46 protein-coding genes (2 of these 46 cut by a window edge) are annotated in these 57,671 nt (G+C 39.9%); 28 read left to right on the top strand and 18 right to left on the bottom strand.

From position 1 onward, the window contains the following. A protein-coding gene (locus ESY88_RS10545) for a TlpA disulfide reductase family protein (RefSeq protein ID WP_189702579.1) crosses the window boundary here: on the top strand, positions 1 to 892 show its 3' portion. The gene continues 263 nt to the left of window position 1, outside the view; 892 of the gene's 1,155 nt are visible here — the last part of the coding sequence; the start codon falls outside the window, past its left edge; its stop codon occupies positions 890 to 892. A 232-nt stretch (positions 893 to 1,124) separates the two neighbouring features. Here the strand turns inward: ESY88_RS10545 and ESY88_RS10540 are convergent, their stop codons facing one another. Together ESY88_RS10540 and ESY88_RS10535 are read right to left on the bottom strand one after the other, a co-directional pair. Continuing rightward, a complete protein-coding gene (locus ESY88_RS10540; protein WP_147086743.1) occupies positions 1,125 to 2,894 on the bottom strand; it encodes a hypothetical protein in 1,770 nt (589 codons plus the stop codon). Positions 2,895 to 3,700: 806 nt separating this feature from the next. Continuing rightward, entirely contained in the window at positions 3,701 to 4,351 is a 651-nt protein-coding gene (locus ESY88_RS10535) for a rhomboid family intramembrane serine protease (RefSeq protein ID WP_147086730.1), read from the bottom strand. A 60-nt stretch (positions 4,352 to 4,411) separates the two neighbouring features. Between ESY88_RS10535 and ESY88_RS10530 the strand changes: the two genes are divergently transcribed. Then, positions 4,412 to 5,314: a lysophospholipid acyltransferase family protein gene (locus tag ESY88_RS10530; protein ID WP_147086729.1), complete on the top strand. Its 903-nt coding sequence runs from the start codon at positions 4,412 to 4,414 to the stop codon at positions 5,312 to 5,314. A 539-nt stretch (positions 5,315 to 5,853) separates the two neighbouring features. Here the strand turns inward: ESY88_RS10530 and glmM are convergent. Further along, positions 5,854 to 7,242, bottom strand: a complete 1,389-nt coding sequence (gene glmM / locus ESY88_RS10525) for a phosphoglucosamine mutase (RefSeq protein ID WP_147086728.1) — start codon at positions 7,240 to 7,242, stop codon at positions 5,854 to 5,856. A 78-nt stretch (positions 7,243 to 7,320) separates the two neighbouring features. Here glmM and ESY88_RS10520 point away from each other — a divergent pair, with 78 nt between their 5' ends. Together ESY88_RS10520 and ESY88_RS10515 are read left to right on the top strand one after the other, a co-directional pair. Then, complete coding sequence (locus ESY88_RS10520) at positions 7,321 to 7,920, top strand: acyl carrier protein phosphodiesterase (RefSeq protein ID WP_147086727.1); 600 nt, start codon at positions 7,321 to 7,323, stop codon at positions 7,918 to 7,920. Between the two features lie 61 nt (positions 7,921 to 7,981). Beyond that, the gene (locus tag ESY88_RS10515; RefSeq protein ID WP_147089857.1) at positions 7,982 to 8,296 is read left to right on the top strand and encodes a hypothetical protein; all 315 of its coding nucleotides are present in this window, start codon (positions 7,982 to 7,984) and stop codon (positions 8,294 to 8,296) included. 1 nt (position 8,297) lies between these two features. Here ESY88_RS10515 and glgB read toward each other — a convergent pair whose 3' ends face one another. From glgB to glgA, 5 genes are all read right to left on the bottom strand, one after another. Continuing rightward, complete coding sequence (gene glgB / locus ESY88_RS10510; protein WP_147086726.1) at positions 8,298 to 10,208, bottom strand: 1,4-alpha-glucan branching protein GlgB; 1,911 nt, start codon at positions 10,206 to 10,208, stop codon at positions 8,298 to 8,300. An 8-nt stretch (positions 10,209 to 10,216) separates the two neighbouring features. Beyond that, on the bottom strand, positions 10,217 to 11,848 hold the full coding sequence (locus ESY88_RS10505; RefSeq protein WP_147086725.1) for a maltokinase N-terminal cap-like domain-containing protein: 1,632 nt from the start codon (positions 11,846 to 11,848) through the stop codon (positions 10,217 to 10,219). A 2-nt stretch (positions 11,849 to 11,850) separates the two neighbouring features. After that, the gene (locus ESY88_RS10500; protein ID WP_147086724.1) at positions 11,851 to 13,788 is read right to left on the bottom strand and encodes an alpha-1,4-glucan--maltose-1-phosphate maltosyltransferase; all 1,938 of its coding nucleotides are present in this window, start codon (positions 13,786 to 13,788) and stop codon (positions 11,851 to 11,853) included. A gap of 140 nt (positions 13,789 to 13,928) precedes the next feature. After that, the gene (locus ESY88_RS10495) at positions 13,929 to 15,194 is read right to left on the bottom strand and encodes a glucose-1-phosphate adenylyltransferase (protein WP_147086723.1); all 1,266 of its coding nucleotides are present in this window, start codon (positions 15,192 to 15,194) and stop codon (positions 13,929 to 13,931) included. Between the two features lie 4 nt (positions 15,195 to 15,198). Then, entirely contained in the window at positions 15,199 to 16,404 is a 1,206-nt protein-coding gene (gene glgA, locus ESY88_RS10490; RefSeq protein WP_147086722.1) for a glycogen synthase, read from the bottom strand. Positions 16,405 to 16,587: 183 nt separating this feature from the next. Between glgA and msrB the strand changes: the two genes are divergently transcribed. From msrB to lpdA, 3 genes are all read left to right on the top strand, one after another. Further along, on the top strand, positions 16,588 to 17,070 hold the full coding sequence (gene msrB, locus ESY88_RS10485) for a peptide-methionine (R)-S-oxide reductase MsrB (protein WP_147086742.1): 483 nt from the start codon (positions 16,588 to 16,590) through the stop codon (positions 17,068 to 17,070). 128 nt (positions 17,071 to 17,198) lie between these two features. Beyond that, positions 17,199 to 17,753 carry a DUF1572 family protein gene (locus ESY88_RS10480; RefSeq protein ID WP_147086721.1) on the top strand — a complete coding sequence of 185 codons (555 nt, stop codon included), beginning with the start codon at positions 17,199 to 17,201 and terminating at the stop codon, positions 17,751 to 17,753. Between the two features lie 393 nt (positions 17,754 to 18,146). Further along, positions 18,147 to 19,523 carry a dihydrolipoyl dehydrogenase gene (gene lpdA, locus ESY88_RS10475; protein WP_147086720.1) on the top strand — a complete coding sequence of 459 codons (1,377 nt, stop codon included), beginning with the start codon at positions 18,147 to 18,149 and terminating at the stop codon, positions 19,521 to 19,523. Positions 19,524 to 19,963: 440 nt separating this feature from the next. Here the strand turns inward: lpdA and ESY88_RS10470 are convergent, their stop codons facing one another. Together ESY88_RS10470 and aroQ are read right to left on the bottom strand one after the other, a co-directional pair. Continuing rightward, positions 19,964 to 20,485 (bottom strand): porin family protein, encoded by a 522-nt coding sequence (locus tag ESY88_RS10470; RefSeq protein ID WP_147086719.1) that lies wholly within the window; start codon positions 20,483 to 20,485, stop codon positions 19,964 to 19,966. Positions 20,486 to 20,647: 162 nt separating this feature from the next. Then, positions 20,648 to 21,067, bottom strand: a complete 420-nt coding sequence (gene aroQ, locus ESY88_RS10465; RefSeq protein WP_147086718.1) for a type II 3-dehydroquinate dehydratase — start codon at positions 21,065 to 21,067, stop codon at positions 20,648 to 20,650. 311 nt (positions 21,068 to 21,378) lie between these two features. Here aroQ and ESY88_RS10460 point away from each other — a divergent pair, with 311 nt between their 5' ends. The 9 genes from ESY88_RS10460 to ESY88_RS10420 all read left to right on the top strand — a co-directional run bounded on the left by ESY88_RS10460 (position 21,379) and on the right by ESY88_RS10420 (position 33,963). Beyond that, positions 21,379 to 23,793 (top strand): FtsK/SpoIIIE family DNA translocase, encoded by a 2,415-nt coding sequence (locus ESY88_RS10460; protein ID WP_147086717.1) that lies wholly within the window; start codon positions 21,379 to 21,381, stop codon positions 23,791 to 23,793. A 66-nt stretch (positions 23,794 to 23,859) separates the two neighbouring features. Next, on the top strand, positions 23,860 to 24,501 hold the full coding sequence (locus tag ESY88_RS10455) for a LolA family protein (protein ID WP_147086716.1): 642 nt from the start codon (positions 23,860 to 23,862) through the stop codon (positions 24,499 to 24,501). A 20-nt stretch (positions 24,502 to 24,521) separates the two neighbouring features. Beyond that, complete coding sequence (locus tag ESY88_RS10450; RefSeq protein WP_147086715.1) at positions 24,522 to 26,393, top strand: LptF/LptG family permease; 1,872 nt, start codon at positions 24,522 to 24,524, stop codon at positions 26,391 to 26,393. A 32-nt stretch (positions 26,394 to 26,425) separates the two neighbouring features. After that, the gene (ribB, locus tag ESY88_RS10445) at positions 26,426 to 27,580 is read left to right on the top strand and encodes a 3,4-dihydroxy-2-butanone-4-phosphate synthase (protein ID WP_147086714.1); all 1,155 of its coding nucleotides are present in this window, start codon (positions 26,426 to 26,428) and stop codon (positions 27,578 to 27,580) included. Positions 27,581 to 28,650: 1,070 nt separating this feature from the next. Further along, positions 28,651 to 29,424 carry a GLPGLI family protein gene (locus tag ESY88_RS10440; protein WP_189702578.1) on the top strand — a complete coding sequence of 258 codons (774 nt, stop codon included), beginning with the start codon at positions 28,651 to 28,653 and terminating at the stop codon, positions 29,422 to 29,424. Next, complete coding sequence (locus tag ESY88_RS10435) at positions 29,408 to 32,077, top strand: carboxypeptidase-like regulatory domain-containing protein (RefSeq protein ID WP_147086712.1); 2,670 nt, start codon at positions 29,408 to 29,410, stop codon at positions 32,075 to 32,077. Before ESY88_RS10440 ends, ESY88_RS10435 begins: the two co-directional genes overlap by 17 nt. A 559-nt stretch (positions 32,078 to 32,636) precedes the next feature. Then, complete coding sequence (locus tag ESY88_RS10430; RefSeq protein WP_147086711.1) at positions 32,637 to 32,930, top strand: hypothetical protein; 294 nt, start codon at positions 32,637 to 32,639, stop codon at positions 32,928 to 32,930. A gap of 44 nt (positions 32,931 to 32,974) precedes the next feature. Then, the gene (locus ESY88_RS10425) at positions 32,975 to 33,544 is read left to right on the top strand and encodes a hypothetical protein (RefSeq protein WP_147086710.1); all 570 of its coding nucleotides are present in this window, start codon (positions 32,975 to 32,977) and stop codon (positions 33,542 to 33,544) included. Positions 33,545 to 33,684: 140 nt separating this feature from the next. Then, the gene (locus tag ESY88_RS10420) at positions 33,685 to 33,963 is read left to right on the top strand and encodes a hypothetical protein (protein ID WP_147086709.1); all 279 of its coding nucleotides are present in this window, start codon (positions 33,685 to 33,687) and stop codon (positions 33,961 to 33,963) included. Positions 33,964 to 34,055: 92 nt separating this feature from the next. On the opposite strand, the gene ESY88_RS10415 is transcribed toward ESY88_RS10420, so the two are convergent. From ESY88_RS10415 to ESY88_RS10400, 4 genes are all read right to left on the bottom strand, one after another. Further along, positions 34,056 to 35,198: a T9SS type A sorting domain-containing protein gene (locus ESY88_RS10415; RefSeq protein WP_147086708.1), complete on the bottom strand. Its 1,143-nt coding sequence runs from the start codon at positions 35,196 to 35,198 to the stop codon at positions 34,056 to 34,058. A gap of 159 nt (positions 35,199 to 35,357) precedes the next feature. Then, the gene (locus ESY88_RS10410) at positions 35,358 to 36,233 is read right to left on the bottom strand and encodes a DUF4412 domain-containing protein (protein ID WP_147086707.1); all 876 of its coding nucleotides are present in this window, start codon (positions 36,231 to 36,233) and stop codon (positions 35,358 to 35,360) included. A gap of 538 nt (positions 36,234 to 36,771) precedes the next feature. Beyond that, positions 36,772 to 37,773, bottom strand: coding sequence for a T9SS type A sorting domain-containing protein (locus tag ESY88_RS10405; protein WP_147086706.1), 1,002 nt, complete (start codon positions 37,771 to 37,773; stop codon positions 36,772 to 36,774). A 2-nt stretch (positions 37,774 to 37,775) separates the two neighbouring features. Further along, entirely contained in the window at positions 37,776 to 38,816 is a 1,041-nt protein-coding gene (locus tag ESY88_RS10400; RefSeq protein ID WP_147086705.1) for a right-handed parallel beta-helix repeat-containing protein, read from the bottom strand. Positions 38,817 to 39,594: 778 nt separating this feature from the next. Between ESY88_RS10400 and ESY88_RS10395 the strand changes: the two genes are divergently transcribed. Further along, entirely contained in the window at positions 39,595 to 41,241 is a 1,647-nt protein-coding gene (locus tag ESY88_RS10395; protein WP_147086704.1) for a M1 family metallopeptidase, read from the top strand. A gap of 314 nt (positions 41,242 to 41,555) precedes the next feature. On the opposite strand, the gene ESY88_RS21010 is transcribed toward ESY88_RS10395, so the two are convergent. The 4 genes from ESY88_RS21010 to ESY88_RS10380 form a co-directional block, all read right to left on the bottom strand. Beyond that, complete coding sequence (locus ESY88_RS21010; protein WP_189702580.1) at positions 41,556 to 41,723, bottom strand: hypothetical protein; 168 nt, start codon at positions 41,721 to 41,723, stop codon at positions 41,556 to 41,558. Positions 41,724 to 41,827: 104 nt separating this feature from the next. Beyond that, positions 41,828 to 43,288 carry a sigma 54-interacting transcriptional regulator gene (locus ESY88_RS10390; RefSeq protein ID WP_147086703.1) on the bottom strand — a complete coding sequence of 487 codons (1,461 nt, stop codon included), beginning with the start codon at positions 43,286 to 43,288 and terminating at the stop codon, positions 41,828 to 41,830. Between the two features lie 145 nt (positions 43,289 to 43,433). Continuing rightward, positions 43,434 to 44,561, bottom strand: coding sequence for a vWA domain-containing protein (locus ESY88_RS10385; RefSeq protein ID WP_147086702.1), 1,128 nt, complete (start codon positions 44,559 to 44,561; stop codon positions 43,434 to 43,436). Between the two features lie 373 nt (positions 44,562 to 44,934). After that, positions 44,935 to 45,612, bottom strand: a complete 678-nt coding sequence (locus ESY88_RS10380; protein WP_189702577.1) for a Crp/Fnr family transcriptional regulator — start codon at positions 45,610 to 45,612, stop codon at positions 44,935 to 44,937. Positions 45,613 to 45,717: 105 nt separating this feature from the next. On the opposite strand from ESY88_RS10380, the gene ESY88_RS10375 reads away from it, so the two are divergent. The 11 genes from ESY88_RS10375 to ESY88_RS10320 all read left to right on the top strand — a co-directional run. Continuing rightward, positions 45,718 to 48,156, top strand: coding sequence for a heavy metal translocating P-type ATPase (locus tag ESY88_RS10375; protein ID WP_147086701.1), 2,439 nt, complete (start codon positions 45,718 to 45,720; stop codon positions 48,154 to 48,156). Between the two features lie 62 nt (positions 48,157 to 48,218). Then, positions 48,219 to 49,583, top strand: coding sequence for an oxygen-independent coproporphyrinogen III oxidase (gene hemN, locus ESY88_RS10370; protein ID WP_147086700.1), 1,365 nt, complete (start codon positions 48,219 to 48,221; stop codon positions 49,581 to 49,583). A gap of 75 nt (positions 49,584 to 49,658) precedes the next feature. After that, positions 49,659 to 49,844, top strand: a complete 186-nt coding sequence (ccoS, locus tag ESY88_RS10365; protein ID WP_147086699.1) for a cbb3-type cytochrome oxidase assembly protein CcoS — start codon at positions 49,659 to 49,661, stop codon at positions 49,842 to 49,844. 10 nt (positions 49,845 to 49,854) lie between these two features. Then, positions 49,855 to 52,047 carry a cytochrome-c oxidase, cbb3-type subunit I gene (gene ccoN / locus ESY88_RS10360; protein WP_147086698.1) on the top strand — a complete coding sequence of 731 codons (2,193 nt, stop codon included), beginning with the start codon at positions 49,855 to 49,857 and terminating at the stop codon, positions 52,045 to 52,047. A 3-nt stretch (positions 52,048 to 52,050) separates the two neighbouring features. Beyond that, entirely contained in the window at positions 52,051 to 52,236 is a 186-nt protein-coding gene (locus ESY88_RS10355; RefSeq protein WP_147086697.1) for a CcoQ/FixQ family Cbb3-type cytochrome c oxidase assembly chaperone, read from the top strand. Beyond that, positions 52,233 to 53,186 (top strand): cbb3-type cytochrome c oxidase N-terminal domain-containing protein, encoded by a 954-nt coding sequence (locus ESY88_RS10350; RefSeq protein WP_147086696.1) that lies wholly within the window; start codon positions 52,233 to 52,235, stop codon positions 53,184 to 53,186. Before ESY88_RS10355 ends, ESY88_RS10350 begins: the two co-directional genes overlap by 4 nt. Before the next feature lie 33 nt (positions 53,187 to 53,219). Next, positions 53,220 to 54,644, top strand: coding sequence for a cytochrome c oxidase accessory protein CcoG (gene ccoG / locus ESY88_RS10345; protein ID WP_147086695.1), 1,425 nt, complete (start codon positions 53,220 to 53,222; stop codon positions 54,642 to 54,644). Positions 54,645 to 54,983: 339 nt separating this feature from the next. Continuing rightward, positions 54,984 to 55,430 (top strand): FixH family protein, encoded by a 447-nt coding sequence (locus tag ESY88_RS10335; RefSeq protein WP_147086694.1) that lies wholly within the window; start codon positions 54,984 to 54,986, stop codon positions 55,428 to 55,430. Positions 55,431 to 55,616: 186 nt separating this feature from the next. Next, positions 55,617 to 56,321, top strand: a complete 705-nt coding sequence (locus ESY88_RS10330; protein WP_147086693.1) for a sulfite exporter TauE/SafE family protein — start codon at positions 55,617 to 55,619, stop codon at positions 56,319 to 56,321. A 116-nt stretch (positions 56,322 to 56,437) separates the two neighbouring features. After that, the gene (locus ESY88_RS10325; protein ID WP_147086692.1) at positions 56,438 to 57,262 is read left to right on the top strand and encodes a universal stress protein; all 825 of its coding nucleotides are present in this window, start codon (positions 56,438 to 56,440) and stop codon (positions 57,260 to 57,262) included. Between the two features lie 281 nt (positions 57,263 to 57,543). Next, positions 57,544 to 57,671, top strand: the beginning of a protein-coding gene (locus tag ESY88_RS10320; RefSeq protein ID WP_147086691.1) for a pyridoxal phosphate-dependent decarboxylase family protein. Its footprint extends 1,309 nt past the window's final position; only the first 128 of its 1,437 coding nucleotides appear in the window; it begins with the start codon at positions 57,544 to 57,546; the stop codon falls past the right edge of the window.

Raw genomic sequence — 57,671 nt, 5'->3', positions numbered from 1 at the left:
GACTTTGCCTTTAATTCTAATCCCTGAGGAAGTGCGGCTTACCATAGACTCCAATGATGTTGGCAACTCCAACATCTCAAGCAGCAATGCGAATGATGCCTTGAAAACCTATAACCAAACCATCTCTGCCATTGACGATGAGTACAATACTTTGGCGCAACAGCTCAATAAGCAATCCACTAGTAATGATGCCGATCCTGATGTCGTATCTCAAAAATTGGCACAGATCAAGGCGCGCAAGGATGCCTATCCTTACGAGTTTATCAAAGCAAATACCGATAACTATTATTCTTTGATCCTAATCAATGAAATGCTCTGGAAACGCAAAATGGAAGTGAACAAATTGGAACAAAGCTATGCTGCATTGGGGAAGGATATCACGGCCTCTGATTTCGGACAAGAAGTAAACAGGCGCATTGCGGCGACCAAAGCTGCAATAGCCCCTTTAATGGCTACGGAAATTGGGCAACAGGCACCCAACTTTACCGCTCCAACGCCAGAAGGGACTTCTTTTAAACTTTATGATAATCTCGGAAAAGTCACCATCGTCGACTTTTGGGCAGCATGGTGCGGCCCTTGCAGACGCGAGAATCCCAATGTTGTGAAGGTGTATGACAAATACCATGATAAGGGCTTGGAAATTGTTGGCGTGTCCTTGGATGGCAATAGACGGCAACAAGACCCAAAAGCGGCTTGGATCAAAGCCATAAAAGACGATAAGCTTACATGGCACCAGGTCTCTAATCTCAACTACTTCAACGATCCTGTGGCCAAGGCCTATGCGATTCAAAGCATCCCTGCCACTTTTATCTTGGATGCCAACGGAAAAATCATCGCTAAAAACCTAAGAGGCGCAAGTCTTGAACGAAAAATCGCAGAACTGCTGGATTGAGTTCAAGGTTTAAAGTTCAAGGTTTAAGGTTCAAGGTTCAAGATTCAAAGTTCAAAGTTCAGGGTTCAAGGTTCAAGAATAGGGCTAACAAAATTTCACAATAATTAGACCCCTAGAGAATTATGCTGAATTGCATATTCCGAAGGAATCAAAGTTTGATCGAAAATTGCTACGGAATTATGCCTTTAGGCATAAAATATCGCTAAAAAAACAGACGCCCTTGCTCATAGAACTAAAGCACCGGTTCCAATTCTGGGATACGCACCGCAATCAATTCATCTTTATAAAACTGAAGCTCATTTTGAATCGCTTTTTCTTCAGCAGCCAAAGACGTCACAAACAGCGCTTGGTAATAGGCGATGCCATCAAACAGATTGTTTTTGAAAGCCTTCCATTTTTTAATTTGTTTGGCTGAAAGGTCTTCTGAAATGCTTCGGATGTCATTTCGCAAATAATCCACGTACATTTTCAATTCCTTCACAAACATATTTGGCCTATTCACACTGGCCAGTACCGAAGCATTCCCATTGATGTGTTGCATCATTTGAGACAGCGACACTTCCTTATCAAAATACGCCAAATTGGGTCCCGGACAAATGACAACGCCTTGTTCCTGCCCTTTTATTTTTATATCGTTTTCTAAGTAGGAAGCGTTTGCCAAGCCTACGCAAAGGCAGGCTTTTTCGGTTATTTTAGCTTTGGCATTGTTATAGAGGTCTGAGGATATTTCCGATTTTTTGGCTTCTAAGGCCTCCAATTTGACATCTTGGTATTTTTTTGAAGCGGTACAAATCCCTTCTGGCCCAAATTCCTTACTCAAGGCTAAAAATTTCTTAGGGCAAGAGCTCCCTGGCTTAGCGTCGTCAATGCGCTTTTGTTTAAAGAACTCGTTTGTTGTCCCTTTTATAGCATTAAAGGGCACTCCCAAAGGCGAAATACCACTTAGATACAAATCGTTTTCTTTGGCGTTCATGAGTAATTCCCTAGTTTTCCGATCTACAGAGGTCGCTTCTGGCACCAATAAAAACGGGGTTCCCCAACCAACGGAATCCACTTGGTAGTTGTTGAGCAAGAACGCATGCTCTGCTGCTGTACCAACACCACCTTGAACCGTGATTTTCAAATCGAGTGCTTGCTCGGGAACGGCCATTTCCTTCAAACTTAAGCCTTTCACATAAACCTCGTGCGTGTCTTGAATTAATGCTGCTTTTTTAGTTTTGAACTCCTCTAAAATGGGACCCAATAAAAAGCCTTCCGTAGCAAAGGCGTGCCCGCCACAGTTTAAACCCGATTCAATTCTATATTCTGAAACCCAAAGTCCTTTTTTTGCCAAGAATTTTCCCTGAATGGTTGCGGAACGGTAATCGCTGACCTTCAAAATGATTCGCTTTTTCAACTGCCCTGCTGCATCTGGAAAGAAGTCCTTAAACTGTTCGAAATAACTGTACAGTCTGGGATTCATTCCTGCGGAAAGTACCACGGAAGAATTTAAATTACTATTGGCAAATCCGCGAAGCGAAGCATGTGCATCATTAAATTCCACAGGCAATTGTTCTCCTTTGATGAAATTATCCTTATCCACTTTGGTCATGATGTTGACATCAATATCACCCGCTTTTAAATGCGTTTCCAAATAGGATTTAAGCTGTGCTTTCAGCGCAGTGCCTTCGTCCAATAAATTGGAAAGGCCTGCTTTGAAATCGGAGCTATTGGGTAAAGTGCCCATGAATTGCTCTAAGGCTGACTTGCTTTCAGACAATTCAATTTTGAATCTCGAGAATTTATCTTTAACAATGCTGTCCACAAGATTCAAATACGAAGTAATGCGCTCGGCACGATGATCTTGGGCTTTTTTAGCTATTTCTTGATGAGGGAGGTTAAACTTTTTGCTGTAAAAAGCATTCATTTTTTCTATAAGCTCATCGTCTATGATAGAGATAACCGACGAAATGCCATAGTGCGCCACACGAATTGGACTGTCGATGGTATAAGCCAATCCCATTACCGGGATATGAAAGCTATGTAGTGATTGAGATGACGTCAACTTTTAAGTTTTTTTGTAAATTACATAAGCCACAAATATGACTTATATTAGTCTACAAGAAGATGACTTTTGTCATACCTTTTGCCTTTTATAAATTCGTTTTTTCATTGCCAAGGCAATCAATCACAACTAGTTGATAACGTTAGACGTATTGCCAAAAATCCTTTTCCTCCGACCCTTAACGATGGCTTATTTAAAATCATGTTTGTAGTAGCCAATTTTTGCTTCAATCGCGGCTGGTGGGGCAACTCAACCACTATGGAATTCAAGTCTATAGGTTTTTTGAAACAGACTGAAAGGCTGTTGAATTCGTGAAATGAATCGTATCTCATTGTGAACGCTTTTAGATAAGAAACGGTTTCGTGAAAACTTGCCTAGCGGACAGGCCGGTTCGTGAAATTCGTGGCAAAACATTTTTAGAAGCTAAAGCGGAATGCCTTAAAGTGCATAGTTTCAACTCTATTTGAGACCAATAAAAATCCAGAGGGTCTGACGAAACATATAATTATTAGAATTAAAAGTGGATACACAATTTGTGTTAGTGCCGCTTGAGCTGATCAAAGACTGTCTCAATAATTGTCAATCCTAGGCATTTTAGTGTAGGTCTTAAGTCTTACGTACTAAGTCGTACGTCCTACGTCCTACGTCCTACGTCTTAAGTCCTAAGTCTTAAATCCTAAATCGCAAGTCCTAAGCCCTCTACCAAAAACTGATCTTTCAAGAAAACAACAAGCATTCAAGCCAATTCAATTCCTAAAGGATGCTTATAATTTGCCCGTTTTATGCATCACAAACAAAATAATAATTGGTACAGACAGTAATCCCACCATCAATAAATCGGTTTGGAAAAGCGATGGCACCATAATGAGTGTAATGACGAAGCCACCAATCGCACCTCCAAAATGCGCATCGTGACCAATATTGCCCACCCTATTTTTCATGCCATAAATTGAGTACAACAAATACCCAATCCCAAAGACATAAGCAGGAATTGGAATGGGGATAAAAAACATGTAAAGGCTCATTCTAGGATCAAGCAGAATAGCAGCATACAAGATGCCGGTTACGGCACCACTGGCACCAACTGCAGAATACTGTGATTCCTCTTTATGAAAATAAAAAGACAACACGCTGCCCAAAAGCAAACTGGCCACATAAATAACCAAGAAATTGACACTGCCCACAAAAAAGATCACGCGATCGGCAAAAAAGAATAAGGTCAGCATGTTAAACAGCAAATGCGTGGTATCGGCATGCAAAAACCCAGAACTGAACATCCTAAATTGCTCGCCGGCCCTAATGCGACCCACATTGAATTTGTATTTCTCAAAAAAACCATAATCGTTGAAACCCTTATAAGAAATTAGTGCGTTGGCTGCAATGATTACGATTAAAACGATACTGAGATTGCCCATAAATAAAACCTTTTATTATACATATATTTGCGGCTACAAATCTAATACTTATTACCCGCAATGCAATTTGTTGTCTACATAATCGTGTATCCCCTTTTATGGTTGGTTTCCATGCTTCCGTTTAGGTTATTATATGCATTTTCAGACTTTCTATACCTCTTCATTTACCGTATTTTTGGATACCGCAGCAAAACCGTGAAGGAAAATCTCCAGCTTGTATTTCCTGAAAAAAGCGCCGCAGAAATCAAAACCATTACCAAGCAATTCTACCATCACTTCTGCGATATGATGGTCGAGGCCATAAAATCCTTAACCATTTCTAAAGCGGAAATGAAAAAGCGTTTTCGTTTTAGCAATGTGGAACTGCTACAAGATCTCGAACAACGGAATCGCAGCGTGGCTTTGATGTGTGCCCACTACGGAAGCTGGGAGTGGATTTTCATTCTTCAGCATTATATCGACAATAAAGGCTATGCGGTTTACAAGCGTTTGGTCAATTCGCATTTTGATAAGCTTATCAAACGCATTCGCGCCAAATACAACAGCCATTTGATCACTACCAAAGAGACCATTCCCATCTTAATGCGGGCTAAGGTCAAGGGTACGCCCTTTATCTGCGGTTTTGTGTCTGATCAATCTGCAAAACCCAATAAGGCACTACATTGGGGAGAGTTCATGGGCTACAAGGTCCCAATGCATACGGGTGCTGAAATGTTGGCAAAACGCTTGGATCTTGCAGTGGTGTTTTTTAGTGTGAAACGGCTGAAACGTGGCTATTACGAAACCTCTTTTGAGACCATTACCGAAAATGCGAAGGACTTTGAGAATTATGAAATCACCGATATGTTTTTCCGCTTGACGGAAGCACAGATCAAAAGCGCACCACAGTATTATCTATGGACGCACAAACGCTGGAAACATAAAGACAAGTCTGCTTCAGACTACCATGAGGTTAAAGCGTGAACCAAGACCGCAGCTGACTCTCGTTTGCGTTTTGGTTTACTAAAGACTTGTGCAAAAACTCGTTGTTGATGGCTTGATTCAGTCTTCAGTCTTCAGTCCGCAGTCTTCAGTCCGCAGTTGCTGTTGCACTTGAAATCGAAGTCACGATCGAAACTTCAGTGTTCGGGTTCAGTATTCAGTTGCTGTTGCACTTTGAAATCGAAGTCACGATCGAAACTTCAGTATTCAGTGTTCAAAATTCAGTATTCAATATTCCGACTCTAGTCTTCAGTCTTCAGTCTCCAGCTGCACTTTAAAATCGAAGTCACAATCAAAACTTCAGTATTCAGTGTTCAACATTCGATATTCAATATTCCGTATTCAGTTGCTGTTGCACTTGAAATCAAAGTCACGATCGAAACTTCAGTGTTCGGGTTCAGTATTCAAAATTCAATATTCCGTATTCATTTGTAGTTGAATTTTGAAATCGAAGTCACAATCAAAACTTCGTTATTCAGCGTTCAAAATTCAATATTCGATATTCAATATTCCGCCTCGCGTTAAACCCCCGCAATCTCTTTGATCTCAGAAATAACACGATCTGCCAGCGCATGCGCTTCGGCTTGTGACGCTGCCTCGGTATAGATTCTGATGATGGGTTCTGTATTGCTCTTTCTAAGGTGAACCCAAGAATTTTCAAAATCTATTTTCACGCCATCAATCGTTGTCAGTTTTTCTTCGGCATATTTTGCTTCCATCGCTGTTAACAAGGCGTCAACATCTAAATCTGCCGTGAGTTCTATTTTCTTTTTGCTCATGTAGTAATCCGGATAACTGGCCCGAAGTGCGCTCACACTCATTTTCTTTTCGGCCAACAGACTTAAAAATAAGGCCACACCTACCAAGGCATCCCTTCCGTAGTGTAATTCCGGATAAATAATGCCACCATTGCCTTCGCCTCCAATAACCGCGTTATTTTGTTTCATCATGTTGACCACGTTGACCTCACCCACGGCGCTGGCTTTATAAGTACCGCCATGCTTTTTGGTAATATCACTCAAAGCTCGGGTAGAGCTCATGTTGCTCACGGTGTTCCCCGGGGTTTTGCTCAGTACATAATCGGCACAGGCCACCAAGGTATATTCTTCGCCAAACATCTCGCCAGTTTCATCTATAAATGCCAAACGATCGACATCTGGATCCACGGCAATCCCGAAATCGGCATGTGCTTTTACCACTTCTTTGGAAAGATCGGTAAGATGCTCTTTCAAAGGTTCTGGATTGTGCGGAAAATGGCCGTTAGGTTCACAGTACAATTTCACAGCTTCAACACCCAAACGCTCCAACAATAAGGGAATTGCAATACCTCCCGTAGAATTGACGCCATCGACCACCACTTTGAAATCGGCTTTTTTGATAGCCTCCACATTGACCAATTCTAGGTCCAAGACCTCATCAATATGAATATCAATATAGGCATCGTTAACGTGAATCTCGCCCAGATTGTCCACTTCTGCGAATGTCATGGCATCGCTTTCAGCAATGTTCAAGATTTTAGCGCCTTCTTCAGCATTCAAAAATTCACCTTTGGCATCCAAGAGTTTTAGGGCGTTCCATTGTTTGGGATTGTGGCTGGCCGTTAAAATAATGCCGCCATCGGACTGCTCCATCGGCACTGCAATTTCTACCGTTGGCGTTGTTGACAATCCTAAATCGATCACATCGATTCCTAAACCCACTAAAGTGTTCATGACCAAATTTTGCATCATTGCCCCAGAAATTCTAGCGTCTCGGCCAACCACCACGCGATAATTTTCTTTGCTGCGCTGCTGTTTGATCCAAGTGCCATAAGCGGCTGCAAATTTTACAGCGTCAATAGGTGTGAGATTATCACCAACTTTACCTCCAATGGTACCTCTAATTCCTGAAATTGATTTAATGAGTGTCATGTGTTGTTTTTATGATGAGTAGACAAATATACGATTAGAAAGTTGGAATCCTAAATGCGAAATCCGTAAATTACACCAATGAATTTTTTAGCCCACATCTATCTTTCTGGGGAGCATGAAGCCATTACCATTGGTAATTTCATTGCCGATGGCATTCGCGGAAAACACTACACCAAGTACCCCATCAATCTTCAGAAAGGCATCTTGTTGCATCGGCAAATCGACACCTTTACCGATGCACATCCCACAGTGCGATTGAGCACTAAAAAGCTGCATAAAAATTACAGCCATTACAGCGGCGTCATTGTGGATATTCTTTACGATCATTTTCTGGCGAAGAATTGGCATCGGTATTCAAATGTGCCTTTGGAGCTTTACATTGAACGTTTTTATGACAGTCTGGAAGATCATTATGAGCTGTTGCCGGCACGCATCCAAAAAATGATGCCTTACATGATTGCCGATAATTGGTTGCTGAGTTATGCCAAAATCGAAGGCATTCAAAAAGTACTGAATGGCATGAACCGCCGCACCAAAAACATCTCTGGAATGAATCATGCGACCAATGAACTCAAGGAGTTTTACACGGAATTTGAGCGTGAATTTACCAGCTTTTTCGAGGAACTTCGTGACTTTAGCCAGCAGAAGCTTTTAGAGATCGAGCGTAAGTTTGAGTAATAAGTAATCGGATAATCTAACCTGTTAGACCTGTCAGGTTTTAAAAACCTGACAGGTCTTTATGAACCCTCTGCGTATCTCTGTGAAACCTCAGCGCATCTCCGTGGAACAACCCAGCATCTCTGCGAAACCTCTGCGCATCTCTGTGAAACCTCAGCGCATCTCCGTGAAACAACCCAGCATCTCAATGAACACTCTGCGCATCTCCGTGAAACAACCCAGCATCTCCGTGAACCCTCAGCGCATCTCCGTGGAACAACCCAGCATCTCCGTGAACCCTCTGCGCATCTCCGTGAAACCTCAGCGCATCTCCGCGAAACAACCCAGCATTTCCGTGAAACAACCCAGCACCACCATCAAACAACACTTCTCGTAAATCAAGACCCATACCCAAAAACCACCATCCCCAATGGAGGGATCGCGATTTCTACAGAATGGTCTCTAAAATGATGTGCAACTGCTTCTGAGCTGAGTTTGCTGTTTTTATAAGCGCCACTTCCGAAGTATTTTTTTTGATCGCTATTAAAGCGTTCCTTCAAGTTCCCTTTTTTCGGCAAGCCAATGCGATAGCTTTCTTTTGGTACAGGGGTCATGTTGCAGGCGATAATCAAATCGTCTTTCTCGTCATCTGATTTTCTAATGTAAACCAATACTGAATTTTCATGATCATTATAATCGATCCATTCAAAGCCTTCCGCAGAAAATTGTTTTTCATGTAGCGCTGGTTGGGATTTGTACAAGCCGTTCAAATCCTTGATCAATGCCTGAATGCCTTGGTGCGGTGCATAGTCTAATAAGTGCCAATCAAGACTCTGCTCAAAATTCCACTCCTTGCTCTGGGCAAATTCCGCACCCTGAAACAACAAATTGGTGCCTGGATGTGTGAACATATAACTATACAACAAACGCAAGTTGGCAAATCGCTGCCACTCGTCTCCCGGCATCCTGCCTAAAATGGATTTCTTGCCGTAAACCACTTCGTCATGGGACAGTGGCAGCATGAAATTCTCGGTAAAGGCATAGGTCATTGAGAAGGTCAAGTCATTTTGATGGAACTTTCTATACACCGGTGGCTTGGCAAAATATTGAAGTGTGTCGTGCATCCAACCCATCATCCATTTCATGCCAAAGCCCAAGCCGCCAATAGAAGTGGGTTTTGAAACCATGGGAAATGCCGTGGATTCTTCAGCAATGGTTTGTACATCTGGGAAGGCAGTGTAAACGGCGTCGTTCATTTCCCTAAGAAATGCCATGGCTTCCAAATTTTCTCGACCCCCAAATATATTAGGTTCCCATTCGCCATCTTCTCTTGAATAATCCAAAAATAACATGGAGGCTACGGCATCTACGCGCAATCCATCGGCATGAAATTGATCCAACCAAAAAATGGCATTGCTGATGAGGAAGGATTTGACCTCGTTCCTTCCGTAGTTAAAAATGAGACTCTTCCAATCGGTATGGTAGCCCCTGCGGCGGTCTGGATGCTCGTAAAGTGCGGTGCCGTCGAAAAAACCGAGTCCGTGGGCATCTTCTGGAAAATGTGAAGGCACCCAATCCAGAATGATCCCAATATCATTTTGGTGCAATTTATCAACCAGCAATTTAAAATCCTCTGGATACCCAAAACGTGAGGTTGGCGCAAAATAGCCTGTGATTTGGTAGCCCCAACTTGGATCATAAGGAAACTCCATGACCGGCATCAACTCCACGTGTGTGAAATTCATGTCTTTGACATAGCTTACCAGGTCTTCCGCCAGTTCGCTATACGTCAAAACGGAATTGCCTTCCAGCTTGCGTTTCCAAGACCCCAAATGCACTTCATATACCGAAAATGGCGCATCTAACGCATTGTTCTTCTTACGCTTTTTCATCCACTTGCTATCCTTCCACTGGTAAGGGTCGTCCCAAACTATAGAAGCGGTTTTAGGGTTGTGCTCTGAGCGCCGGGCATAAGGATCGGCCTTTTCGGTCTTGACATCGTTGTTATTGCTGTGTATCTTATATTTATAAGTACTGCCCTTACCTGCTCCAGGAATGAAACCTTCCCAAATACCACTGGAATCCCAACGCACGTTCAATTGATGCGTGCCTTCAACCCAAAAATTGAAATCGCCAATCACAGAAACCGTTTTTGCACTGGGTGCCCAAACTGCAAAATAAACCCCGTCCACACCATCAACGGTGCTAATGTGTGCTCCGAATTTTTCATATAAGCGATAGTGTTTTCCAGCTTTGAATAAATTGATATCAAATTCTGTAAAACGACTGTGTGCAATAACTTTTGACATAGGATGTATTAATTGTTAATAATGTTAGAAATCCCCTTTAATGGAATTATGGCCCATCGCGGACGAGAATTGAGCTCATAGCCCAATTCATAAACGGCTTTTTCGAGCATGGCATATTTCAGTAAAAAAATACGCTCTTGCTCGTAACCAATGTTGAGATTGGCCTCTTGCACTTTAATGGTATAAACGCCCAAAAATACACCTTTTAAATATTGGTACAAGACCTCGGCTGCTTCAAAGAGGTCTTCCTGAGAATGCGTATAAGTCTCCATATTATTAAAGATGGTCGCATAGATGGCATAGTGGAAAGATCTAAAAAGGCCTGCGACATCCTTAAGTGGAGGTTGTTTGACCTTACGGTCGCGAATGGTGCTCTCAGGTTCACCCTCAAAATCGAGAATGTAAAAATCATCACCCTTTATCAAAACCTGACCCAAATGATAATCGCCATGCACCCTAATGCGTTCGCCTTTAAGCTTGGTCCAGTCAAAATTCACAAAACGTCTTCTAATGATGTTCTTTTTCTCCAGAAACTCATTGGCCAATTCCAAAGCCAAGCCATCCAATTTGTGCAGACTGTTTTCAATGGTGTTCAAGCGATTTTGAAACTGGTAAAGCAATCTGTTTTTAAGCCACACCGTATAATCTTCATTGAAATGGGTTGGCGCGAATGCGGTTTCCTCAAATTCGCTGCCTAGTGCAATGTGCATTTCTGCAGTTCGCATGGCCAGCGTTTGAATTTTTGTAAAGATATTGAGACCTACCCAATCGATGATTTGAGCTGGAACATCCTGAATTTGCAACTGGCCGAAATCGACCGTCTTAGGAAGCGATTTAATATCTATATTCTTATACTCCAAGTTGCAAAAAACCTTATGCAGTTCACTAAGCATGTATTGCCAAGCGTCGCCTTGGTTTTCAACCATTTCCTGCATGAGCCCAATGGTAATGTTGGTGCCTTCAATATCCTTGATTTGGATGCTGCCCAAATAAGCTGGTGTGTTCTTGAAATCCTTCTTTTCAGATAGAAACTTAGACATCTCATAATCAGGATTGCGATCGGAATAGATGCGTCTAAAAAACTTTAGTACGTATTTTTCGTTATAAACAATGGAGGTATTGCTCTGCTCCAAGCCCATAAACCGTGAATTTTCATATTGGCAGTCTTTAAAAAGCTCGCTCTTGTGATAACGCACTCGGGTTTTATCTTTAGCCACGGCAGTTAAAAGGCGTTGAAACACTAATTTTCTAAAGGCTTCAAGATTGATGGCATCTATGATAAATCCTTCTTGATCTTGGATACTGATGGGCAAGATGCGATCATCCTGGGCAAAACTATCGTCGGAAACAAAGGCTATGGGCAGGAAATAATGCTGGTAAAAAGCTTCCGTGAAATTTACTTCCAAGATGAGTCCGTAATAAACCTCATCATGTTGTTGAATCCTGAAATACTCTGCCAGTTCGATGTATTTCATCCTGCTCGCCTTACCCCCATACCAACGTTGCTTCACGATGTAATTTTCGAGAACGTCTGATAGGAACACCTTTATAAACTCCTTGTTTTCCAGAAGGGTTTCCCATTTGTCACTAAAACTAAAGGTCGAACTTAAATTTGCCGACTTGATCTCCTGCTTTGCCATACCTATTTGTGTATTTTAAAGATGTGGAATGGCAATGTAGGGTGCAACTCCACATAATTCCACTCGTTATACCAATTGTAGCTACTTCCTGTAATCAAATCGGTTACTTGTACTTGCTGCCCTGCTTGTAATCCCAAGGCTTGCAAAGGCAATTGCACATGGCCTTGTTGTGGATAATACTGGTCCAAACTAATAATGATCAGCAACTCATTGGTTTGTTCTTGATTCCATTTATAAAATGCGATGAGATTATCGTTTTGAATGTCACAAAACTTGATGTTATTGGTTTGTTGCAGTGCCTCGTTTTCATGTCGAATGGCATTGATGCGCGAAATGATCAATGAGAGCTTATTTTCCTTGGACCAATCGTAATTGCAAATCTGAAATTTTTCAGACATGTAATACTCCTCCTTCCCAGGAATAGCTTGATCAATCATCTGCTCAAATACAGGACCGTAGATACCAATACTTGAACTCATGGTCGCAGCAAGCGCATAGCGTTGAATGTATTTTGCTTCGGTTGCACCTTGTAAATGATAGGGGTTGATGTCTGGAGTGTTGGGCCAAAAGTTGGGCTGCATGTATTCACGCTGATCGGTTTGGGTCAATTCCGTAAGGTAATCTTCAAACTCTTTTTTGCCGTTTCGCCAAGTAAAATAAGTATAAGATTGGGTGTAGCCTTCTTTCGCCAAGCGTTGCATTACTTTTGGTCTTGTAAATGCTTCTGCCAAAAAGAGCACATTGGGGTGTTTTTTCTTTACTTCGGAAATGAGCCAGTTCCAAAAGAAATAGGGCTTGGTATGCGGATTATCCACCCTAAACACCTCAATGCCGCAATCGATCCAATAGAGCATGGTATCAAGGCATTCGTCCCAAAGCGCTTTGTAGTCATTGCTTTCCCAATAAATAGGAAGAATATCCTGGTATTTTTTTGGTGGATTCTCAGCATATTGCACCGTACCATCTGGCCGCCATTTAAACCAATCTGGATGTGATTTTACCCAAGGATGATCTGGAGCCGCCTGTAAGGCATAATCCATGGCAATCTCTATATTATGGGCTTTCGCTTTTTTGATAAGGCTTTTAAAATCGGCTATTGCCCCCAACTGCGGGTGCAATGCTTTATGACCGCCGTCTTTTGAGCCAATGCCCCAAGCAGATCCAACGTCGCCGTCTCCAGCTGCGGTGGTATTGTTTTTGCCCTTTCTGTTCACTTCACCAATAGGATGCACTGGCGGAAAGTAAAGCACATCAAAACCCATATTTTGAATTCTTGGGAGTAAGCGCTCACAGTCTTTAAATGTGCCGTGTGCTCCTTTTTCTTCGGAAGCCGAGCGTGGAAAAAACTCATACCAGGTGCTGAATCTTGCTTTCTTTCGATCTACATATACCTGAAGCGCTTTCGATTCGTTGGCATGGTGTTTTTCAGGATATTGAACAAACAACTGATGCAGTTTTTCGCTTCTGGCATCATCAACGGCTTTCTCGTATTGTGATTTATCTGTAAAAGCTTCCGAGCAGGCATTGAGAAACGCTTTCTCGTCTTCGGTTGCTTTCTTTGAAATAGGTTCCAACAGTGCCGAGCCTTCGGTCAATTCAGAATTGACATGTTGCCCGTCTTCAATTTTCCTAATAATACCATGCTGCCAATTGAGTGCTTCGTCAACCCAAGCTTGGACTTTATAGCTATAAAAACCCTGCTGTTCTACCACAAAGGAAGCGTTCCATTCATCATTACCTAAAGCCTGCATGCGGGTTTCGCTCCAGCTCTTTGCGTTTTCGTGCTTGTATAAAAGAGCGACCGCAATCACATCGTGCCCATCGCCAAATACATTGGCATTTACGATGACGATCTCGTTTATAACCCGCTTTATAAAGTGTTCTCCACAATTGATTTGAGGCTTAACCGCCTCTATAACGACTCGTTTTTGATTCTGCATGTTATTGGTCAATTGATTGATTTTGTTCGTAAAAATACTATAATAAAGTGTTGTAAATAAGTGTGGCGCTGGATATTCTCAAGATTTGTAAATGCGTAACCACTCATGTATTTAAATCAAGAATAGCTAAAAGCGATTGATTAAATAATTGTTCCAGATGCTATGGTCGCCCCCTTTTTAACCACCACAATTTGGTCCCTGATCACATAGCTATCTGTCTCCACATCTTCATGATGTTTGCTACCATCAATGACCACATCATCACCTATGCGCGAATTTTTATCGAGAATGGCATTCTTGATAAAACAGCGCTCGCCAATGCCCATGTAGATTTCAATATTGTTGTCATCTATGAATTTTAGAGATTCATAATCGTCACTACCCATCATGTAACAATTGATCACAACAGACTCCTTACCTATTCGCGACCGAATACCAATTACGGAGCGCTCAATTTTGTCGGCGTGAATGATACAGCCATCGGCAATGACCGCTTTATATAACAAAGTACCCGTGATTTTTGAGGTTGGAAGAATTCTGGCATTCGTGTAAATGCGTTTGTGGGAATCGTATAAATTAAACTGCGGAATATCATCGGTCAAGCCCAAATTGGCTTCAAAAAAGGAATCGATGTTTCCAATATCGGTCCAATACCCTTCGTATTGATAGCTGAAGGTCTTGTATTTATCAATGGACTGCGGAATGATTTCCTTTCCAAAATCGACCGTATCTGGTTCATCCATCAATTTTACCAATAGGTCTTTATTAAAAATATAGATCCCCATTGAAGCCAGATAATGGCGACCATCTTTGAACATCTCCTCGCTTACAACGCTTTCCCAACCTTGCAAGGCTTCCGTATTTGGTTTTTCAATAAAAGAGCTTATCATGCTATTGTCATCGGTTTTTAGAATACCAAAAGACGTCGCATCCTTAGCGTTTACTGGCAAAGTGGCAATGGAAATCTCTGCACCGCTTTTCTTGTGCCTCTCAATCATATCATTAAAATCCATCTGGTACAATTGGTCGCCAGATAAAATGAGTGCATACTCAAAATCATGTGATAAGAAATGATGCATGCTCTGTCTTACCGCATCGGCAGTGCCTTGAAACCATTCTTCACTGCCAATGGTTTGTTCCGCCGCAAGCACATCAACGAAGGCCGAGCTGAAAAAACTAAAGTGATAGGTGTTTTTAATGTGCCTATTCAAGGACGCCGAATTGAACTGGGTCAACACAAACATGCGCTTGATGTCTGAGTTGATGCAATTGGAAATTGGGATGTCTACCAAGCGGTATTTTCCAGCAATGGGAACTGCAGGTTTAGAACGCTTTTGGGTTAAGGGATAAAGGCGCGAGCCTTGCCCACCTCCTAATATTATGGCGAGTACTGAGTCGTTGATCATGATGTTATGGCTTTAAAGTTTGATATAGTTCTTGAACCTGCTTGGCAATGGCGGCCCAATCAAATGTGGACTCCACGCGTTGTCTGCCTGCCAGTCCCATTTGTTTTCGTATTGTTGGATTATTCACTAAATAGTTGATGGAGTCTGCAAGATCCTGCGAAAATTTCTCAGGATGCAGGGGTTCAAAAGGCGCTTCAGTTTGTTGCTCTACAGAAACCAGAATCCCGGTTTCATCATTGACAACAACTTCCTTGATTCCGCCAACCGCACTGGCTACAACTGCCGTTTCACAGGCCATGGCTTCTAAATTGATTATACCAAATGGCTCATAAATAGACGGACAGCAAAACACATCGGCATGAGAATAGAGCTGTATGACTTCAGGTTTAGGCAACATCTTATCAATCCAAATCACATTATCACGTGTTTTTTGAACTGCCTCCACACTGTCTTTCATTTCCTGGGCAATTTCTGGTGTATCTGGCGCACCTGCACACAACACAATTTGGGTCTCCCCGTGAATATGTTTGATGGCATTGACCAAATGAATGATGCCCTTTTGTCTTGTGATTCGGCCAACAAAAAGCACGTAAGGTTTTGTAGGATCAATGCCGTGAGCGACCAGGGTATCCGTTTTGTCTGTAACATTATATTCCACCAAGTTGATGCCATTATAGATCACTTTCACTTTGGCTTCATCCACATCAAAATGTTTGAGTACATCTTCTTTAGTTTCCTTAGACACAGCAATTACGGCATCTGCCATTTCAATGGCAGTTTTCTCCACCCATGAAGAGGCATCATAGCCTCTTCCCAATTGTTCGCGTTTCCATGGGCGCAAAGGTTCCAGCGAATGTGTGGTTATAACCAACGGCGTTCCATAGCAAAGCTTGGAAACGATGCCTGCAAAATGCGCGTACCAGGTGTGGCAGTGCACCACATCGGCATCCACTGGGTCTATGTTCATATTGACGCAGGTTCTCAAAGTTTGCAAGACCGCTTTAAGCTTAGCATCGGCAGTTTTGAAATCTTCACTTTCAAAATCGTAGCCTTTCACTTTTAAATTTTCAGCATGTGCATCCTGGTCTCCAAAACTCCTGACCTCCATGGGCATGAGCTTGGCCAACTCCTCAGCTAAATACTCAACGTGGACGCCTGCACCGCCATAAACATAGGGCGGAAATTCTCTAGTGTAAAATAGTACTTTCATAAAACGATAATGAACAATTTTTGATTGATTAAATGAACCCAAGTGCGAATTCTCCTGTAATTTAACGAAATCTTACAAGTTAACAAGACGCTAAACCATAAATTTGGCTTAATGTGTAATTTAGCTGTTAGGATACACTTTGCTTAGCGACTTATTAGCACAAAACTAAATATGAAAACAACTATGAAACGATTAATGGCAATTTGCATTTTCGCGCTCGTACTGAGTTGCAATTCAAACGCACAAAAAACAGCAACAGCAACGAAAACAGATTTTAAAGTAAGTAAAACCGAGGCCGAATGGAAAAAGGAGCTTACGGCAGATCAATATTACGTGTTGCGTGAAGCAGGGACTGAAAGACCGTTCTCAAGCGACTTGAACGATAATCACCGAGAAGGCACTTACGTTTGTGCTGCCTGTGAAACGCCGCTTTATAAAAGTGAGAATAAATTTGAATCTGGAACAGGATGGCCAAGTTTTGACCGTGTGATTGAAGGCAATGTTGCGTTCTCGACCGATAGCAAACTCGGGTACTCCAGAAATGAAGAGCATTGCGCTACTTGCGGTGGCCATTTGGGTCACGTATTCAACGATGGCCCCAAGGAAACTACTGGAAAGCGCCATTGCATCAATGGGGATGCTTTAAAGTTTGTACCAGCGAAATAATTAGATAAACTCCAAATCTTAAAATTCCAAATTCCAAATTCCAAAATCCTAAGACTGGCTTTGGGGTTTGGGATTTTTTTTTTAGAAAATCCTTCGGAAATTTTTATAGTAAATAGTATCTTTAAAACATGAGCAACAGCTACCTTAATAGTGTAACCAAACAATTTGAGTATTATAAAATGCTTGGAGATAAAACCTTGGAGGTGTTGACCATTGATGAACTGAAACTGGAAATGGTGGCCGATTGCAATTCTGCAGCCATAATTGTAAAACACCTCTGCGGTAATATGCTGTCAAGATGGACGCACTTTTTGACTGAAGACGGTGAAAAATCCTGGCGCGAACGCGATGCCGAATTCATAGCTTCCGCAGAAACAAAAGTGCAAATCATAAACCAATGGAATCGAGGCTGGACCTGCCTGTTCGGCGCGCTTCACACACTTCAACCCAAAGATCTTGAGCAACTTATTTATATTAGAAATGAAGGCCATACCGTGACAGAAGCCATTAACAGCCAATTGGCACATTACGCCTATCATGTGGGGCAAATGGTCTTTTTGGGTAAGCTGATAAAGGCTGAGGCATGGCAGTCGCTGTCAATTCCCAAAGGGAAGTCAGCGACGTATAATCAAAATAAATTCAGCCAAGATAAAGCACGCAAACATTTTACGGACGATGTTTGAGATATTTCCATAGCGGCAGCAAAATAACTGATAAAATCAGAACTCAGCTTGTAAGTGACATTAACCCACATTTAATTTTCCTCCAACTCAACTATGTGCGCAGCGTCCTACCAACCTTACGGCAATGCGCAATCAATGACCTAGAGGCAAAGCAAATAAAGTAAGCGGACTTTAAAATTCGGCAAGATATACTGCTTTTAAAACTCTGTTTTCAATAATTTACGATATAAGTCTTCCTGAAAGCTTCGGGATTGATTCTTACAACGACTTGGGTAAAGCGAGTCGAAGTAAGCCGCCTTGGTTCTTTTACGGACAATAATGTTTTACATACTATAATTTTAGCGTTTGGTTTTGTAACTTCGTAGCTTCTTAAAAACCGATAAAATTCACAAGATGAGTAAATACGATGTTATAGTGCTTGGTAGTGGTCCTGGAGGCTATGTTGCAGCAATTAGAGCCTCACAATTGGGCTTGAAAACCGCTATTATTGAAAAGGAAAGCCTTGGTGGCGTTTGTTTAAATTGGGGTTGTATCCCAACAAAAGCATTGCTCAAAAGCGCTCAAGTTTTTGAGTATTTGAAGCATGCCGAAGATTACGGATTGAAGGTCAAAGAACCCGGATACGATTTTGGCGCGGTTGTGAAACGCAGTCGTGGCATTGCCGATGGCATGAGTAAAGGCGTTCAGTTTTTGATGAAGAAAAACAAGATTGACGTCATCAATGGTTTCGGAAAATTGAAAACCGGTAAAAAAATCGATGTTGACGGAAAAGAATACAGCGCCGATCACATCATCATCGCCACAGGTACACGTTCCCGCGAATTGCCAGCTTTGCCGCAAGATGGCAAGAAAGTGATTGGCTATAGGGCCGCAATGACCTTGGAGAAACAACCTAAAAAAATGATTGTAGTCGGCTCTGGCGCTATTGGCGTAGAGTTCGCTTATTTCTATAATTCCATGGGTACCGATGTAACCATCGTGGAATACCTACCAAACATTGTTCCTGTTGAGGACGAAGACGTTTCCAAACAATTGGAGCGTAGCTTTAAAAAGAGCGGTATTAAAATCATGACCAGCGCCGAGGTTACTAAAGTGGATACTTCTGGCGATGGTGTAAAAGCGACGGTTAAAACCAAAAAAGGCGAAGAAGTCTTGGAAGCTGATGTGGTGCTTTCAGCAGTGGGTATTAAATCCAATATAGAAAACATAGGCTTGGAAGATGTTGGTATTGCCACCGACCGCGATAAAATTCTAGTGAACGATTACTACCAAACCAATATCCCTGGATACTACGCTATTGGCGATATCACTCCAGGTCAGGCTTTGGCGCATGTCGCTTCCGCGGAAGGGATTTTATGTGTGGAGAAAATCGCAGGTCAACATGTAGAAGCCTTAGATTATGGAAACATCCCAGGTTGCACTTATTGCTCTCCGGAAATTGCATCGGTAGGATTAACCGAAAAACAAGCCAAGGAAAAAGGCCTGGATATCAAAGTGGGGAAATTTCCATTTTCTGCCTCTGGTAAAGCAAGCGCTTCTGGCGCCAAAGATGGTTTTGTAAAAGTGATCTTCGACGCTAAATACGGCGAATGGTTAGGTTGCCACATGATTGGCGCTGGCGTAACCGACATGATAGCGGAAGCCGTTTTAGGCCGAAAACTAGAAACCACAGGACATGAAGTACTCAAAACCGTACACCCACACCCAACCATGAGCGAAGCAGTAATGGAAGCTGTGGCAGATGCTTATGGGGAAGTGATACATCTTTAAGTAGGTAGTGGGCAGTAGGTAGTGGGTAGTGGGTAGTATAAAATTATGTTTTCAAATTTTGTACTAGATCGATTACTCGGCACTGCCAAGTACAGCTTGCTAATTGAATTTAGAATCAAGACTTGATTTTAAGATATTGACAAAAAATATAAAAAGGATTCGAATCTATGATTTGAATCCTTTTTTTTTACGCTCAAGCTCAATGAGCCAGCCTTCGGTTTTGTAATAGTTAACTCGTCAATAAAGTCACATTTCCTAAGCAGAGCTGCAATAAACTTAAACTCTTTTTCTTGTCTATAGTCTAAAGCGAAGCGGTCTATATGCTTTTCTCTTTTCTCTTTTCTCTTTTCTCTTTTCTCTTTTCTCTACCCTCTAAAAACCACCAACTAACAACTACCCTCTAACAACTACCCTCTAAAAACCACCCTCTAAAAACTGCGTCACAGCTTGAGTCCCAGCCCAAAAAAGAGTCCGTTGGGAGCAAGCACTTCAAAACCTAAAGTGTATTTGATGTGGGCGTTGAGAGCAGGTGTTATTTGGTAGGCAGCACTAAGATCGCCGCGTACCTTGAATTTATCGGTAAAAAAATCGAAAAAGTAATTCAAACTCGGCCCCACCATGAGATTGAATTTATCCGCCACTTCGTATTTGGCATAAATGGGCGCATTTAAAAATCGAAAATCGTTGAGACCAACATAAAGAAGCTCGGGTTGGATAGAAAGGAACTCATCGATTTCAAAGTCCACGTAAGCACCGGCATAATAACCAGTTTCAGATCGTGCATTAGGTCCAAAATCGGCTTGCTCTACATTGAAAAAGGTAAGATTCAATCCGCCTTTGATGCCAAAATCGACCTTTTTGACTTGAGAAAAAGCCAACAAATTGGTTAGAGTAAGTGTCACGATCACTAAAATCAGTCTTTTTTTCATGACTTGCTTGACCTCAAATTTGAATGTTCCCAATTGATTTTAACTTGATTTACAATTACACTTGCACTTACAAAAAAGCTCCGTTTCAGCCTTTCTATTTAGATCTTAGTGATTCTTGTTTAAATTCATTTGACACGGCTACCCAAGCTGGAATGAGAATCCCATAACTTTAGGAAGACTATCATGGACCTGTTCTTAAGCAATGAAACTTTGTATCGCCAACTCATAACTCTGCAAGCCAAAACCGAGTATGATACCTTGGGCATTTGGAGAAATAAAAGATTGATGTCTAAAGTCTTCGCGTGAAAAGGTGTTAGAAATATGAACTTCCACCACCGGGGTTTCAATGGCTTTAACCGCATCGCCAATGCCAATTGAGGTATGTGTGTAGGCTGCAGCGTTGAGGATAATACCGTCATAACCAAAGCCCACCTCCTGCAGTTTATCGATAAGCTCACCTTCGATATTGGATTGAAAATGCTCCAAGTGTAAATCGGGAAACTTTTTGACAATAGATTCGAAAAAATCGGTAAAGCTCATGTTACCGTAAATATTGGTTTCGCGTTTTCCCAACAAATTTAGATTGGGACCATTAATGATGATGAGTTTCTTCATTGCATAAAGATATTAAAAATAACAGAGTTTGAACTCTAGTAATATGTAATAGGCCAATCATGGGATTTAAAGACCATAGACAGCTCAGTTTAGTCGAGAATTACTATTGAGAAATCAAAGCGAATTGACGTCTAAAACCCAGTAAATCAAAAGCCATTAAAAGAATTTCATCCCTACATTTTAATATACGAATTGCATTAGGATAAACGTTACTAATTTGTATTTTTGTCCAGTTACAAACAGGACTTATTAATAACAAGACTCACGATTTTAGTAAGAATTTAAAGATTTCCGTTTAGCGGAAAGTAAGCATGGCGAAAAAGAAGACCAAAACAACTAAGAGTAAACCCACGGTCGGCAAAGCAACGAAAAAACCTTCCAAAACGTTTAGTTTCAAATTATCAAGCCAGCAAAAACTGATTTTTGGCAGCTTGTTGATCATTCTTGGTGTGTTGATGTTTATTGCTTTCCTCTCTTTCTTTTTCACAGGTAAGGCCGATCAAAGCACCTTGAACCAACTGGCTTCCCGAGACGTAAAAACCGAGAATTGGCTCAATAAATTAGGGGCCTGGGTTAGCGATCTCTTCATCAAAAAAGGGTTTGGCATTTCATCCTTTATTTTCTCTGGGTTATTATTTCTATCTGGCATTTACATTACCCTAGACATCAACAAGTCACGCTTGCGCCGCTATTGGATCTGGGGCACATTGATCGCGATTTGGTTATCGGTTTTCTTTGGTTTCTTTGCACATAAATACGATTTGCTTGGCGGTACCATAGGCTTTGAAGTCAATAGTTTTTTGCAGGATTACATTGGCAAAATTGGCACCATCCTCCTACTCCTTTTTGTATTGATTGTTTACTTGGCCATTCGATTCAAAGTCACTGGACATAGCATTGTAAATCTATTTAAACGGGCCAAGAGCGATATTAAGTCAGACTTCAAATCCACCGACGACCCTAAAGAAGTGGCGCTGGACAACGATCTTTCCGCGGAAGCAGAAGATATCAAATCGGCCTTCGACCTTAAGGTAACCGAGAACAAAAAAATGTCTGAACCTAAGCCCGCAGCCAAGACTGAAACTATGCATAATGTCTCAGTTGCTAAGCCTTCCGAAGAAAAAAGCGACGACGAGACCGAATTGGATATCGAGATTGAGACCGTTGAGGAAGAAGTGTCTGAAGAAGACAACCTCTCCAACAAATTAGTTGAAGATTTTGGGCAATTTGACCCGACGCTGGAGTTGAGCAAATTTCAATTTCCGCCTTTGGATCTGCTTAAAAGATATGATACTGAAGGCATTAAGATCAACCAAACCGAACTTGAGGAAAACAAGAACCGCATTGTTGAAACCTTAAATAATTACAAAATTGGCATTGCGAGCATCAAAGCCACCATTGGCCCAACGGTAACATTATACGAAATTGTGCCCGACGCTGGCGTACGGATATCAAAAATCAAGAATTTGGAAGATGATATCGCGCTCTCCCTTTCGGCATTGGGTATTCGTATCATTGCCCCCATCCCTGGGAAAGGCACGATTGGTATTGAAGTGCCAAATAAAAATGCGACCATTGTGTCAATGCGCTCGGTAATTGCTTCCAAGAAATTCCAAAACTGCGACATGGAATTGCCCATTGCATTTGGTAAAACCATTAGCAACGAGACCTTTGTGGTCGATCTTGCAAAAATGCCGCACATGCTTATGGCGGGTGCCACAGGTCAAGGAAAATCGGTTGGGCTCAATGCGGTCTTGACCTCATTGCTCTATAAAAAACATCCTGCCGAAGTGAAATTTATTTTGGTGGATCCCAAGAAGGTTGAATTGACGCTTTTCAATAAAATTGAACGGCATTACCTCGCGAAACTACCCGATAGTGAAGAGGCGATTATTACAGATAATACCAAGGTCATCAACACCCTGAATTCACTCTGTATTGAAATGGACAATCGCTACGAAATGCTCAAGAACGCCTTGTGCCGAAACATCAAGGAATACAACGCCAAATTCAAGGCACGAAAATTAAACCCCAATGATGGGCACGCGTATTTACCCTATATTGTATTGGTGGTAGATGAGTTTGCCGATTTGATCATGACCGCTGGCAAGGAAGTAGAGACCCCCATTGCACGACTCGCCCAGTTGGCCCGTGCGATAGGCATCCATTTGATCATTGCCACACAACGACCGTCGGTAAACGTAATCACAGGTATTATAAAAGCGAATTTCCCAGCACGTATCGCCTTTAGGGTGACCTCAAAAATCGACTCAAGAACCATTTTAGATGGCTCTGGCGCCGACCAATTGATAGGTCGTGGTGACATGCTCTTTACCCAAGGCAATGAAATCACAAGAATCCAGTGCGCCTTTGTGGATACGCCAGAAGTAGAGAAAGTTACCGAGTTTATTGGCGGACAAAAAGCCTATCCCGATGCCTATTTACTGCCAGAATACGTTGGTGAAGATGGTGGCACAACTATTGATAATAACATAGACGATCGAGATAAGCTTTTTAAGGAAGCTGCAGAAATCATCGTAATTTCACAACAAGGCTCTGCCTCACTTTTACAACGCAAGCTCAAATTGGGCTACAACCGTGCAGGACGAATCATTGACCAATTGGAAGCTGCTGGTATTGTTGGCGGTTTTGAAGGCAGTAAAGCCAGACAGGTGTTAATTACAGATTTGGCAGCATTGGCAATTTTATTATCTGATGAAAATTAATTTATAAAAAAACAACTGTATTGGTAACTTGCACTGCAGGAATTACCAAAATAATCAACAATCACAATGAGAAAATTAAGTTTAGTATTAGCAATTTTAGTGGGCAGCCTGTCTTTTGCACAAAGTGCCAAACAGGCCGAAAACCTACTGAATGAAGTTTATAACAAAGCAAACTCCTATGACAATATTTCCATAGACTTCAAATATGTTCTCAAAAACACAAGCGAGAATATCAACCAAGAAACCCGTGGGGACGTCAAGATGCAAGGCGAAAAATACCGTTTGAATATTTTGGGAGTTACGCGCTTATTTGATGGCAAGACTTTGTACACTATTAGTCCGGAGGATGAAGAGGTTACAATTTCTTCAGACAATACCGAAGATGAAGGCACCATCACGCCAAGTAAGATGCTTTCTTTCTATAAAACCGGCTATACCTATAAAATGGATATTGTTCAAGATTTAAAAGGTCGTAAGATCCAATACGTGAAGTTGGTCCCAATAGACTCCAATTCAGAAATCAAACAGATACTTTTGGGGATTGACGCCAATACCAAACACATCTATAATTTGATTGAAACCGGCAACAACGGCACGCAAACCACGCTCACTGTTAATTCTTTTAAAACAAACGAGCCCGTTTCAAAAAGCTTATTTACATTTGACAAAAGTAAGTATCAAGATTACTACATCAACAAACTAGACTAGTTTAAGCCCTTTTTTATTGCATGAAAATATTAGATAGGTATATATTGACGACCTACCTAAAAACCTTTTTGAGCGTGTTTTTAATACTCATGTTCATTTTCGTTTTACAGGCAATTTGGCTATATATTGGCGACCTGGCGGGCAAGGATCTCGATTCTTATGTGATCGTTAAACTCCTGCTCTACATTACGCCTACCCTAATCCCTTTAATTTTACCGCTTACCATTTTATTGGTGTCTATCATGGTTTTTGGTTCTTTTGCCGAAAATTATGAATTTGCAGCAATGAAGTCTACCGGGATTTCATTGCAACGTGCCATGCGCGGTTTGAGTTTCTTTATTGTGCTTTTGGGCATTGTCACATTTGTGTTTTCCAATAACGTGATCCCCTGGGCAAACTACAATGTGTATAACCTAAGAAAAAATATCGCTCAGGTTAAGCCTGCCTTAGCTATTTCTGAAGGCCAGTTCAATGAAATAGGCACTTACAATATTAAGGTCGATAAAAAGACCGGCGAAAATGATGAATTCTTGGAAACGGTGGTCATCCACGAAAAATCTGGAAGAAGCACGGCCAATAGAAAAATCATCATCGCCAAAAGAGGAGAATTAAAAAGCAATGAAAATTCCCCCATACTACAATTGGTACTGTATGAAGGCAATCGTTACGAGGAAATTTTCAGTAACCAAAATCCAAAACAGAATAAAAAGCGACCGCACGCCAAAAGTTATTTTGACGAGTACACCATCAATGTGGATATTGAAGGCCTCAACGATGTGGACATTGATGACAAGAGTTATGACAATCGCTATAACATGTTGGATGTTTCGGCTTTGAATTTTACCATAGATAGTTTACAAGAAAAGAAAGTTGAGACGCTTAAAAATTTCTCCAATACGCTCTACCGAAGAACCGCAATCACCTCCTTGCCTCTAAACATTAAACCAAAAAAAGATTCGCTTTATACAGGAGCCATTCTCGATCTTTTTAATGATAAAACCAAAATACAGCTTCTCAATCTCGCCAGTAACAGCATAAGCAGCACCAAACAAATTGTAAGTAGCAATAAACAAAGTATTACGGGCAACACCAAATGGATGAATAAGCATATAGTCGCTTTGCACGAAAAATACGTATTGGGCATCGCCTGCATCATTCTGTTTTTTGTAGGGGCACCTTTGGGCGCATTAATTAGAAAAGGAGGCATTGGCCTACCATTGGTCATTGCCATTTTACTGTTTTTGAGCTATCACTTTATTGGTATTTTTGCTAAAAACAGTTCATTGGATGGTACTTTCAGTTCAGTAATTGCCACTTGGCTCTCCACGGCCATCATGTTGCCTTTGAGCATATTCCTTACCACGAGGGCTACCAAAGATCGCGGCTTATTGGAGTTTGACCACATCATTGAACCTATCAAAAAACTTTTAAAAATTAAACCCAAGGCAGAAAAAGAAGCTTCAAACGCCAGGAAAAGCACATTAGACGACACCATTATTGAGAATCTCAATTTGATTGGTCATGAAGATCGGGTAAAAATCAAAGATTCCGCAGCTTTTGAGACCAAGCTTGTGGATTATAAATTCAACGCCAAATGCACGATGGTATTCTATTGCATCGCCATCCCGCTTCTCGTGTTTCATTTTATATTTAAAAACAACAAACTACCAGCAATGGCGAGTGCTTCTTTAGAACTCTTCACAATAGCAGGTGTCATTTTACTCATTTATTTTATGTTGGCCACCAGAAACCTGCACCAAATGTATCACTACCTCGAGGCTAAGAAACTTTCTAAAAACCCGATATGGTGGGTGCTTGGTTTTGTGTTCTATCCTTTGGCCTTTTACATAAGACGCAATAAAGTGAGTGACGACTTTTCTTTAGACAAATAAGCCATATCTTTGCATCACAAAATTAAATTATAATGAGTACCAGCATTGAAAATCGCACCTCCAAGGTGCAATTGAATTCTATTTCTGAAGCTATTGAAGACATCAAAAAAGGCAAGGTCATCATTGTTGTTGACGATGAAAATCGTGAAAATGAAGGTGATTTTATCGCTGCTGCGGAAACGGTAACGCCAGAAATGATCAACTTTATGGCGAAACATGGCCGAGGTCTCATTTGTGCGCCCTTGACTGAAGACCGCTGCGATGAGTTGGACCTGACCATGATGGTACAAAACAACACCGTGTTGCACCACACGCAATTTACGGTTTCAGTAGATTTGATAGGTCATGGCTGTACTACAGGAATCTCAGTACACGACAGATCTAAAACCATAAAATCGCTCATAGAAGCCGACACCAAACCCAATGATTTGGGACGTCCTGGACATATTTTTCCGCTGAAGGCAAAAAATGGCGGCGTACTTAGACGAACAGGACACACGGAAGCTGCTGTGGATTTGGCACGTTTGGCTGGGTTTCAACCGGCTGGTATTTTAGTGGAAATCCTCAATGAGGATGGCACCATGGCGCGTTTGCCTCAACTGATTGAAGTCGCCAAAAAATTTGACCTTAAAATAATTACGATTGAGGATTTGGTGGCTTACCGCATGGAACATGACTCTCTTATCATAAAGAAAGAGGATTTTAACATTGAAACACGCTTTGGCAATTTTAGATTGCGCGCCTATCAACAAACCACAAACGATCAAATTCACATCGCCTTGACCATGGGAACTTGGCCGCGAGAAGAAGCGGTTTTAACCCGTGTAAATGCGACTTTGGTAAACAATGATATTTTGGGAACCCTTACCAATAATGCCGATGAGAAGCTGGACGATATGTTCAGGGTAATAACCTCTGAAGGCAAAGGTGCAATCTTATTCATCAACCAACAATCGCAGTCCATGAACCTCTTGAAGCGTTTGTCGATTTTAAAGGAGAGTCAGGTTGTTGGCGAAGTAATCAAAGCGCCCAGCATTGAAATGGACTCCAAGGACTTTGGGATAGGTGCACAGATTTTACACGACCTCAACATCCATAAATTAAAATTGATCTCCAACAGCCAACAAACCAAACGGGTTGGCATGATTGGTTACGGATTGGAAATTGTGGAATACGTGGGGTATTAAAAATTCCATATTTCAAGATTGCAAAAAAACCCTGATCACAATACTAATGCGTCGCTCTTGCACAAGATGCGCTTTTACCAAGCAATCTGGATCAAAGCTGCAACACTTCCAACAAATTTATTTTCGATATTTCGGCGCTTAAGTCCTTTTGCTTCGGAAAAAGTTGAATTTAGAATCAAAATTATCTTAGGCCCGAAAGCTGATTTAGTTGTCAACGTATTTTGGGATTATTCCGTTTGATTTGACTTATTGTTTCAACAGTAAAATCTTTTCAATTTTAAAAGCTTACATACCTGTCAAAAATGGGTTTAATTCTTTTGGCTCAAAAATCTCATTTAATTTTTAAATTCAGCAGCATAAATCTTATAACATTTGAAATACAGCCTTCAAAAAGAAGACTCAAATTGTTGCTTACGAAAAAAAAAAAACGCTTTCGCAAGTAAAAAATAGACTTTAACAGTCAAATGTTAAAGTTTTGAGGATTTTAGGCTTTCAGTTACGGTTTTACCGTAGTCTCTAGGCTTGGCCTGGGTTGAACGGCGATTTTTATTTTGTAGGAAAATTTGTCTAATTGGTTTTTATTCTATTTCTTTGGATGGTTGGAAATGAGCAAATTGAGAAATTAAAAAACCTCTCAATATGTGATTTGACAACAGCGTTGCAACTTAAACAAGTGTTTGTTTTATTTTTAAATTGACTTCTTGACTTCTCACAAAAATAAATTTAGTCGACCTTATTATTGGGTCTAAAAATCAAGAAATTATGAAAAATGCCTTTTTTGCATTAGCATTTATGCTAATAGGATCATTTGCTTTCGCAAATGATGAATGTTCAGTTACTAAATATGAAGTTTATGAGATATTTGGTACTTGCACATACACGACAGAGACTACGACAACTTTACAAAATGGGTTAACGTTCACAACGTCTCAAAATTACGAAACAACCACAACTTCGTATTCAAATTGTGTGGAAAAAGCAAATGAACATGTTGCATTTCTAAATGCACTATAAAAATTCTAAACAAACCAACATCACATTATGATGTTGGTTTTTAACATAATATGAATATGTATAAATACATTTTATTATTTTCGGTTATCCTATCGTTTCAAGAAGGATTTAGTCAAAAAAACAAAACAATTTTAGTTGAATATCAAGCAACAAAAAATAACTTTAAAAACACGGAGACGTTGATAGCAGAAAAGGATAAAGCTATTTATATAATCGATTCTCTTTTAATTGAAAATGAAAAGAATACAAATATTGCCACATTTGATGAGTATAGCAATAAAATCACAGTATCTCAAAAAACAATAAAATTAGATGCTACTCGTTTTTACATGAATCAAAATTCAGATATTATATACTTCACACAAAAATTTAATGAAGAAATCACTATTATCAAAGACAGTTTATCTAGTTTCAATTGGGAATTACAGAATGAAACCAAAAAAATAGATGATTTCACTTGTAAAAAAGCAAGAGCTAATTTTAGAGGTTCTGAGATAATCGCTTGGTATACTGAGGATATTGGATTACCATTTGGACCATGGAAATTTAAGGGTTTACCCGGTTTAATTCTTGAAGTTTACAATGTTAATGACACTAATATATTTCATTGGAGCGTTACAAAAATTAAATTTCCTTATACAAAAGCAGTTAACTTCAATTATCCGGAAGATATGAAAATGATTAATTATCAAACCGTTGTGGATGATGCGGAAGAACAAATAAAAGAACACTTAAAAAGAAGTCAGGCTAGAGTTCCTCAAGGTGTAACACTCTCAGAAACAACAATAACACGCTCAGGTATAGAAAAGATATATGAATGGGAAAAATAAATGGCTTAGTCTAATTTTTATATTTATCATTCCATTACATTTTTTCTCACAGACTAAAATAAGTGGTTTAGTCATCGATGAAAATGAAAACATTATAAGTTCAGCCAATGTCATATTAAAGGATAGTACAAATGATGCAATCTTATCTTACACCTATTCTAATGATAATGGTCATTTTGACATTCAAACGGATACTTTTGGAAAATTACACCTACTAATTACTTCACTTGGCTTCTACAAGAAGCTAATTCCTATTGAACTAACTAAATATCAGAAAGAATTAAAAATCAAGGTTATTCTAAAAGAAAAAACTCTTGATTTGGACGAAATTATTATTCAAGCTGAAAACCCTATTAACATAAAAAAAGACACAATAAGTTTTAAGACAAAGTTTTTTGTGAACGGTTCGGAACAAACAGTAGAAGATCTCCTGAAAAAAATTCCTGGATTGCAAGTTGATGATAATGGCGTCATTAAAATAGGTAATCAAGAAATAGAAAAATTAATGATAGATGGCGATGACCTTTTTGAAAATGGGTACAGAATTTTGTCCAAAAACATGCCTGCATATCCAATTGAAGAGGTAGAAGTTTTGAAGAACTATTCTAATAACCCCTTACTAAAGGGTATAGAAGAAAGTAATAAAGTCGCATTGAACTTAAAACTCGATGAAAAATCAAAACGTATTTGGTTTGGCAATGTTGAGACAGGTATTGGCAATGATAGTTTTTATGAGTTAAGAAGTAATTTAATGAATTTTGGTAAGAAGAATAAATACTACTTTTTCACTAATCTAAATTCAATTGGTTATGACGCCACAGGAGATATAGAAAACCTAATTCGTCCATCTCGTAGGAACGAGCCTGCAAGTATAGGAGATAATCAAAGTGTGCATTCACTTCTTAATTTATCGCCAGGCCACCTTAATTTTAAACAAAACAGAACTAATTTCAATAATGCGGAATTAGTCTCTCTAAATGCTATTTTTAATCCAACCGAAAAGCTAAAAATAAAAACACTCGGTTTTTTTAATTGGGATGAAACCGACTTTTTTAGAAACAGCATAAATATTGTTGATGTTAACGGTACAAATTTTACCAATATTGAAGATTATCAACTGCAAAATAAAAACAGTGTTGCATTTGGCAAATTGGATATTACTTACAACATTTCTAAAACTAAAATGCTTGAAGCTACAACAAAATATAACAACGGTACTTTTAATGATGGTTCTAATTTAGTGTTTAATGGTAATTCTACGATTGAGAATCTACAACACCAAAACACACTTTTCGATCAAAAAATAAATTACACAAATAAGTTTAAAGACAAAAAAGTTTTTTTAGTCACAGGACGTTTTATTGACGAAAAAACACCTCAAAACTATGCTATTAATCAATTCTTCTATCAAGATTTGTTTCCTTCAACTACCAATGTAAACAATGTGAATCAACGTAGTATCAACCAAATGCAATATGTTGGCGTAAATGCACATTTATTGGACCGTAAGGATAATGGAAACTTACTTGAACTACAATTAGGCAACGAGTTTAGAAAAGATAAATTACAAACCACATTTTCGCTTTTAGAAAACAACACAGTTTTAGAACAACCAAACGATTATCAAAACCAAACGACCTATCAAGTTAACGACTTATATCTCAAAAGCAAATACCGATTAAAAATCGATGATTTTGGTATAGTTGGAAAACTAAACGTTGATCAACTTTTTAATCGTTTAGATAATAATGGAAATGCTTCAAGTCAAAATCCGTTTTTCATCAACCCAAGTTTAGGTTTTGATTTAGAAATAAATGACAACAACAAAATAACATCTTCATACTCTTACAATACCACAAATGCAACAGTTTTAGATGTATTTAATGATTTTGTTTTAACTGGTTTTCGTTCCTTTTCAAAAGGAGCAGGAAATTTTAATCAATTAGATGCTTCAAGTTTCGTGTTTAACTACCAACTCGGTAATTGGAGTGACCGCTTTTTTGCAAATACATTTATTCTATATAGCAAAAACCACGATTTCTTTTCAACCAATACAGCATTAAATCAAAACTTTAATTTGGCTGAAAAAATACTAATTAAAGACCGTGAATTTATAAGTATTGATTCTAAACTTGATTATTATTTCAAATTTATATCTTCTAATTTAAAGCTAGATTTAACATATACAAAAAGTGAATTTAAAAACATTGTTAATAATTCTGACCTGAGACGAGTAACTTCATACAACTACAATTATGGTTTAGAATTGCGTTCAGGGTTTAGTGGTGTTTTCAATTATCATATTGGTACAAAATGGAATACGATAGAAATAGAAACCACTATTAATAATTCATTTACAAACAACGTGAGCTTTTTGGATTTATCATTGGTCTTTAATAAGAAAATTGATTTTCAATTACAATCAGAACGCTATTATTTTGGTAATTTACAAACAGATAATACATATTATTTTTTGGATTTTGATGCAAGATATAAAGTTATTGAAAACAAACTCACTTTGGGTCTTACTGGCAAAAATTTGTTCAATACCAAAAGGTTTAGAAATTTCTCAATCAGTGATATTGGAAGTTCAACAACCGAGTATAGATTACTGCCAAGGTTTGTGCTTTTAAAATTAGAGTACCGCTTCTAAAACCAAAACCCAAGGTTAAAATACCAAACGCTTTCTCGCTCACTGTATAATTTACTATTTACGACACGAATTCATCACAAAAAAAAACGCTTTTGCATGAAAAAAAATAGACTTTAACAGTCAAATGTTAAAGTTTTGAGGATTTTAGGCTTTCAGTTACGGTTTTACCGTAGTCTATAGGCTTGGCCTGGGTTGAGCGGTGGTTTTTATTTTGTAGGAAAATTTGTCTGATTGGTTTTTATTCTATTTCTTTGGATGCTTGGAAATGAGCAAATTGAGAAATTAAAAAACCTCTCAATATGTGATTTGACAACAGCGTTGCAACTTAAACAAGTGCTTGTTTTTATTTTAAAATTGACTTCTTTAAAATTCAATTTTTTGTCGTCGCTTTCAGTTTATCCGCTTGTTCAAACGATAGCGATGAATCAATAATAAATGAGCAAAAGTCAAATTCAGAAATACAGGCTAGAAACTTCTTTTGTGGAGCAGGACAGCACTTGAAATTTACTTTTGAAAATGAACTATTTTTATTCAAGAAAGCTGGGGCAAAAAAAGGTACTTGCGCTGTGGTTTTGGGTTCTGTTATGATTCTAACTTAAATATAAGTTTTGACTGTGAACCAAATACACCTAAAGTTTCGCCTAGAACCGAGAACGCAGCTTACAATAGTACAACTCAAGAAACAAAAGCAGTAGGTGTTTATGACCCTGTAAAGAATGAAATTGTCTTTTATTTCGACAAAAATAGTGTTGGCCCACCTAATCATCAGCCTTCTGATTTTACAACACTTGATGTCGGTGTAGGTTTTTACCTAACAAGTAAAATTAAATTAGTAGAATGGATCTTATCTTAAAATTATTGAAGGCGACTTTTTTAAATATATTGTACCTTATACAAATGAACATTAAAAAAAAATTTACGATATTGACTTGTTTCTTGGCTCTAACGAGCCAAGGACAAATTGATACTAGATTTAGTGATAAAAGTAGTTATTTTGAATACATAGATAGGAAATATGCTATAGATAGCACAAAAATATATTATACGTTAGATGCGACCAAAAAAACCATTTTCTATTTTCCTGCGTTCACTTATTTTATTAGAAAAGATAAAATAATAACCATAGACGAAGTAGCAAACGAGCTCGAATCTTATTGCCCGCCAAAAAAATTGTTTGGACAACTTTCTTATGAACTTGTTTCTAATTTATTAGAACAACAAAATTACGAAGTTGACCTAATTCTTAAAAATTTGCATTCAAATGACATCTTAGACCAAAATGACGAAATAGTAGCTGTTTTTCTGTTTTCAGTAGATTATAAAAAATTAGGCGTGCGCTATATTAAACACAAAAAAAAGCTTGAGAATTTGGGGTTTAAAACCATTATACTTTCTATGGATATGCCATCTATACATGGGGTTACAGATTATTCTAAAATAAATCAACTTCGTGTTAAAAAGAACTAGCTATGAAATTTATCAGATTTCTTGTATTTATGGTTGTTACACTTCAATGCATCTATTCTCAAGATTTAGATAAGAAATCGTATTTATTTTCCGATATAAAATTAGAACCAAAACTAGTGTATGAATCTGTGTTAGTCTCTATGGATACACTATTTACTAAAGAGCCAACTTTTTCATTTTCTGAAATGAACCAGACCTATTATAATTATAATTCTAAAGAATTGAATGAACGCTTATTTTCAAATATAAATAGTATTGAAAACACCTATATAGACCACGAGACATTTTTAAGGGGCTGTGGTTATTTAGAAAATGGCGTAACCAATCCCATAGATAGTGCTGGCTTAATGTTGTCTTTAATTCTTAATAATTTTCTCAACAATGTTCTTCTTACAAATGGAATCTTTTCTAAAAATTAATATCTCAAGTTCAAAACCGGACTCGGTTGTCTAACTATTTTGCATTTATTCGAGTGAATTTACCTGCAACCATCATCATCTAAAAATAGCCACTACTTCTTAATAATTCGCTGGGTTTTTAGATTTCCCATTTTCAGAATATAAGTTCCTTGAGCCAAAAACTCCAAGTTCAAATTGGATTTGATTTCTAATGGATCAATGGTCTTGGAGAAGATGAGTCTTCCGTCCAATGCATAAAGACTTACATTTGTTTCAGTAGAAAAACCAGAGCTAAACTCTATATTTAGAACATCTTTGACAGGGTTTGGAAATAGACGCGTTTTAAATAAGTTTTGATTTGCCAGGCTCAATGTTGCTTCAGAATAGGAAACCTCTTCCTTATAAGAAGGCTCCCAATTGTCAAGGTTGGCGTCCCAATCCTCAAAAATATAGACACTACGATTATTGTTGGCATCGTAGGTACTCAACGCACGTTCTTGATTTACCCAATCAGACCCACTCCAAAATTGGTTGAGCAATTCTGTTTCCAACAGCCCGGAATAGGTAAATAGGCTGAGCTCTGCGTTGGACCAATTGCTGCCATCATAGGTTTCGGTAAGCACCATTTCTGGCAAGTCATTAAGGTTGTAGGTGACGGTAATTTGTTCATCTTGCTCCCAAGCTGCATTATTTGAATCCCAGATGCTGTAAACGCCAGAAGTTGCCAAACCCGAGGTATAGAATAACTCGAGAAGCTCATCATTTTCCCATGTAGCGGTTGAACTATTCCATACCTGGAACGTCTGCGTTTGGATATTAGTCCCAGAATACGTAATGATCTCTCTCGTGCTATTAACAAGTGCCATTGTAACATAATCGTAAGCTTGCCTGGTCCTACTGGTCAAATTGTTTGAACCGTCGTAAGCATAGGTTGATATCTCAGTATCAAACCACTGGTTGGTGGATTCATTCCAAAACTGATTCGTATTTGTAACAATGTCATTATTGGAATTATATACTTTATTGAAGCGGTATACAGTTTCCAAGCCTGGAAATAATAGCCCCAATATCGTGGTTTCCTTAATGCCACCGTTGGCGTAAGCATAAGATTCTATGATTTCCTGTTCCCAATCTGGAACATTACTGTCCCAAGAGAAGATTTTTTTCTCATCGACCTTGTAAACGGTTTGGCTTAGACCTTTTGATGGAACAAAAAAAACGAAGCACGAAAAACTTAAAAGTAAAATTTGTTTCATGGGAGTATTATTTAAAGGTTATTTATACAACATTGTAACTAATCGAAAATGTGAGCATCCCCTATTTTGCAAATAAATGCTTTCAGGGATACCCCATTTTAAAAAATCAAGTGGAAATATCTTAGCATAGCCAACTCCTCTGTTTTTCGTTAATTAACACTAATTATAATCAGCCTTACTTATGCTGAAAGACTGCTCTTTTATTGCAGTGCAAATCATATGCATGCGCTCTTTTTTCCGGGTACTGGAGTTATATTCCATTTCCAGCATCATTGAATTTTCATCAAACGGAATCGCTGATGAGCCCATATTTTTTTGCATGTCTTTCATATTGGCAAACATGCCTACAAAACTTACGGGTGCTTCATTAGTAATATAGACCTTAGTGCTGCCATCCTCATTTTTGATTTGGTAGCCTTTACAGTGATAGCCCAAAATGGTCTTGCTCGCTAGTGGTGTGACCTCAACATCCTCGGCAGACCCGTCTTGACCTAGTTGCCCGTTTTTTATTGATTCTTGCATTTTTTCATCTAATGGCATATTGACTTTCATAGCCATCTTTTGTCCATTGGCATCGATAAACGTAACCATGGCTTCCTTCGCAAGATCATAGACCACCACACTGTTGTTGTCTTGACCAGATGGAACAGCAGTTCCAAAATAACTCGCGTTGGGCTGTATATAATAATTAATGCGCATGTCATCTTTATTGGTGGTCATCTTCATATCCATGATGTATTGAAACTTATAGGTTTCAGGAATATCATTCATATCGCCGCCATAAACAGACATGGCCCTTTTGTTCATGGCGTCCCTCGACTTAGAGGAGTCTTTTTGTTTGTTAGCGTCTCCTTCTATCGCCTTGTCAATGGTTTTATCGGTGCCTTTGGAGACTTCTTCATCTGCTCTATTTAGAATGGTCCGCTCAGCAGCTTGCTCGGCCTTCTTTTTCAACTTTTTAAAGAATTGCGCATTGGCACTGCCTCCTGCGAGAAAAGCAATCATTATAATCACTACACTAAATCTAGATTTCATGTTACTGGATTTTATATTAAAAATTTAACTTTTCTTGTCTTTGGCGCGATCATTAAAAGGTCATTTACCAATATTTATCCCAGTTTTTTTTCGCTACACCATCACTTCAATGACCTGATATAGAATGGGCTATAAGTTAAATCTAAGCACTTAATATTGAAATAGCGCATCCCATGTATGGATGGTACTGCATCTTGTATAATTGGAAGAACCACATTATTCTCAGCTTTTTAAAGCAGTGTCTTTCTCAAGAAAATGGTATTAGATGAATATCCTATCTTCCCAATCAAATTAACAATACTGTGTAGTCTCTATTCACGAGCGGTTACTAAATGTTAGAAACCGGATAAATTCTCCAGAAGTCAAAAATGATTCACAATTGGTTTACATAAAAAAATTGCTATTTAAAACCTTTAAAAATGATTTTCACAAAAGTTTTAAATAGCAATTTCCAGAAGTCTAAAAACAATAGACCAAAATTGTTATGATTATATCCTAAATAGAGTTTGACTAATCAATGAAATCCCAATCTCTACGCCTAAGATTTAACGATTTTAACAACGCTGCGTTTGCCTGTCTTTGACTCAGTCACATGCAGCAAATAAAGGCCTTCGGCATAGCTCGAAAAATCCAATTTATGGAGTGTGCCGTTGGTTTTGGTTTGTATGAGTTCCTTTCCGTTTACATCGAATAGTTGTATCGAATAATCCAAGCCTGAATTAATTTTGACATTCAGGAATGTATGTGCAGGATTAGGAAAAACCTTAAAGTCTTGATCATTGATTTCTTCTACAGACAAATTGCTGTCTACGCTAAAAAGCGCAAATATATAGGTGGACCAATTATCATCCATATTTTTCACACGAATGTATAAATAATGGTTTCCATCTGTCATATCCTCTGGGACTGGGATCGCCAGCGTTTCATCAATCGTGAAACCTTCAGTAATGGCAATTGAAATACCATTGCCAACACCTGGATCGGTATCAAAAAAGTATTCGGCTCCTGTAATTGGTGTGGATACGAAATTATTTACGCTGTGTATGTAAAAATAATCCCTGTAATACAAACTCCAAGTACCGTCAAGATCTTGCGTACGCATATGCAGTACATGCAAGCCATTAGCAAGTCCACTGGTTGGAATGCTGAAAGTGTTATCGATTGTTTGCCCAGAGGCAATGGATAAAGCAATGGCATTACCAACGCCTGGATCTGTATCTATAAAATATTCGGCGGCACTCAAGTTTGAACCCGCTGCAGGCGCTTCAGTAGTGAGGATATAAAAATAATCACGATAGTACAAACTCCAGACATTACTCGTGCCCTTGACGCGAATGTGCAGGACGTGTAATCCATTGCTCAAACCGACAGTTGGAATACTGAAATTGGTATCTATTTGGTTGCCTGAGCTTATCGTTAGGTTGGTTGCATTGCCTATGCCAGGATCTGCATCTATAAAGTACTCGGCTGCTGTTATTTGGCTCCAGCCACTAAAAACAAGCCCAATACTCAAAAATATGATAAGTAATATACGTTTCATGTTTATTGTTTTTGAGTTGCTGTAAAGTTCACATTAAGTGTTTGTCCTGGAGCAACAACACTATTGGTAATTGTGATACTTTCTGGATACGGTGTAAGGTTAGGCCTTCCGTTGGGATCAAATAAAAAATTGTTGCCAAAAAGACCGATATCTGTTCCATCACTACCTGCATTGATTCCTGGAGAACCACTAGTCAAATCGTAATTGTTATTATAGAAATCGGTTACAGCATCTGATGGCACATTCACAAATAATGGATTTGTATTATTTAAATTGTTGCTACCTGCAAGTGCGGCAATCGTCGCACCATAAAAACTGTAAGTGATGTTACTCACAAAGGTAATGGTGGAAGGGGAAGTGCCAATTTCGGTTAAGGTACCAGTAGCTAAGAAAATATTGTTATTTACCAAAGGCCCATCACTGTTATAGAAAAAAATCGCAGAACTGGAGGTGCTGAGAAAAATATTGTTGGTAACAATACAGGTATTGTTCAAGGAGATTAGATACCCTCGCATGAAATTATTCTTTATTTGCCAATTATTGGTGCCATTTTGAGGGTTTACGTTGTCACCGGTACTTGTAAAATAGTTGCCTTCAATTACCCAGTTATCGCTCAAGTTGTCGGTTGTTGAACCCGTTACGCCAGCATTAATGCGATTGTTGATTATGCGAATATTATCCTGGTCAGGACTCGTGGTAGAAGAGCTACAACGAATGGATGATATAGAAAGCCCTTTGATTTCTGAACCCGCAGAATTATTTCTAAAAGTAATCGTTGAAATCGTAGCGACTTCCCCGTCGGTATTGGCAGGATTATGCCCAAAACCCATAAGTGTGAGCGATTTCCCAACATCAACGGCCCCATAAGAATCCTCTGAAGGGTAGACTTGAATAATGTCACCTGCACTTGCGGCATCTATGGCTGTTTGTAAATTTGTAAATTGAGCTCCAGATTGGTCTCGATTGTCAACGGTATGTACCGTTTGGGAAAAACTGAACAAACTCAGTAAACTGCATAAAATTGTAATTTTTAAAGTTTTCATAATGTGTAAGTTTTTAGTTGATAATTGTGTTAAGTATAAATCACTCTAGGCTTAAACATGTCATACGTTTAATCTGGAATGGTGTACTCCTCTTAACCAGACTTCACTTTTCACTGTTCCGATGTTTGTATTTTGCTTCTAATTATTGCCCTTAAGCAAAAATTAGGTGTGACCCTTGTGAAAATTATGGTTCCGGCGCAAATCGGCTAGGATCTTTAAAAATTAATCGTGAACATCACAAGACCCTGATAAACAACCTAAAACTAACTTAAATTTAAAAATAAGCTCAACAAATATGTATGGATGGTATGATATTACGTACAATTGGAACATGCAATACGCATAACCCATACTTAGAGTCATTTTTTAATGCAACTCGAAGCAAATTTTACATTAGACCACTGGGATTTCAAAATTCCGATTTCAATTTGCAAGGGTTTCAGTCTAAACACCCCAAAGCGTTTTTATTAATAACGGCAAGGTTTCCGAAGAACAGCTTATGAACAAGCATCAATAACCGCGGGGTATGAATTGAAAGATGTTCTTTGTATTTCGGAACAAGCCTCGAGGAATAAAACCCTCTGTAGGGATTGAAATCTTAATCGAAATGTCTTTAGAAGATCTCAAAATCGCTTATTTTTCTTCGGAAATAATTCAGCGCTATTGGACAGGTTTGAAAGTAATCAGGTCTTAGCAAATCAAATGATGTAAGATTGCGACAATTTTGTTAACTTCAATCCTCCAATTGAAAACAACCGGATAAAACCATTTTTAAAACATGAAGCACTTTATAATAGGCATTCTGCTTTTAGCCTTTGATTTGTCAATAGCCGCCCAAGGTCTTATGGCAGATAAACAGGCACAATTCACACATCAAGACAGCTTGCGTGGCAGCATTACCCCAGAACGTGCTTGGTGGGATTTGACTTATTACCACTTAGAGGTTCAAATCAATCCAGACGATAAATCCATTAAGGGCAAAAACACAGTTCAATACACAGTTTTAAATCCAAAAAAGACCCTTCAAATTGATTTGCAATCGCCTTTGACCATTAGTAAAATCGTTCAAGATGGTAAGGAATTGCAGTTCAAAAGCGACGGAAACGCACATTTTGTAACTCTTGAGCATCCACAACCAAAAGGAAGCACACAAAATTTGGAGGTTTATTATGAAGGCCACCCCAAAGTAGCCGTTAGAGCGCCTTGGGATGGCGGATTTTCATGGAAAAAAGATGACAATGGCAATGATTTTATCGCCACCTCGTGCCAAGGTCTGGGTGCCAGTGTTTGGTGGCCTTGCAAAGACCACATGTACGATGAAGTGGATAGCATGCTCATAAGTGTGACCGTGCCAAAAGATTTGATGGATGTGTCTAACGGAAGGCTACGCAGTAAAGAGCAGCATAAAGACGGCACTTCGACCTACAATTGGTTTGTGGGCAATCCCATCAATAATTATGGTGTGAATGTGAATGTTGGCGATTATGTACATTTTGCGGAAGACTATGCAGGCGAAAACGGTAATTTAACTATGGATTACTACGTTTTACCCGCTAACTTAGAAAAGGCCAAAGTACAGTTTAAGGATGCCACAAGAATGATGGAAGCTTTTGAATATTGGTTTGGTCCCTATCCGTTTTATGAGGATGGCTTTAAACTTGTGGAAGTCCCGTATTTAGGCATGGAGCATCAAAGTTCTGTGACTTATGGCAACCAATACATGAATGGCTATTTGGGACGCGATTTGTCTGGAACCGGTTGGGGACTAAAATTCGATTTCATCATCATTCACGAATCTGGCCACGAATGGTTTGCCAACAATATCACTAACAAGGACATTGCCGATATGTGGATTCATGAAGGCTTCACAGCGTATTCTGAAAATTTATTCTTGGATTATTTTTACGGAAAAGAAGCTTCCTCTGCTTACGTGATTGGCACGCGTCGCATCATTGAGAACGACAAGCCAATCATAGGGCCTTATGGCGTAAACCAAGAAGGCTCTGGCGATATGTATTACAAAGGTGCCAATATATTGCACACCCTGCGTCAATTGATTAATGACGATCAAAAATGGCGACAGATTTTGCGTGGCTTAAATGAAGTATTCTATCATCAAACGGTCACCACCAAGCAAATTGAAGATTATATAAGTCAAGAATCGGGAATGGATTTGAGCGCATTCTTCAATCAATATCTACGAGATATACGAATTCCAACTTTGGAATATTCCGTTGAAAACAATCAATTGAAATACCGCTGGGCAAATGTTGTGGCTGATTTTAAAATGCCAGTTCAAGTCAGCATCGCCGATGAAGCAATTTGGCTATACCCTACTTCCGCATGGAAAAACATGAAACTTGAATCTAATATTAAGACCATTGACCTTGATGCTGATTTTTATGTGTTTTCCAAAAGACTGTGAGTTCAACTTTATTGATAAACCGAAACCTGTGAGGTTTGAACAAACCAATTTGTTGGTTAAACCATAAAATGCAATTCAGGAGCTCAGCAACTATTCCGAAGCCTAAACAATCAATGAGCTCGGAGCAAGCTCACAAAGTATGAATTGAAAGATGTTCTTTATATTTCGAGGCAAGCCTCTGGGAATACAACCCTCTGGAGGAATTAAAATAAAAAAGACCTGCAAGAGTTTAAAATCTTGCAGGTCTCATAATTGTAATACAAATGTATACTTGATAAAACATTCAGGTACATCAACTTTGATTGGCCAATACCCTAGGCATTATCCCGAGGTTGGTGCTTTTCCTGTTTCTGTTTCACTTGAGGATTGATTTCCTTCCCGTCTGAGGCCTTTTCTTTAATATTAATGGCTTGTTCCTTTAGACCTTGCTTGTTCAAATCACGTTGCTTTTCGTGCTCTTGTTCACTTTTTCCTGGTTTCATACTATTCGGTTTTATAAATGGATTCAACATATCTAAAATTATGACATATTATAAAATCAGCAGCGTTCAAAAGCATCAAAAATTGACTTGAAAGCAATTAAGCACTAAATACCACTGATATAACTGCCATAAGGATCTTGAAACTGGATGCCTTCCGTAAAGCGGAATTTGCTCAATTGCTTAAATTCCACCAAAGCCCATAGCACAAATTCCTTTACGAAGTAACTGTCTTCTTTTTTCAGCTTAGACTGGTGTTCTGCCAACAAATCATTCAAAGGGGAAATGGCATCGAGTAAATTTTTATATTCCTTATCTCTCACATCATCCAATAATTCGAATCCGTCTTTTTGATTAAAGAACCAAGATACGATTGGGTCGTAGGGAGTTTCTTCTTGTTGTTTTTTCAACTTTTCAATCGCTGGGAAAAATTCTGGAAACAAACTTTTTACCGCTTCACCAATGAGGTTGTAAGCCACCATGGCTGCACCTTCTTGCTCACCTTCATAAACCAATTCCACTTTCCCGGTAATGGATGGAATGATCCCCACAAAATCACTCATTCGCAAGGTTGTTTTCTCGTCACCTGATCGCAAGGCACGACGCTCGGCAGTGCTCAATAAGTTCTCTAAAGCGGTAATGCTCAATCGGGCACTTACCCCACTTTTAGAATCTATAAACTCACTTTCTCTCGCTTCAAAAACAATTTGCTCGAGTAAATCCCTCGCCAAATCTGGCACCATGACGTTTTCTTTTTGACTTTCCACCAACTTGGCTTCTTGCTCTGTGATTAAACGTGCGGTCTCAATATCAGTGGGATAATGGGTCAAGATCTGACTTCCAATTCTATCTTTCAAAGGCGTGACAATGCTTCCTCGGTTGGTATAATCTTCAGGATTTGCTGTGAATATAAATTGCACATCCAATGGCAATCGCAATTTGAAGCCACGAATTTGAATATCCCCTTCCTGCAAAATATTGAACAAGGCTACCTGGATTCTTGCCTGCAAATCTGGCAATTCGTTGATGACAAAAATACATCGGTTTGCACGCGGAATCATTCCGTAGTGAATCACGCGATCATCGGCATAACTCAATTTCAAGTTGGCCGCTTTTATGGGATCTACGTCACCAATCAAATCGGCAACAGTCACATCTGGCGTGGCCAATTTTTCGGCAAACCGTTCACTGCGATGCAACCATGTAATTGGGGTGTCGTCTCCTTTTTCAGCAATCAACTCTTTCGCATAACGCGATATTGGGTTGAAGGGATCGTCATTGATCTCAGAACCTTCCACCAAGGGGATGTGCTCATCCAATAAATTGAGCATGAGTCGCGCCAAACGTGTTTTCGCTTGACCGCGTAATCCCAGAAGGTTGATGTTATGTCTTGATAAAATGGCACGCTCCAATTCTGGAATCACGGTGTTTTCATAGCCATGAACGCCCTCAAACGTGGTTTCTTTATTCCTTATTTTCTGAATCAAATTATCACGCAGCTCATCCTTGATGGATTTCGATTGGTACTTTGATTTTTTTAATTCGCCTAGTGTTGTAATTTCTGTCATATTTGCCTCTCCCTAACCCTCTCCAAGGGAGAGGGAACTGTTGGGGGTGTTTAATTAGTAAATTTATTTTTATTTGTAAAATCTTCTTTTTAGGAAGATTTTGATTAGCCTTGGCTCCTTCCCTTTCGGGAAGGTCGGGAGGAGCTTATCCTCTAATCCGTTTTTTCCTATTGGTTTCATAATCCTCAAAAATCATCTCGCCCAAACCTTTTAAGCCTGTATAAAAGGCCTTGCCTTGGTTGGCTTTTGTGAATTCTTGCACAAATTGCATGAGATAAGGGTCTTGCGCAATCATGAAGGTGGTGATGGGGATGTGTAACTTTCTGGCTTGTCCGGCCATGGCGTAGCACTTGTTCGTGATATGCGGATTGAGGCCGTTACTGTCTTTATAATATTGACCATCGGGCAAACGCAAGCAACTTGGTTTCCCATCGGTAATCATAAAAATCTGTTTGTTGGTGTTTCGTTTTCTGCGGAGTAAATCCAGCGCCAATTGCAATCCTGCCACGGTATTGGTATGGTAGGGACCTACTTTTAAATAGGGCAGATCGGCAATTTCAATTTGCCAGGAATCATTACCAAAAACGATAATATCCAAAGTGTCTTTTGGGTAACGCGAGGTTATCAATTCGGCAAGCGCCATCGCCACTTTCTTGGCCGGTGTGATGCGATCTTCGCCATAGAGAATCATACTGTGGCTGATATCGATCATCAATACGGTGCTCATTTGGGATTTGTGCATGGTTTCCTCAACCACCAGATCATCTTCCGAAATACTGAAATCCCCGATACCATGATTGATTTGTGCATTTTTCAAGCTTTCCGTCATTGACACCTTATCCAGGGCATCCCCAAACTGGTAGTCTCTAAAATCGCCAGTGTGCTCATCGCCAATACCTGGACTCTTACTTTGATGATTGCCACGACCACTTTTTCTAAGTGCTCCAAAGATTTGGTTCAAGGCCTGCTGGCGAATGGCGCGTTCGGTCTTGGCCGTAATGGCCATCCCACCCTTGCCATCAATATCGATTTCCTCTTTGATGTATCCTTTTTTCTTAAGGTCCTCGATAAAATCATCTATGGTATATTCGGCAGTGGTCAATTCATATTCCTTGTCCAACTGCTTTAACCAATCGATGGCTTCATCAAAATCGCCTGAGGTGTGGGTAATCAACTCCTTGAAGATCTCAAAAAGTTTGTCGAATGGGGATTGATTGGGCGCTTCGTAAGGTTTAAAGACGAAGCCTTTTTTGTGTTTGTTCTCTTTTTTCATGCTCTATAAAAATACGACTATTTAGACGCACAAATCTTAAAGCTTTATTAAAAAATAAGTGTTGGGCTAAGAATTTTGGCCACCTGCTTTGCTTTAAAAAGAAATTCTATTTCTTTTTTGTGTGGATTCGTGATATCTGAGAGATATGCGTGCCATTCGCTACTCATTGTTTTCGGCTTACTGCAACTCTCGAAAATCAATGTCCACATATCGGGTTCAATTACAAGTAAAAAGACTAAAACCCATAACGCTTGTAAAGTGCAGCTTCAAGTTCAAATTCAAATTTTAGTTCAAGTTCAAATTCAAGTTCAAATTCAAGTTCAAATTCAAGTTCAAGTTCAAGTTCAAGTTCAAATTCAAGTTCAAATTCAACTTATTCTACCTGTCTCAGTTTCTCAAGATTTTCGATTTTAATAAGTTTGCCTTCCGTAGAAATGAAACCGTCTTTTTTGAATTGGGATAGGATTCTAATCGTAGATTCTGTTGCTGTCCCAACAATACTCGCATAATCCTCTCGAGAGAGCACTACGCTTAAATAGCCATTGGCATCGACACCAAAGGTACGATGCACATAAAGAAGGGTTTCGGCAATGCGTTGTTTTACCGATTTTTGTGCCATATTGACAAGGTCGTCTTCAGAATTCTTTAAGTCCTTTGCGAAATTTTGAAGCACATCAAAAGAGAACTCTTGATTTTTTTGAAGCGGGTTTACGATTTGATCTCTAGGTACATAGCACAATTCAATATCATTGAGCGCCACTGCGCTTAAATTGGTGCGTTCATTGCTAATTACCGAGCGTTGCCCAATCATATCGCCACGACCCAATAATTTCACAGTCTGGTCCTTGCCATTGGCATTCAATTTTGTGAGCTTGGCAACACCATCCCTCACACAAAAAACCCCATTGAGCGCCTCACCCTCTTCAAAAATAACATCTCCCTTTTTAAAGAACCGCGTCGTCTTGCAGTCTGACACCAGCTTAAGCTCCTCCTTCGTCATGGATTTCATAGCACTCAATTGCCTGGCAATACAATGATCACATCTGGTCATACCCTACTATTTATAAACTGCAAAAATACACATAACATGACAATTATCATATTTTAAAGCTTGTTGATTTTTGACCTTTGCACCAGGTATAAATGAGCAAATAATATGGAACAAAATCATTGTTTCCACTGTGGTGATGATTGCAACTCATCGGTAATTCGTTATGACGACAAAGCATTTTGTTGTAATGGCTGCAAAACGGTGTACGAGATATTTTCTGAAAACGACTTGACTTGCTATTACGATTTGCAGGCGTCCCCTGGTGCAGTCCCTAAAGAAATTGAAGGGAAATACGATTTTTTGTCCCAAGCCAATATCATTGAGAAACTTACCGAATTCAACGACGGTAAAACCCAAGTGGCCAATTTATACATTCCGCATATTCACTGCAGTTCTTGTATTTGGATTCTGGAAAACCTCAACAAACTCAATCCCAATATCACGACCTCACAAGTGAACTTCGGAAAAAAGAGCGTTAGGGTAACTTACAATGCTGAAAAAGGGTCACTAAAAGAAACCGTATTGCTGCTCAGCAGCATTGGGTATGAGCCTTACATTTCATTAGACGATTTTAAAACTGGACAGCAAAAAGTGAACCGCTCGCTCATCTACAAAGTGGGGATTGCTGGTTTTGCCTTTGGTAATGTGATGTTTCTGTCGTTTCCCGAGTATTTTGAAGTCGGCGAATTTTGGCTGGAACAGTATAAAGTCTTTTTCCGTTGGCTGATGTTTGCCTTTAGCTTGCCCGTTGTGTTTTATGCGGGTGCCGATTATTTCACATCGGCCTACAAGGGACTGCGTGCCAATTTGCTCAACATTGATGTGCCCATCGCACTCGGTATTGCCGTATTGTTTCTGCGAAGTACCGTAGAAATCATTTTCGATTTGGGCTCGGGCTTTTTTGACAGCTTAACGGGCTTGGTGTTCTTTTTGTTATTGGGCAGGTTCTTTCAGCAAAAAACCTATAATTTCTTATCCTTTGAGCGCGATTATAAATCGTATTTCCCAATTGCGGTTACCATAATTTCTTCGGAAGGGATTGAAACTCCAATCCAAGTGTACGACATTAAAAAGGGCGACCGTTTGCTCATTAGAAACGAAGAATTGATCCCAGTTGACGGCATTCTCATCAACGGAAGGGCAAAAATAGACTACAGTTTTGTCACGGGAGAATCGGAAACATTGAGTAAAGTCTCTGGCGATAAATTGTTTGCTGGTGGCAAGCAGACTTCTGGCGTTTTGGAAATGGAAGCCATCAAATCTGTCGAGCAAAGTTATTTGACCCAATTGTGGAGTAATGATGTTTTTAGCAAAAACAAGGAAGATGGTTTTACCACATTAACCAATAAAATCAGTAAGCGATTTACGTTTGCAGTACTTAGTATCGCGGTAATTGCAACCACCTATTGGCTTTTTGTTGACGCCTCCAAAGCGATGAACGTCTTTACTGCAGTGCTTATTATTGCCTGCCCTTGTGCCATTGCTTTAGCAGCGCCTTTTACCTTCGGTAATTTATTGCGCATCTTCGGTAAGCTGAAGTTCTACGTCAAGAATGCCTCCGTCATTGAACAATTGGCAGCGATTGATACCATCATTTTCGACAAGACCGGCACCATCACCTCCAACAAGCACAGCAGCGCCACCTATGATGGTGTGACCTTGAATGCTTCCGAAGAAATCCTTTTAAAGAACACGCTTCGTGGCTCCAACCACCCTTTAAGCCGGACGCTCTATGATATTTTGGATGAAAACAACATCATTACACTCAATCATTTTGAGGAGCATCTGGGCAAAGGCATTGAGGCCACACACAATTTGGACCGCATTAAAATTGGCTCTGCGAGTTTTGTAGGCGCTGCAAATTCCTCCATACTAAATACACAAGTGCATATTAGCACCAACGACAGCTACAAAGGCAAATACACCTTTTACAACAGTTATAGAAAGGGCTTGGCGAAATTGTTCAACCAACTCAAAAAACAGTATGATTTGGTCATTCTTTCTGGCGATAACGAAGGTGAGCTTGAAAATTTGAAAAAGTTGTTGCCCTCAAAAACCAAATTGATTTTCAACCAAAAACCAGACGATAAGCTGGAGTATATCAAATTTCATCAAACTGAAGGCGCAAAAGTGTTGATGGTTGGCGATGGTCTAAATGATGCTGGTGCCTTGGCGCAAAGCGACGTGGGCATTGCCTTGTCTGAAAACGTCAACGTATTCTCACCCGCCTGTGATGCCATTTTGGATGCGAGCAAGTTCAACCAACTCCATCAATTTATCAAGGCTTCAAAAAGTGCCATCCGTATTGTGAAATGGAGTTTTATACTCTCACTGTTTTATAACAGCATCGGCCTCTATTTTGCGGTTACCGGGCAATTGGCACCCGTGATTGCAGCGATTTTAATGCCTTTGAGTTCCATCAGCATCGTCGTGTTCACAACCATTGCCACCAATAATATTGGAGCCTTGCGAACGCCTAAAAAGAACGCTGCCAAGTTTCAGCATCAAAAAAGACCAAACGCCTTGCGGCAGGCTAAAGTTTGATTGAAACACTTCATTTTCCGAAGAAAAAAATAAAATTGACAATCTGTTAAAAAGAATTGATCATGAATAAAACACTCATTAAGAAATACAACATTCCAGGACCGCGATATACGAGTTATCCTACCGTTCCGTTTTGGGATCTCGAGGCTTTTACCAAAGACCTTTGGATGAAATCCTTTAAGCGTTCCTTTATAGAAAGCAACAGCGATCAAGGCATTAGTTTATACATTCATTTACCATTTTGTGAGAGCCTTTGTACGTTTTGCGCCTGCCACAAACACATTACCAAACGCCATGGCATGGAAGATCCTTACATAAAAACTGTTTTAAAGGAATGGGACTTGTACGTCAATGAAATGCCAGAAAAACCAGTCATCAAGGAAATCCATTTGGGTGGTGGCACCCCAACCTTTTTCTCTAGCGAGAATTTGAGTTTGTTGATCAAAGGCATTTTAGAACCTTCGGTTTTACACGCCGATTATGAGTTCAGTTTTGAAGGGCATCCCAACAATACCACAAAAGAGCAATTGCAAGCCCTTTACGATTTAGGGTTTACCAGGGTGAGTTATGGGATTCAGGATTATGATCCCAAAGTACAGGCGGCCATTCACAGATTGCAGACGTTCGAGCAGGTAGAGAAAGTGACCCAATGGTCTCGAGAGATTGGCTATACGTCCATAAGCCACGATTTGATTTTTGGCTTGCCATTTCAAACCCTTGACAGCATCAAAAATAGTATTGAAAAAACAAAAAGTCTATTGCCCGATCGTATTTCATTTTACAGTTATGCGCATGTGCCGTGGGTAAAAGGTGTTGGTCAACGCGGTTTTGATGAAGCCGATATCCCAAAGGACGATGAAAAACGCGCCCTCTATGAAACTGGAAAGCAAATGTTTCTAGACCTTGGTTACGAAGAAATTGGCATGGACCATTTCGCCTTAAAATCTGACCAGCTTTATAAGGCCATGAAAAACCAAACCCTACACCGCAATTTTATGGGGTACACCACCAACACCACGCAGTTGATGATTGGCCTGGGCATGTCGGCCATTAGCGATAGTTGGTATGGCTTTGCGCAGAATGTAAAAACCGTAAAGGAATATGAAGCCCTAGTGGCTTCAGGAGAAATACCAGTGTTTAAGGGGCATCTACTTTCTGAAGAAGACTTGATTATTAGACAGCACATCTTGAACATCATGTGTCAATTGGAAACCGCTTGGGAGGAAGATCGCATGGCGTTTCCGCAGTTAGCATCGGTTTTGGACTCCCTGAAAGAGGCAGAAAACGATGGCATTGTGCATATGGGCAACGAACGGTTGACCATTCCGGAAGCTGCAAAACCCTTCATTAGAAACATTTGTATGGCCTTCGATTTGAAACTGCATCAAAAGCAATCCGAGACCCAGATTTTCTCGATGACCATATAAATTATAGGAACATGATAAAAATCATATTCTAAAAACCCAATTCAACTTAATTTTGAACCATAACTTCTAATAGGTATGAGTGTTATATATATTTTACTGAGTATCAGCATTATTGTTGCTGTGGTGTTTTTCATTGCCTTTATTATGGCAGTAAGAAGTGGTCAGTACGATGATAGTTACACACCTTCCGTTAGAATGCTATTTGACGATGAACTCGTAAAAGAGGATTCCAAAACCAAGACCGACAATTCAAAAGATTAATTAATTCACTATGGAAGTTCAACAATTCTACTACGACAATAAGATTGTCAAAAAATTTCTCTACGCCACGATGTTCTGGGGCGTTGTTGGGATGCTTGTGGGCCTGCTACTCGCCTACCTCTTCTTATTCCCTAACTTAACCGATGGTGTATCCTGGTTGAGTTTTGGCCGATTAAGACCATTGCATACCAACGCCATTATTTTCGCCTTTGTGGGGAACGCCATATTTGCTGGGGTGTATTACTCTTCCCAACGTTTGTTGAAAGCGCGAATGTTTAGCGATAAACTTAGTGATATCAACTTTTGGGGCTGGCAATTGATTATTGTGGGTGCTGCGATTACCTTACCACTAGGGTATACGACATCAAAAGAATATGCTGAGCTCGAGTGGCCTTTTGATATCGCCATTGCCGTGATTTGGGTGGTTTTTGGATGGAATTTGATTGGTACCATTCTCAAAAGAAGACAACGCCATCTCTATGTGGCTATTTGGTTTTACATCGCCACATTTGTGACCGTAGCCGTATTGCATATTTTCAATAGTTTGGAATTACCAGTAAGCGGATTGAAGAGTTACTCTGTTTACGCCGGTGTTCAAGATGCCTTGGTACAATGGTGGTATGGGCACAATGCGGTAGCCTTTTTCTTGACCACACCATTTTTGGGCTTAATGTATTATTTTGTGCCTAAAGCCGCGAACAGGCCGGTGTACTCCTATCGCTTATCCATCATCCACTTTTGGTCGCTCATCTTCATTTACATTTGGGCAGGCCCTCACCACTTACTATACACAGCCCTTCCAGAATGGGCGCAAAACTTAGGGGTTGCCTTTTCTGTAATGCTATTGATGCCATCTTGGGGTGGGATGATCAACGGGTTATTGACACTTCGTGGCGCTTGGGATAAAGTGAGAACAGATCCTGTTCTTAAATTCTTTGTGGTCGCAATCACAGGTTATGGGATGGCCACCTTTGAGGGTCCAATGTTATCACTCAAAAATGTGAATGCCATTGCCCATTATACAGATTGGATTATTGCACACGTGCACGTTGGTGCGCTTGCATGGAACGGCTTCTTGGCCTTTGGTATGATTTATTACTTGATCCCAAGAATGACCAAAACCAGCTTATATTCCGTGAAATTGGCAAACTTGCATTTTTGGATTGGCACGCTGGGTATCATCATGTATGCCCTACCCATGTATGTTGCAGGCTTTACCCAAGCCAGTATGTGGAAACAATTTAATCCTGATGGCACCTTACTCTACGGAAACTTCTTGGAAACTGTGACTGAAATCATGCCAATGTACGCCATGAGAGCTATTGGTGGTACCCTTTACATTATTGGTATGATCGTGTTGGTGTACAACATTATTGCAACCATTAGAAAAGGAAGTCCTATTGCCGATGAATTGGCTGAAGCTGCAGCATTACAAAATGTTTCAAAACACCGCACAACTGGTGAGGGATGGCACACTTGGTTAGAGCGTAAGCCGGTTAAACTAACCATTTTTGCGACCATCGCCATTTTAATTGGTGGTATTGTTCAAATTGTACCCACGCTAATGATAGACTCAAACATACCAACAATAAGCAGCGTGAGACCCTACACAGCTTTAGAATTGGAAGGTCGAGATCTTTACATACGAGAAGGTTGTGTAGGCTGTCACTCACAAATGGTAAGGCCATTTAGAAGTGAGGTTGAGCGATACGGTGAATTTTCCAAAGCCGGAGAGTTTGTTTATGACCACCCACATCTATGGGGAAGTAAACGAACTGGTCCAGATTTACATCGGGTTGGCGGCAAATATTCAGATAGTTGGCACCTTAACCACATGTACGACCCTCAAAGCACCTCATCAGGCTCCATCATGCCGTCTTATAAATGGATCATTACCGATGAGTTGGACAAATCCATGACCGAGGACAAAATGAGAGTCATGGTAAAACTCGGGGTGCCTTACACCGATGCTGAGATTGAAAACGCACAGCAGTCTATGTTGGATCAAGGCACTGCCATTGAACAAAACCTCTACTCCGATCCCGATTTTGTGGATACTTACGAGGCCGATAAAAAAGCAGCTGGAGAGGAGTTCATTGAGATGCGCAACCGCGAAATCGTAGCCTTGATCGCCTATTTACAGCGTTTGGGAACAGATATTAAAGTCAAGGATTTAGAAGTCACAACATCACAAAATCAATAGACCATGTTAAAATTTGTAAAAAACCACATGGAGAGCATTACTGGGATTGAAATATATCCCATGATCTCCCTAATTATATTTTTCACTTTTTTTGTGCTCCTATTTTGGTGGGTCGTTACTGCAAAGAAAGAGTATATCACTAATGTTAGCAATCTTCCTTTAGAGGATGAAAATACCACAGACCTATGAAAAACTCAATCCCAGCCTGGCTAAGGATACCAATTGTGTTCCTCATTATTGTCGTTTTAGTAGAACTTACCATTGATTCTGGTAATAAATTGGCGATTATAGAGAGACCTGAAGTTAGCTTATTTTTAATTTTCGTGCTCTTATTACTCATTGGTATTGAAGCCATAGTGAGATCCTTGGAAAATATTCTCTACCAAACTTTAGATGCTGAAGCTAAAGAACGCTACAATCTAAAGCGCAGCAGCCAATCAAAGGTGTTGATTTGGGTAAAAGAAACCTACGCCAAATTACGTGGCGGCAAGGAAATGGAGGAAGAGCATGAGATCATCCTAGACCATAACTACGATGGTATTCGTGAGTTGGACAATGATCTGCCACCATGGTGGCTTTATGGGTTCTATGCCTCTATCGTCTTTGCATTTGTCTATATGGCAAGGTACCACATCTTTGATGGTGAGAATCAATATGATGAATTACAAGCCAATTTGGAACAGGCAAAGGTGGAAATTGAAGAGTATAAAAAAGGCGCCAAGGATTTGGTGGATTTCAGCACCGTGACTGTTTTAGTAGATGCCTCAGATTTAAAGGCGGGTAAAACCATTTATGAAATGAACTGTGTCGCTTGCCATAAAGCAGATGGTGGTGGCGGTATTGGACCAAATTTAACCGACAAGCATTGGATTTTAGGTGGAGGCATAAAAAATGTCTTCAAAACAATTTCTGAAGGTGGTCGCGCAGGAAAAGGCATGATCGCTTGGAAACAAAGTCTAAAACCAGCTGAAATGGCTCAAGTGTCCAGTTACGTGTTACAATTTCAAGGCACAACACCTACCGATGGTAAGGAACAAGAGGGTGATATTTGGGTCGATGAGAATGCACCAAAGGAAGCCATACCCTCTAGCGCTATGGAAGTGAAGTCTAATGACGTACTGGAAATCGAGAAAGACTGAATACAATAAGGCAAGCCTAAATTTAGATAAAAAATGAGCACAGAAAACGAAAGCTTTAGGGACACTATTGGCACCTTGACCGATGACGGCAAGCGCGCTTGGGTCTATCCCAAAAAGCCAAGTGGTCGCTATTATGAGTGGCGCAAGATCGTTAGCTATGGGCTTCTGGCCTTTTTTTTGGCGGCTCCCTTTATCAAGATCAATGGCAATCAATTTTTGATGTTCAACATTTTGGAACGCCGTTTCAATATTTTCGGCTTTCCGTTTTGGCCACAGGATTTTCATCTGTTTGTCATCTCCATGCTCATTGGTGTCGTATTTATCGCCCTTTTCACAGTTAGCTTCGGAAGAATTTTCTGTGGGTGGATTTGTCCGCAGACGATTTTCCTGGAAATGGTCTTCCGAAGAATAGAATATTGGATTGATGGCGATAGAGGAAAGCAAATTCGTTTGGACAAACAAAAATGGGATGCTGAAAAAATAAGAAAAAGGCTGCTAAAATGGTTCATCTTTTTGGTCATTTCCTTCATCATCGCCAACGTGTTTTTGGCGTATTTGATAGGCAGTGACAAATTGCTGGGCTATATCACAGATGGGCCTTTTGAACATTTGGGCACTTTGTTTCCGCTTGTCATTTTTACTGCGGTGTTCTACTTCGTGTTCGCCTGGTTCAGAGAACAAGTATGTATTATTGCTTGTCCCTACGGAAGGCTGCAAGGGGTTTTGCTGGATAACAAATCCATTGTGGTGGCTTATGACCATAAACGTGGTGAGGCAGAGAATGGTAGAAAGAAATTTAGAAAAAACGAAGACCGTGAGGCCTTGGGACATGGCGACTGTATTGACTGTTTTCAATGTGTGAACGTTTGCCCAACTGGGATCGATATAAGGAATGGTACGCAATTGGAATGTGTTAACTGTACTGCTTGTATTGATGAATGTGACCATATCATGGATAGCATTGACCTGCCAAGAGGCTTGATTCGCTATGCCAGTGAAGAGGATATTGAGAAGAAAAAGAAATTTGAATTCACACCCAGACTGAAAGGTTATACCGCAGTCTTGGTCATTCTTACAGGCTTTTTGATTGGGATGCTCATGCTGCGCAATGATGTGGAAGCACGTGTCTTGCGATTGCCAGGGCAATTGTATGAACATGTGGGCGAAACGCGAATTAGCAATGTGTTTACCTATAAATTGATCAATAAAACAACGAAAAGCATAGAAAACGTTAGGTTTGAACTTCGTGGCTTTGACAATGGCACAATAAAATTAGTATCTGCCTCAGAAGTGGTGAAAGTGCCAGAGCAAGGTTTAGCGAAAGGCACCCTATTTATTGAATTGGAGCAAAGCGATCTTTCTGGCGATAAGAACGAATTAATGATTGATGTCTATAGTGGTGATGAATTGATTGAAACCACATCGGTCAACTTTTTGGGACCTCGCAGTTATAACTAGGAGCTTTCCGATAGAGGGTAGTGTTTAGAGGGTAGAGGGTAGACCGGAGACGGAAGACCGAAGACGGAAGACCGAAGACTGAAGACGGAAGACGGAAGACTGGAGACTGGAGACCGGAGACCGGAGACTGAAGACGGAAGACGGAAGACGGAAGACGGAAGACGGAAGACGGAAGACTGAAGACGGAAGACTGGAGACTGAAGACGGAAGACGGAAGACTGGAGACCGGAGACTGAAGACTGGAGACTGGCAACTGAATACTGAAAACTGGCCAAGAGCCAAAAGTAAAAAAATAGATTTTAACTAAAACCGATTCCCAATTTCGTGGGAACTAAGAAGATGAAAATTAACTGGGGAACAGGTATCGTATTAGCATTTATAGGCTTTATCAGCTTTATCATGTATTTCGTGATACAAATGAATGTGGACGAAAAACTTAGCTATGATTTGGTTACAGAAGATTATTACGGAAAAGAGCTGGAGTTTCAAGAAGACCTTGATAAGCAAGAGCATGCAAAATCGCTCACAACCGATGTGACTTGGACTAGAACGAAAGAAGGCTTGCTCATTAGTTTTCCTTTAGATAAAGACATCAAAGACATCACAGGAAAAGTGTTCCTATATAGACCATCCAACAAGCAACTAGACTATGAAACTACGATTTCACTGTCTAATCACAATTTGCTCATACCTGACAAACGCTTGGTGGATGGTCGTTGGAACATTAGTGTGGACTGGCAATATCATGGCAACAGCTATCTCTACAAAAAAGAGATTAGCTACTAAAATAGCGTTGTGGTACAACGAAGCAAGATCGCTGCGCTGCATGACAGAAGACAGAAGACGGAAGTCGGAATCAAATATAATTTAATCGAATAGTACCAAGCAAGTCTTGATTCTAGCAGTCCCGATTTCGGGACGGTCTTGATTCTTGATTCTTGATTCTAAAATTAATCCTTAAATACAAAAACAATGCTTTGGACCGCCTTCATATTTGGCCTTTTGGGTAGCTTTCACTGCGTTGGCATGTGTGGCCCCATCGCTTTTATGTTGCCGGTAGATCGCAGCAATTCCACTAGAAAAGTATTCCAGATCTTTACCTATCACTTCGGAAGGCTTCTCGCTTACAGCCTCATCGGTCTCGCTTTTGGTTTGGTGGGCAAAGGCCTCTATCTCTTTGGCATACAGCAGTATTTATCCATCTTTATAGGGATCTTGATGATTGTGGTGGTCTTGACACCAGTACAAACCTTCAATAAGTACAACTTCTCAAAACCATTATACCGCCTTATTGGCAAAGTGAAATCGTCTATGGGCAAAGCCTTTAAAAAGAAATCTGCCGATACCTTCTTGACCATTGGCTTTCTCAATGGGTTTCTCCCTTGCGGACTCGTTTACATGGCGGTTTTTGCCTCCTTGGCGATGCAGAATGCGGTTTATGGCAGTTTGTATATGACCTTGTTTGGCTTGGGCACCATCCCCTTGATGACCACCGCGATTTATATAGGCAAATTCTTGAATGTGAGCGTTAAAAAGCGCATTCAAAAAGCGATTCCGGTTTTTGTGGTTGTCATTGCGGTACTATTCATTATTCGTGGGCTGGGACTCGGCATTCCTTACCTCTCTCCTGCTCCAATGGTTGACATGGCGAGCAGTGCCATAGATTGCAGTCCGTAAAAAAATCTTAGAGGTCTTGACGCTCCTATGCGCTTTTAAAATAATAGCAATACTGACATTTATCATAGCCGATTTTTAATTAAAACCCTAAATTTAATACAACTAAAGATCAAGTTATGAAACGCATCCTCCTCCTTACCGATTTTTCAGACAACGCCCTAGAGGCCATGCATTACGCATTGCATTTTTTTAAAGCCCAAGCTTGTGAATTTTATGTGCTGCACGTACATAAAGTGAAATCCTATATTTCCGATGATCTCATGGCAGCGCCCAACGCGAGCATCCACGACAGCATTACCATTAAACCGAAGGAAAAACTTGAGGCTTTGATCAATACCTTCCGCAGTGATTTCAACAATAGCCAGCATACATTCGAAGCTCTTATTGATTTTGACGTCTTTGAAGATGCGGTAAATCAAGTGGTTTCAAAACACGAGATCGATTATGTGGTTATGGGCACAAATGGCATAACTGGCGCAAATGAAGTGCTCTTTGGCAGTAACACCCTTAATGTGATTAGAAAAGTAGATTGCACTACAATCATCATTCCCGAAGCTTATAAATTCAAGCCCCTAAACAGCTTTTTATTGAGCTTACAACCCGAAGACTCTCTAAATGATGCCCCATTTAAGGAGGTCATGGATTTTATTAAAACCCATAAACTCCAGCTTCATGTATTGCGAATGGGTATTGGCGGCGAAGTTTCTGAAATTGCGCGTTTCGACAAGCAAAAATTAGCCATCATCAATTGCAAATATGAGCTCGCAGAAGACATTCCCATTGCTGAAGCCGTAAGCGCATATCTCAACACCCATGACATTGACATGATGGCTGCAACCATTCACAAACAAAGTTTTTTAGAGCGCTTGTTCAACAAATCGCAAACCGAAAGCATTAATGAAAACTTGCAAATACCATTGTTGGTTTTGCATGATCACTAAGCTTTTAAGCTGTTGAAACCCGGGAATATTCAAAGCCCAACCTAAAATTCAAGCTATCTAGTAGCAACCTGAATTTTTCTGCGGAAGCCTGAAACTAATTGAAATAGCTTCGTCAATTAATTAGCAAAATTTGAGCCTAAGATTTGGTTTGGATTAATTTTTCTTTCGTTACCACTGAAGCACTTCGCCTTTATTTACGGACTCGCGATTTAGCCCGCAATATGAAGCAGTTACTATGGTTGCTTTAGCAGATTGAATTACCTTTGCAAAAAGTAAAAAAAATGATTCCAGATAAAGAGACTTCGCATACCTTACAGTTATCAAAAGATGAGATGAAACAGTATGGCTATCAAGTCATTGATGCCATTGTAGACCATTTTGACACCGAACGTTCCAAAAAACCGGTAGC

It is taken from the genome of Subsaximicrobium wynnwilliamsii, from assembly GCF_007997225.1.
Taxonomy (GTDB): domain Bacteria; phylum Bacteroidota; class Bacteroidia; order Flavobacteriales; family Flavobacteriaceae; genus Psychroserpens; species Psychroserpens wynnwilliamsii.
This window is presented reverse-complemented; position numbering and strand designations above follow the sequence as displayed.

Bases quoted from the DNA above. Each gene is read 5' to 3' on its own strand.
- ESY88_RS10400 (WP_147086705.1), bottom strand. From the start codon at position 38,816: ATGAAAACTTTAAAAATTACAATTTTATGCAGTTTACTGAGTTTGTTC.
- ESY88_RS10435 (WP_147086712.1), top strand. From the start codon at position 29,408: ATGAATGGGAAAAATAAATGGCTTAGTCTAATTTTTATATTTATCATT.
- glgA (WP_147086722.1), bottom strand. From the start codon at position 16,404: ATGAAAGTACTATTTTACACTAGAGAATTTCCGCCCTATGTTTATGGC.
- hemN (WP_147086700.1), top strand. From the start codon at position 48,219: ATGAATAAAACACTCATTAAGAAATACAACATTCCAGGACCGCGATAT.
- ESY88_RS10390 (WP_147086703.1), bottom strand. From the start codon at position 43,288: ATGACAGAAATTACAACACTAGGCGAATTAAAAAAATCAAAGTACCAA.
- ESY88_RS10420 (WP_147086709.1), top strand. From the start codon at position 33,685: ATGGATACACTATTTACTAAAGAGCCAACTTTTTCATTTTCTGAAATG.
- ESY88_RS10450 (WP_147086715.1), top strand. From the start codon at position 24,522: ATGAAAATATTAGATAGGTATATATTGACGACCTACCTAAAAACCTTT.
- ESY88_RS10330 (WP_147086693.1), top strand. From the start codon at position 55,617: ATGCTTTGGACCGCCTTCATATTTGGCCTTTTGGGTAGCTTTCACTGC.
- ESY88_RS10540 (WP_147086743.1), bottom strand. From the start codon at position 2,894: ATGGGATTGGCTTATACCATCGACAGTCCAATTCGTGTGGCGCACTAT.
- ESY88_RS10440 (WP_189702578.1), top strand. From the start codon at position 28,651: ATGTATAAATACATTTTATTATTTTCGGTTATCCTATCGTTTCAAGAA.
- ESY88_RS10530 (WP_147086729.1), top strand. From the start codon at position 4,412: ATGCAATTTGTTGTCTACATAATCGTGTATCCCCTTTTATGGTTGGTT.
- ESY88_RS10480 (WP_147086721.1), top strand. From the start codon at position 17,199: ATGAGCAACAGCTACCTTAATAGTGTAACCAAACAATTTGAGTATTAT.
- ESY88_RS10385 (WP_147086702.1), bottom strand. From the start codon at position 44,561: ATGAAAAAAGAGAACAAACACAAAAAAGGCTTCGTCTTTAAACCTTAC.
- glmM (WP_147086728.1), bottom strand. From the start codon at position 7,242: ATGACACTCATTAAATCAATTTCAGGAATTAGAGGTACCATTGGAGGT.
- ESY88_RS10410 (WP_147086707.1), bottom strand. From the start codon at position 36,233: ATGAAATCTAGATTTAGTGTAGTGATTATAATGATTGCTTTTCTCGCA.
- ESY88_RS10455 (WP_147086716.1), top strand. From the start codon at position 23,860: ATGAGAAAATTAAGTTTAGTATTAGCAATTTTAGTGGGCAGCCTGTCT.
- ESY88_RS21010 (WP_189702580.1), bottom strand. From the start codon at position 41,723: ATGAAACCAGGAAAAAGTGAACAAGAGCACGAAAAGCAACGTGATTTG.
- ESY88_RS10350 (WP_147086696.1), top strand. From the start codon at position 52,233: ATGAAAAACTCAATCCCAGCCTGGCTAAGGATACCAATTGTGTTCCTC.
- msrB (WP_147086742.1), top strand. From the start codon at position 16,588: ATGAAACGATTAATGGCAATTTGCATTTTCGCGCTCGTACTGAGTTGC.
- ESY88_RS10425 (WP_147086710.1), top strand. From the start codon at position 32,975: ATGAACATTAAAAAAAAATTTACGATATTGACTTGTTTCTTGGCTCTA.
- ccoN (WP_147086698.1), top strand. From the start codon at position 49,855: ATGGAAGTTCAACAATTCTACTACGACAATAAGATTGTCAAAAAATTT.
- ESY88_RS10335 (WP_147086694.1), top strand. From the start codon at position 54,984: ATGAAAATTAACTGGGGAACAGGTATCGTATTAGCATTTATAGGCTTT.
- ESY88_RS10415 (WP_147086708.1), bottom strand. From the start codon at position 35,198: ATGAAACAAATTTTACTTTTAAGTTTTTCGTGCTTCGTTTTTTTTGTT.
- ccoS (WP_147086699.1), top strand. From the start codon at position 49,659: ATGAGTGTTATATATATTTTACTGAGTATCAGCATTATTGTTGCTGTG.
- ESY88_RS10505 (WP_147086725.1), bottom strand. From the start codon at position 11,848: ATGGCAAAGCAGGAGATCAAGTCGGCAAATTTAAGTTCGACCTTTAGT.
- ESY88_RS10395 (WP_147086704.1), top strand. From the start codon at position 39,595: ATGAAGCACTTTATAATAGGCATTCTGCTTTTAGCCTTTGATTTGTCA.
- ESY88_RS10460 (WP_147086717.1), top strand. From the start codon at position 21,379: ATGGCGAAAAAGAAGACCAAAACAACTAAGAGTAAACCCACGGTCGGC.
- aroQ (WP_147086718.1), bottom strand. From the start codon at position 21,067: ATGAAGAAACTCATCATCATTAATGGTCCCAATCTAAATTTGTTGGGA.
- ESY88_RS10500 (WP_147086724.1), bottom strand. From the start codon at position 13,788: ATGCAGAATCAAAAACGAGTCGTTATAGAGGCGGTTAAGCCTCAAATC.
- ccoG (WP_147086695.1), top strand. From the start codon at position 53,220: ATGAGCACAGAAAACGAAAGCTTTAGGGACACTATTGGCACCTTGACC.
- lpdA (WP_147086720.1), top strand. From the start codon at position 18,147: ATGAGTAAATACGATGTTATAGTGCTTGGTAGTGGTCCTGGAGGCTAT.
- ESY88_RS10515 (WP_147089857.1), top strand. From the start codon at position 7,982: ATGAACCCTCTGCGTATCTCTGTGAAACCTCAGCGCATCTCCGTGGAA.
- ribB (WP_147086714.1), top strand. From the start codon at position 26,426: ATGAGTACCAGCATTGAAAATCGCACCTCCAAGGTGCAATTGAATTCT.
- ESY88_RS10380 (WP_189702577.1), bottom strand. From the start codon at position 45,612: ATGACCAGATGTGATCATTGTATTGCCAGGCAATTGAGTGCTATGAAA.
- ESY88_RS10495 (WP_147086723.1), bottom strand. From the start codon at position 15,194: ATGATCAACGACTCAGTACTCGCCATAATATTAGGAGGTGGGCAAGGC.
- ESY88_RS10355 (WP_147086697.1), top strand. From the start codon at position 52,051: ATGTTAAAATTTGTAAAAAACCACATGGAGAGCATTACTGGGATTGAA.
- ESY88_RS10405 (WP_147086706.1), bottom strand. From the start codon at position 37,773: ATGAAACGTATATTACTTATCATATTTTTGAGTATTGGGCTTGTTTTT.
- glgB (WP_147086726.1), bottom strand. From the start codon at position 10,208: ATGTCAAAAGTTATTGCACACAGTCGTTTTACAGAATTTGATATCAAT.
- ESY88_RS10325 (WP_147086692.1), top strand. From the start codon at position 56,438: ATGAAACGCATCCTCCTCCTTACCGATTTTTCAGACAACGCCCTAGAG.
- ESY88_RS10535 (WP_147086730.1), bottom strand. From the start codon at position 4,351: ATGGGCAATCTCAGTATCGTTTTAATCGTAATCATTGCAGCCAACGCA.
- ESY88_RS10375 (WP_147086701.1), top strand. From the start codon at position 45,718: ATGGAACAAAATCATTGTTTCCACTGTGGTGATGATTGCAACTCATCG.
- ESY88_RS10520 (WP_147086727.1), top strand. From the start codon at position 7,321: ATGAATTTTTTAGCCCACATCTATCTTTCTGGGGAGCATGAAGCCATT.